This window comes from Candidatus Halobonum tyrrellensis G22 (assembly GCF_000495475.1).
In the GTDB taxonomy this organism is placed as follows: Archaea; Halobacteriota; Halobacteria; order Halobacteriales; family Haloferacaceae; genus Halobonum; species Halobonum tyrrellense.
The window spans coordinates 1-41439 of record NZ_ASGZ01000017.1; the positions used below are offsets into that span (position 1 = coordinate 1).

Consider the following 41439-nt stretch of genomic DNA (forward strand, 5'->3'; position numbering starts at 1 on the left):
GGGCGTCGGTGTCGAACGCCGCCTCGCGGTCGAGGAGGGCGGCGAACCCGCGGACGAGCTTGTAGTCGTCCGCCTCGCGTTCGAGTCGCTCCAGCGCGTCGTCGAGGTCGCCGCGCCGCTCGCCGACGTGGCCCTGGTAGACGCCGAGCGTCCGCGCCGCGAGCCGCCGGGCGTCGTCGTCGCCCGCGACGAACCGCGGGCGGTAGCCGCCGCCCCGCCGCGAGACGCGCAGGAGGTCCTTCCTGAGCACGCCGGGGAGTGGGGGGCCGGACGCAAAAGCGCTCCCGGTCCCAGCCCCGGTCCCGGTCGGCGTCCGCGAACGACGGCGGCGAGACCGGACGGAACCCGACCCGGGCGCGCCGGCGGTCGCGCTCCGAATGGACAAGGCTCATGCCCGGGGCGGCGGACGGGCGGGTATGCACCGTCGGGGACTGCTGGCGCGGCTCGCCCGACTCCTCGCGGCGGGCGGGCTGGCCGTCGGCGCGGGCTGTTCGGACGTGCGGACCCCCTCGGGTCCGCGCACCCCGCCGCGGTCGGTCGAGCCGCCGGCCGACGGCGACCTCGTCGTCGCCGACTTCTCGGAACGGGAGGCCGACGACGGCACGGTGGGCGTCCGGGTCGTCGTCGAGAACCGGACCGGCGAGGAGCGGTCGGGCACCGTCGTCGCCGAGGTGGAGGCGGGCGACGCCGAGACCACGGTCCGCGAGGAGGTGACCGTCGACTCCAGCGACCGGGTCGAGGTGACGCTCCCGACCGACCTCGCCTACGAGGAGTTCGCGCGGAACGGCTCCATCGCCGTCAGAATTGAGTGAGCCGCGGACCCGGCGGGGTCCGGCTCACGCCCGGCCGGCGTCGGCCGCCTCGTCGCGTGCGCTCCCCGCCCCGAACCGCCAGTCCGACCGGACGAACAGGATCAGCCCCCAGCAGGCCGTCCCGACGGCGGTACCGGCCGCGGTCGTCAACAGTCCCAACGAGAGGAACATCGCGGTCTGGACGACGAGGATGCTCGCGGTCATCGCGCTGGTCCGGAACGGCACGTTGGCGGCCGGGTCGCGGATAGTCGGCACCAGCGCGGCGTTGGCGATCAGGCTCCCACAGAGGATGACGAACTCTTGCCAAGGCATATTTACTCAACCACGAGTCCTCTTTTCGAACGTATAAGACGCGCGTCCCGTTTATCGATACGGATAGGGAACGTGCGTCCTCGTGGGCTGAGACGGCTGGTATCGGCTACCTCGTCGACCGAACGATCGTGTAAGATGTCGGGAGTGAGTCAGCGCCGCCGGTCGGCGACGCGCTCCTCGGCCGTCTCGCTGGTCACGAGTTCGTAGAGGAGCGCGCGCTTGTCGCCGTCGCTCCCCGGCCGGAGCAGCCGACCCAGTCGCTGGGTGAACTCGCGTTCGGAGCCGCTGCCGGAGATGACGACGCCGACGCTCGCGTCGGGCACGTCGACGCCCTCGTCGAGGACGTTCGCCGAGACGACGCGGCTGTACTCCCCCGACCGGAACTTCCGGAGTATCTCGCGGCGCTCCTCGGCGCCCGTCTCGTTGGTGATGGCGGGGATGAGAAAGCGCTCGGAGAGGCGGTACACCAGGTCGGTGTGGGCGGTGAACACGATGACCCGCTCGCCGCGGTGGCGTTCGAGCACACCCGCGAGTTCCTCGACTTTCGCGTCGGCGTTCATCATCACCTCCCGCGCGCGCTGTTTGGCCAACAGCGCCTCCCGCGCCCGCGGGTCGGTGCCGGAGCGTTTCACCAACTGCTGGTAGTCCGCCCCCGACTCGAACGTGATGCCCGCCTCGCGGACGTAGTCGACGAACGTGCCCTGCGCCGCCTCGTAGCGCTCGCGCTCCGCGTCGCTCAACTCCACTTCCACCCGCCGCACCTCGTACTCGGCGAGGTGGTCGCCCGCCAAGTCGTCGGCGGTCCGCTCGTACACCACCGGCCCGACCAACTCGGCGATCGTCTCGTGGGCGCCGTCGGGCCGTTCGAACGTCGCGGTCAGCCCGAGGCGGGCGGGCGCGGCGAACAGCCGCGCGGCGTCGCGGTAGCCCTCGCCGCCGAGGTGGTGGACCTCGTCGAACACCAGCAGGCCGAACTCGTCGCCGACGTCCTCCGCGCGGAGGTACGCCGAGTCGTACGTCGCCACGGTCAGACGTTCCGAGCGCTGCTCGCCGCCGCCGAACTGGCCCACGGGGACGCCGAACTCCGAGTCGAGTTCCCGCCGCCACTGCTCTAAGAGGTCGACCGTCGGCACGACCACGAGCGTCGGCACGCCGAGTTCCGCTACCGCCGCGAGCGCGAGTACGGTCTTGCCGCTCCCGGTCGGCAGTTCCACGACGCCCCGGTCGCCGGCCGCCCGCCACGCGTCGAGCGCCGCCCGCTGGTAGTCGCGGAGGTCGTACCGGAGCGTCAGGTCGAGCGTCTCGGTCGGCCGGACCCGGTCGTCCACCGCGACGCCGTGCGCGTCGAGCGCCTCGCGCACCTCGCGGTAGCGGCCCGCGGGCGCGCGCCGCGTGCCCGTCCGGGCGTCCTCGGACACCCCCGGGAGATCCAGGTCCGCGAGCGCGTCCGCTCCGCCGTCCGGGTCGCCGTCGGCACCCGGGTCGACGACGACCGCTCCGTCCGCGAACCGCAGCGTGACCGTCACGCTCCCCAGTGGTCGGCTCGCGCGCTTAGTCCCTCCGACGCGCGGCGCGGGGACGACGGAGCGGGGACGAGGAGGGACGCCGCTCGGCGACCAACTGGCGGCCCGTCGTGCGCGACGGGTGCGGAGGGGGTGGCGGGCGTTGGATCGGCGGGCATCGGTTCGGCGGGCGCGTCAGCGCTCGCCCTCGGTGGCGAGGTGGCTCCGCATCAGCCACCCCATGTCCGCGTGGAGGTGGTCGATATCGACGGCGTCGACGGCGTCGAGCCGCGTCTCGAACCGCTCGTAGCGGCGCTCCCACTCGGCGGCGAGCGTCGCCTCCAGGTCCGACTCGTCGATGGCGCGGACGACGCGGTCGGCGACCGCCGGGTGTTCGCCGTCGAGTCGTTCGAGGTCGGTCTCGCCGACGACGCCCTGCCGGAGCGCCTCCGCGAACAGCACCGCGGTGTGGTCGCCCTCGTGGGCCTCCCGGCGCCACGTGATCAGCCAGTTACCCAGCCGCCAGAGGTACTGGGCTTCGAGGAGGACCGGCCTCACCGTCCGGTAGGTGCTCGCGCTCATCGACGGGACGTACAGCAGGTCCGCGCCGACCGTACCGAGGATGCCGATGGCGGCCGTCTCGTACTGCCAGATCTCCCGCGGGTTCATCAGCCCGTACGACCCGTTGGCGACGCGGGCGAAGTCCATCGCCTGAAAACACGACCGGAGGTCGAACAGGTACGGGTCGCGGAGGCGGTCGTAGTTGGGCGCGGTCTCGAGTCGCTCTTCGAGCGCGCGCCAGACCCGCATCGCGCTCCGGGCGTACGCCGCGTCGATGTCGTCACGGTCGGGGTCGGAGTCGGGGTTCCACCCCGGGTACGCGACCGACGCGAGGTGCCAGAACGTCGCGGCGTCGCCCCGCTGTTCCGCGAGGTCGTCGAGCAGCGTGATGTACACGCCCGCGAGGAACTTCGTCTCCTGTGCGGTCGCGCGCCGGTCGTCCGGTACGGCCGACAGCGTCAGCTGTTCGCCGAAGATCCGGTAGATCCACTTCCACGTGAACATCGGGCGGTCGCTGAGCACGTCGGTGTCGTCGACGAGCGTCGCGAGCGAGTCGGGGAGTTCGACCGACTCGACCGCCCGGCGGTGGGCGGCCGCCTCCTCCGGGTCGAGCGAGTCGAGCAGCGTCGAACCGCGGTCCCCGAACGGGACCGGGCGGAACGCCGGCGTCTCGATGGAGCGGGTCGGGTCGCGGTTCGTCTGGGTCGTCTCTGTGGTGTCGGCCATGGGTCGTCTTGTGAGTCGTGTACCCGAACGGGCGGGTACGTCGCGTTCGTCTGCTGTCCCGTGAGAAACTCCGGTCCGGTCACGCGGCGGTGACCGTCACGACGACCGGACCCACTCGACCGCCTCGGTGCGGTCGTTGAACGCCTTCCGGGTGACCGACGAGTCGGTCTGGATGTTCGCGTTCGTCGCCATCGCGCCGAGGCCGACCGAGACGTACGCGAACCGGTCGAGACCCGCCTCCTCGATCAGTTCCGTCCACCCGCGCTTGATGTGCTCTTGCGTCTCCTTCCCGAGGGAGACCTCCCCCAGATCCGTGACGACCCCGCGGTACTCCGCGGTGGCGACCATGTCGAGAAACTCCTGTTCGGCACCCTGGATCTGCTCCGGGTCGCCGTCCCAGCCGTCGAGGTCGATAATCAGCACGTCGCCTTCCTCGCTGAAAGATACGATATCTCGGTCCACAACTCCATCCGCTCGATAAGTGAATAATATACTTCCGGGCTAGTTATCGTAATTAGTATTTAATGCGGAAGAACCATGATCGTTCGGCGTGTCCCCGGCGGGACGCCGCCCGGCGAACCGACCGCGCGGGCGGCCCGAACGCCACTCGTCCGTCCCCTCTACTCTTGACCGCGCGGCCGCCGTACCCGTCGGTCGCTCCCGCTCGCGGTCGGCTCCGCGGACGCAACACCCACGTGACTGGCCGTCGAACCCCCCGGCGTGAGCGACGACCCCGACCGGACGGCCGACGAACCCGACCCGACCGCGCAGGACGAGGCGGTCGAGAACTTCCTCGACGACGCCGAGACGGTGCTCTCGGAGTACTCGCAGGGGTACATGGACGCCGACGACGCGCTCTCGCGGCTCACGTCGGACATCGACGACCTCCGCGCGGAGTACGAGAACACGGGGGACGCCGACACCGAGGAGTGAGCGGCGGCCGCGCGGCCGACGCCGGCACCGACCCCGACGCGCGGGCGGTCGTCCGCCACCGCGGGACCGTCCCGGCCGGGAGTGGAAACGCCTATCGGGGTCCGTGCCGCCGGATCGCACGAGCACATGACCGACTTCTCCGAGCGGGTCGAGCGGGTCTCCATCAGCGGCATCCGCGAGGTGTTCGAGATGGCCGGCGACGACGCGATCAACCTCGGACTCGGCCAGCCCGACTTCCCGACGCCGGCGCACGCCCGGGAGGCGGCCGTCGACGCCATCCAGAGCGGCGAGGCCGACGCGTACACCTCGAACAAGGGGACGCGCCCCCTCCGGGAGGCGATCGCGGCCAAACACGACCGAGACCAGGGTGTGACGGTCGACCCCGACGACGTCATCGCCACCGCGGGCGGGAGCGAGGCGCTCCACGTCGCGCTCGAAGCGCACGTCGACGCGGGCGAGGAGGTGCTGGTCCCCGACCCGGGGTTCGTCTCGTACGACGCGCTCACGAAACTCGCGGGCGGCGAACCGGTCCCGGTCCCCCTCCGGGAGGACCTCACGCTCGACCCCGCGGCCGTCGAAGAGCGGATCACCGACGACACCGCGGCGTTCGTCGTCAACTCGCCGTCGAACCCCACGGGGGCCGTCGCCTCGCCCGACGATATCGAGGCGTTCGCGCGGATCGCACGCGAACACGACGTGCTGTGCATCTCCGACGAGGTGTACGAGACCATCGTCTTCGAGGGGGAGCACCGCTCGCCGCTCGAACACGAACGCGAGAACGTCGTGGTCGTCAACGCCTGCTCGAAGGCGTACTCGATGACCGGGTGGCGGCTCGGGTGGGTGACGGGCGCGACCGACCGCATCGAGCGCATGCTCCGCGTCCACCAGTACGCGCAGGCGTGCGCCTCGGCGCCCGCCCAGTACGCCGCCGAGGCCGCGCTGTCCGGCCCGCAGGACGTGGTCGGCGAGATGCGCGACTCGTTCGAGCGCCGGCGCGACATCGTCTTAGAGGGGTTGGCGGACGCCGGTCTCGACTGCCCCACCCCGCAGGGCGCCTTCTACGCGATGCCGGAGGTGCCCGAGGGGTTCGTCGACGCGTGTATCGACCGCGGCGTCGTGGTCGTCCCCGGCGACGCGTTCGGCGCGAACGGCGCGGGCTACGCCCGCATCTCGTACGCCACCGGCGAGGACGACCTCCGCGAGGCGCTCGATATCATGGCCGAGGCCGCCGAGGCGGTGCGGTGACGTGACCGTGACGACGCCCGCGGACCTCCGGGAGGCCATCCCGGTCACGGACGAGGTGGCGTACTTCAACACGGGCGCGACCGGTCCCGCGCCCGACCGCACGCTCGACGCCGCCGCGGCGTGGGAGCGCGAGCAGAACGTCGACCTCCTCGCGGAGACCGACCCCTACCCCGTGAGCTTCGACGAGTACGACGCCTGCCGCGAACGGGTCGCCGCCCACCTCGGGGTCGACGCCGACGACCTCGCGTTGACCGAGAGCACCGCCGACGGCGTGAGCGCGGTCGTCGCGGCGCTCGAACTCGGAGCCGGCGACGTCGCGGTCACCACCGACCTCGAACACCCCGCGGGCACGCTCCCGCTCGCCCGCCTCGAACGCCGGCACGGCGTCGAGGTCCGCGTCGTCGACACCGACCGCGGTCGGGTCGACACCGACGCGTTCGCCGCCGCCGTCGAGGGCGCGGACCTCGCGCTGTTCTCGTCGCTGTCGTGGACCTACGGCACCCGCCTCCCGGTCGCCGAGATGGTGGACATCGCCCACGACGCCGGCGCGTTCGCGCTCGTGGACGCGGTCCAGTCGCCCGGGCAGGGACCCGTCGACTTCGGGGCGTGGGGCGCCGACGCCGTGGCCGCCTCCGGCCACAAGTGGCTGCTCGGCCCGTGGGGTACCGGCATCCTCCACGTCGCCCCCGACGCCGCCGACCGCCTCCACCCCGCACAGGTCACCTACCGGAGCGTCGCGGACCCCGCCGCCGACCCGTACGAACTCGCCGCGGGCGCCCGCCGGTTCGAGCGCGGCACCGCCTCGATCGGACCGTTCGTCGGCCTCCGCGAGTCGCTCGACCTCCTGGAGGGAGTGGGAATGACGACCGTTCGCGACCGTATCGAGACGCTCGCGGCACGACTGGTCGACGCGCTCCCCGACGACCGCGTGCTCGGTCCCTCGGAGCCGGAGTCGGGACTGGTGCCGGTCGACGTCGCGGACCCCGAGGCGACCGTCGAGCGCCTCCGCGACCGCGGGCTGATGCTCCGGGACGTCCCCGACCCCGCGGCGGTCCGGGCGTCGGTCCACGCGTTCAACACCGAGACCGAGGTGGACCGGTTGGCCGAGGCGCTCGCCGCCGAACCGCGGCGCGACGACGGACCGTGAGGTCGGCGCCGTTCGCGGCGTCGGCTCCCCGACCGCCGACGCGCTCGGACGCGGCCCGAGGCGGGTCGGGTCGCCCCGCTCACCCCTCGTCGGGCCGGACCTGGAGGCCGCGCACCTCGTCGGGTTCGAGCCGCCACCCTCGAAGCTCCTCGTAGCCCGCGGCGCGTTCGAACCCCGCGGTGAACCACGCGTTGTCGTCGAGCGTCTCGATCAGCGTCTCCCACTCCTCGCCGTCCCGGTCGACCGCCCGGAGGGTGCCGGTGACCGCGACGGACTCCCAGTCGAACCGCCCGCTCACGTCGGTCACGAGCAGGCGCGCGGGCTTCCCCTCGGCGGCGAACTCGAACTTCCGGTTGCTCGACCCGGTCCGGATGAACGCGAGGTAGACGTTCTCGCCGTCGTAGCCGAACGAGAGGGGGAGGCTGTACGGCTCGTCGCCGTCGGCGAGCGAGACCACTCCCCACCCGCTCGACTCCAAGACGGCGTCGACGTCGGCGTCGTCCATCGGCGTCCCGATCCACTGGCCGTACGTGTCCGTGGGCATACGGGACAGTACACCTTCGACGGGCTTCAACGGGGCCGCTCTCTCCCACCGGGTGGGAACCGCCTCCGTCCGCTCAGTTCGCGGTGCTGACGACCTTGACCACGTCGCCCTCCTCCAGCTCCCGGTCCTCGCCGATCCGACGGTCCGCGCGGGCGTCGACCGCGTGGAGGTAGCCGTCGCCGATGTCGGAGTGGACCGCGTACGCCAGGTCGCGCGGCCCGCTCCCGTCGGGGAGGAGGAACGCGTCGGGGAGGACGTTGCCCTTGGCGTCGGTCCACCGGGTCTCGTTTTCGACCGGGAACGCGGTTATCATCCCGAGCAGGCCGTACACCGCCTCGTTCAGCGACGCCTGCACGCCCGTGCCGCCGAATTGCTCCATCACCTCGCGGACCGTCTCCAACCCCTGCTGTTGCGCCTGGCTCACGTCGCCCGTGATCCGGAAGTCGGGGTCGCCGGGGTCGTAGTCGACGACGCCCGCCTCCGCCGCCTTCCTGAGCGCGAGTTCGCCGTCCGCGGTCGCCGGCACGACGGGCTTGTCCGTCTCGCGGAGGCGCTCGACGTTCCCCTCGGGCGCGATGTCGGCCTTGTTCGCCACGAGCACGATGGGTTTCGTCCGCGCGCGTACGTCGCGCGCGAGCGCCTCGCGGGTCTCGTCGGTCCACGCCATCGGGTCGTCGGGGTACTCCAGTTCTCTGAGGCTGGCGGTCACCTCGTACTCGCTCGCGCCGAACCCCGTCAGGAGGTCCGCGAGCGCCTCGTCGATGTCGAAGTCGGGCGAGCGCGACTTGCGCTCGACCGACTCCCAGTTGCGGTCGACGATGCCCGCGAGCCACTGGTCCATCTCCTCTTCGACGAAGTCGGCCTCCTCGACGGGGTCGTACTCGCCCACCTCGACCGGTTCCCCCTCGGCGTTGGTCGCGCCCGCGGCGTCGACCACCTGGAGGATCACGTCCGCGTTCGTCAGCGCGTCGAGGAACTGGTTGCCCAGCCCCCGCCCCTCGTGGGCGCCGGGGACGAGCCCCGCCACGTCGAGGAGTTCCACCGGGACGTACCGCTTGCCCGCCCGGCAGTTCTCGTCGTCACACCGCTCGTCGCGGTCGAGACACGGGCAGTCGGTCCGGACGTGGGTGACTCCCCGGTTGGGGTCGATGGTGGTGAACGGGTAGTTGCCCACGTCCACGTCCGCCATCGTCGCCGCCTTGTAGAAGGTAGATTTGCCCGCGTTCGGCTTGCCCGCGAGCGCGACCGATATCATACGCCTCCCTTCACGAGCGTCCGGAAAGCGCCTTTCGGTCCGCCGGGTCGGAACTGCGCGCTTTTCACGCTCGGCCGACTACTGCCTCGTATGACCGCACTCGCGTTCGACGAGACCGGCGTAGACGTGGAGTACCAAGGCACCGAGTTCCGCCTGGAGAAGGACCTGATCGAGGACGCCACCGGGAAGTCGTACGTGGACGTGACCGACCACGAGGTGTTACAGATCGTCGAGGAGGACCCCTCGCTGTCGGGCGAACCCCGGCGGGTCGGCGACGTACTGTAGCCCCGACGCCCGCGCGTTCGCACCCCGACCCGACTCAGCCGAGGCCGCGGTCGTCGGGCGCCTCCTCCAGCGTCTCCGCGCGTTCGACGAGGTGGTCGACCAGTCTGACCGCCGTCTCCTCGACCGTCGTCAGGTCGTCGTCGGCGCGTCCCTTCACCCGGACCGACACCTGGTAGAGCCCCAACTCGACTTCGGGGACCGTATCGGGTCCCGGCTCCTCCGCGTCGGCCGACCGCTCGGTCCCTTCGGCGTCGTCCGCGCCCCCGGCCTCGGCGTCGTCGGTCATTACCCTACGCGTACGGCCCGCCGGCAAAAGAATGACGCCTGCACACCGCCCGTCCGCCCTGTCGGGCTGTCGGCCCCGCGGTCGTCCCCGTCGCTTCCGTCGGGGGACCGCCGGCGCCCTACCGGTGGTCGCCGTCCGCGCCGCCCACGCCGTCGGCGCCGATCCGGCCGACCGTCGATTCGAGCCGTTCGATCGCCGCGGCTATCTCGTCGACCAACTCGGCCTGCTCGCTGTTGGCCGCGACGGCCGTTTCGATCTCCCCGGCGACCTGCTGCGACCGGTCGGCGGCGCTGTCGACCATGCTCGACACCTCCTCGGTCCGGGCGGCCTGGTCGTCGGTCGCCTCCGCGATGTCCTCCATCCCCGCGGACGTCTCGCTCACCGACTCGACGATCTCCCCTTGGTTGTCGACCACCTCGCGGACGGCGTCCGCGCTCGTCCGGATCTCGTCGGTCACCGCCTCGATGCTCTCGACCGTCTCGCTCGCGTCCTCGCGGGTCTCGTGGATGACCTCCTCGATCCGGTCGGACTCGTTGCCTACTTGCGTCGCGAGCGACTTCACCTCGTTCGCGACGACGGCGAACCCCTCGCCGGCCTCGCCCGCCCGCGCCGCCTCGATGTTGGCGTTGAGCGCGAGGATGTTCGTCCGGTCGGCTATCTCGTTGATGATCTCCACCATCTCGTCGACCTGTGAGATCTGCTCGGCGAGTTCGCGCGTCTGTTCTGCGGCGTCGTCGCCGCTGTCGGCGACCCGCTCCATCCGGTCGACCGCGCGCTCGCCCGCCTCCGTGCTCTCGGTCGCCAGCTCCCGCGCCGCCTCCGACCGCCGGTTGATCTCCTCGGCCGACGCCGCGATCTCCTCGACGGTCGCCGACAGCGACGACACCTCGCTCGACACCTCCTCCATGTTCTCCGCCTGCGTCGACGCCAGGTCGCCCGCCTCGTCGATCGCGTCGCCGATCAGTCGGGACGCCTCGGCCGCTTGGGTCGTGGTGTCGGCCACCTCCTCGGACATCTGCCGCTGGGCGTCGGCGATCGCCTCGCGCTGTTCGACCAGTCCCGTCACGTCCGCCGTGGTCTCGAAGCCGGCGACGATCTCGCCTTCGGGGTTGCGGAGCGGCACGCCCGTCGAGCGGAGCCAGATGTCGCCGTTGGGTGAGGGGACACACCGGGGCTCCGACTCGCTGCGCGACTCGCCCGCCCGCATGACGGTCTGGGCGAACGTCTCCATCCCCTCGGCGCCCTGCGCCGCCAGCACCTCGCCGACGTCGCGGCCCACCATCTCCGAGCGGCTCTGGTCGTTTATCTCGGTGATCCCCTCGTTGCAGTAGGCGATCCGGTCGGCGCTGTCGATGACCCACCCGGCGTCGGGGTGGTCCTCGAGCACCTGCTCGAACAGCCCGCGCCAGAAGTCGCGCTCGTAGCGGAGCCGCTCGGTCTCGTCGGCCGCGTCCGGCGCGGGGTCGAGGCCGCCCCGGCTCGCGCTCTCGATCCGGTCCGGGCCGTCGCTCGCGCCGTCGACGGCGACGCCGCCGTCGGTTCGGCGGTCAGCCGTGTCGGCTCCCCGCTCCGCGGAGTCGCTCCCCCGCTCGGATGACTCGTCCATGTTCGTGGGAGGCCGATCTGGGTAGAAAGGTGTTGCTCCGAGGGTATCAGGACTGATTCCAACGTCGGGTCGTCGCTCGACCGTGGCGGGGCCGGACGCGGCGCGCGGGCTACGCCCCGCCCATCTCGACGTCCCCCGCCCGCCCGGCCGGGAACGTCTCGCGGTGGAGCCGTCGAGCCACCTCGTCGGCGAGCGTCCGGAGGTTGGCGGCGTCGTCGCGGTTGTACGACACCAGCGTGTCGAGCGCCGACTCGTCGCCCGCCTCGTACTCGTGCCAGAGCCGGACCGCGTCGCGCCCGGAGATGTCCGGCCCGTCGCGGGCGACGCCCACCTCCCGCTCGATGGGTTTCAGCCCGCCCGTGAGGTCGAGTCGGCGGCAGGGGTAGATCAGGTCGAGGTGGGGGGTGCTCACGTCGAGACCGAGGGCCGTCTCGAGGAACGGCACGTCGAAGCGGGCGCCGTTGAACGTCACGAGCATGTCGGCGGCGTCGAACTGCTCGGCCACCGCCTCGGCGGTGAGGTCCCGCCCGCGGACCAGCGTCTCCGTCTCCCCGTCGCGGTGGAAGGAGACGGTGGTCACCCGGTCGCGCTCCTGTGAGAGGCCCGTGGTCTCGATGTCGAAGAAGCACGCCCCCTCGCGGAAGTCCTCGTACAGCCGCCAGCGCTCGCCGCTCGGGAACGCGTCGTCGAAGTAGGCGGCGTCGCGGTCGTCGAGGCGTTCGGTCGCCTCGTCGATGAACGACTCGATGCGCCCGGCGGTGGTGGCGCCGACGCCCGGCGCGCGCTCCTGGCGGAACTCCTCCCACTCGCCGATGCCGTTCGCCCACATCCGCCGCTCGGTCCGTTCGCCGACGCCCCGTACCGGGATGAAGCTGTTCCGAATGTGCACTTGGTGTCTCCCCGGCGACCGCCCGCCCGACCGCCCGACGGGCCGGCCGCGTTCGTCCTCCCTCGGCGCGTCCCCGAGTTAAGCGTTCGGTCGCACACCCGCAGACCGGCGGGCCGGTACACCGGTGGGCCGCGCGGGCGTGCCGGGCCGAGGGGGACTGTGCGGGGTCGTGCGGGACCGCCGGGCCGAGTGGACCGCCGCCGGGTCGGGGGAGTCCCGCCGGGCCGTAGGGGAGTCATCGGGGCCGCGGTAGGGTTATGCGCGTCCCGGCCCGAGGGTGCGGTATGTGCGGCCGATACTCGCTGTTCACCCCGGAGAGCGCGCTCGAGGAGCGCTTCGGTGCCGACGCGCCGGCCGACTACGAACCGCGCTACAACTGCGCGCCCGGGCAGGACCTCCCGGTCGTCGCCGGCGACGACCCCGACCGGATGCGCCGGATGACCTGGGGACTCACCCCCTCGTGGGCCGACGAGCCGATGGACCTCGTCAACGCCCGCGTCGAGACGGTCGCCGACAAGCGGTCGTTCGCCGACGCCTACGAGTCGCGCCGGTGTCTCGTCCCCGCGGACGGCTTCTACGAGTGGAGCGAGAGCCGGCCGGACGGGACCGCGGGCGACGACAAGCGGCCCTACCGCGTCGCGTTCGACGACGACCGCCCGTTCGCCATGGCGGGGCTGTACGAGCGGTGGACGCCGCCCGCCCGCCAGTCCGGTCTCGGCGAGTTCGGCGCCGGCGGCGAGGCGGGCGACACCGAGGCCGTCGAGTCGTTCACCGTACTCACCACGGAGCCGAACGCGGTCGTCTCGCCGCTCCACCACCGGATGGCGGTGGTGCTCCGCCCGGACGCGGAGAGCGACTGGCTCTCCGGCGAGTTGGGCGCGGAGGCGCTCCGCGACCCGTACGCCGACGACGCGTTCCGCGCGTACCCCGTCTCGACGCGGGTCAACTCGCCCGCAAACGACGACCCCTCGCTGGTCGAACCCGCCGACGCCTGACTCCGGTGACCGTCGCGGGGTCGCGACCGGGGTTTTTCCGGCCGCCGCGCCGACGCCCGGGTGTGTCCATCGGCCCCTCCGTCTGGGACGCGCTCGAACCGTTGCTCGTCGACGAGTACGACCACGCCGTCGTCTACGCCGACGTGGCGAGCGAGACGGTGCTCCACGAGGGCGCGGTCAGCGTCCGCCCGAACGGCTGGGTCGAACTGCCGACCGGCCGCCTGCTCTCGCCGGAGGCGGTCCACCACATCGACGCGCGGCCCGAGTAGCGTTCACGCCGGTCCGCGGGCTCCAGTCGGTGCGACCCGGCGACTATTTGGGCCGTCACCGACGACCCGACGAGCATGTCAGACCGGTCGGAACGGGAGCGGATGCTCGCGGGCGAGTCGTACGACCCGACGGACCCCGAACTCGTCGCGGCGCGCGAACGCGCGCGACGGCTGATCCGCGAGTACAACGCGACGACGGTGGACGAACGCGACCGACGGCGCGAACTGCTCTCCGACCTGTTCGGGTCGCTCGGGGACGACCCGCTGGTCGAGCCGTCGTTCCGCTGCGACTACGGCTCGAACCTCCACGTCGGCGACGACTTCTACGCCAACTTCGACTGCGTCGTCCTCGACGCCGGCCGGGTCCAGGTGGGCGACCGCTGTCAGTTCGCGCCGGGCGTCCACGTCTACACCGCCACCCACCCGCTCGACGCCGACGAACGTGCGGCGGGACCGGAGTACGCGGAGCCGGTGACCGTCGGCGACGACGTGTGGATCGGCGGCCGCGCGGTCGTCAACCCCGGCGTGACGATCGGCGACGAGGCGGTGGTCGGGTCGGGGTCGGTCGTCACCCGCGACGTCCCCTCGGGCGTCGTGGTCGCGGGCAACCCCGCGACGGTGGTCAAAGAGGTCGACTGAGGGCGAGCGGCGGGCAAGCGGCGACTGAGCCGCGGATGAGTGGCGGGTGAGCGGCCGCGAGCGACGGTGCGCGCCGGGTGTGCGGCGTGCGGTGTTCCCCGCACGCGACGGCGCAAGGCACAAACCCCGCCGCGGTGTGGGAGGTACAATGGTCCTCGGTCTCGACGGCGTCCTCCTCTCCCCGGTCGGCCTCCTCGCGCTCCTGTCGCTCGTGCCGGTCGTCCTGCTGTACCTGGTCCGGCCGGACCCCCGCGAACTCGACCTGCCGACGATGCGGTTCTTACGCGAGGAGCGCGGCGAGGACGCCGCCAGCCCGCTGTTCGAGCGGCTGAGCCGGAACCTCCTGTTGCTCCTCCAACTCGCGGTGCTGGCGCTGCTCGCGGTGTCGCTCGCGACGCCGTACGTGCCGGTGTCGGAGGCGTCGACAGTCGAGGAGACCGTCGTCGTCGTCGACGGGAGCGCGAGCATGGCGACCCAGGAGGGGGGCACCACCCGGTTTTCGCGCGCACTCGCAGCCGCGAGCGACGCGCCCACCTCCTCGACGTCGGTCGTGTTCGTCGGCCGCGCCGGGGAGGTGACGCTCCGCGACGGCACGCCCGAACAGGCCCGCCGGACGCTCGACGGACTGGCCGTCACCGACGCCGCGGGCGACCTCCGCGACGGCATCGCGCAGGCCGCCGCCATCGCGGGCGAGAACGCCCGGGTCGTCGTGTTCAGCGACTTCGCCGACGACGGCGGCTGGGAGACCGCCGTCGAGTCCGCCCGCGCGCGCGGCCTGCTGGTCGACCTCCGGCAGTTCGCGGGCGGCGGCGCCGACAACGTCGGCATCGTCGACCGGCGGTTCGCGGGCGACGAGGTGACGCTGACCGTGAAGAACTACGGCGAGCGCGGCGTGGAGCGGACGCTCGCACTCGGTGACCAGCGCCGGACGCTGACGCTCGGCAGCGGCGACGTGACCACCGCGACGTTCGCCGTCCCCGCGGGCGGCGGCACCGCCGAGTTGACGCCGGGCGACTCGTTCCCCACGGACGACGCCGTCGCGCTTGCGGCCCCCGCCGAGGCGACCGTCGATGTGCTCCTGCTCACGAACGACCGGAGCCGCTACCTCTCGACGGCGCTGTCGGTGGTGCCCGCGGTCGACCTGACGGTCGAGTCGCCGCCCGCGAGCGTCGACGGCGCGTACGACGTGGTGGTGTACAGCGGCATCGAACAGGGGCGGCTGCTCCGCGGCAACGTCCAAGACGGTCTGGCGGCGCTCGAACGCGGCGGCGGCGTCGTCGTCCGAGCGCAGGAGTCGATGCCGAACCGCTACCCCGAACTCCTCCCCGTGGAGGTTGGCGACCCGGCCGACTCGGCGTCGGTCGGCTCGGTCGCGAGCGACGAACTCACCCGCGACATCAACTTCCCGCCGCCCGAGCGCTACCTCACCGCCCGGCCGACCGAGGGGACGCGGACGCTCGTCGGCCTGGTCGACGGGTCGCCGCTGGTCGCGACCGCCGAACGGGACGGCGGGCGCGTCCTCTACTACGGCTACCTCGAGGAGTCGTCGTTCGCGTACAACTACCAGTACCCCGTCTTCTGGAAGCGGGCGGTGTTCTACCTCGCGGACCGGGCGACGTTCGAGGAACTCAACCGGCCGACGGGCGAGACGCTCCGGTTCGACGCGCCGCGGACCGTGCGGACGCCCGCCGGCGAGGTGACCGCAGCGGCCGTCCCGATGGACGAGGCGGGCGCGTACGCCGTCGACGACCGGTGGTACGCCGCGTCGCTGTCGAGCGAGTCGGAGTCGGCCGTCGCCGCCGACCCGCTCGAATCGCGCGGCGACGGCGGCGTCGCCGCCCGCGAGGAGGAGCGGCGGGTGCCGGACCCGCTGACCGAGTGGGTGGCGCTCGCGGCGCTCGGCGTCTCGGTGGTCGAACTCGGGCTGCTCCGCCGGCGGGGTGACCTCTGATGCCGGCGCCCCCGCTTTCGTCGCCGGCCGCGGCGCTCGCGTCCGCCCTCCGCCGACTCCCGCTCCCGCAGTTCGGCGGCTTCGACGGGCTGGGAGGGCTGGGCGGTCTCGCCGGCCCCCGGTCGGTCGTCGTCGACGGCGTGACGGTCGGACTCTCGAGACCGCTCCTCCTGCTCGCGCTCCCGCTGGGCCTGCTCGCGGTCTGGGCGGTCGTCTACCGTAACGCCGACGGGACCGCCGGGCGCCGGAGCCGCCGACTGCTCGCGGTGTCGCGGGTGGTCGTCGTCTGCTGTCTCGTGGTCGCCGCCGCCGGCCCGTACACCGCCCAACGGATGGAGACGACGGGCGACCCGAGCGTGACGATGCTCGTCGACGACTCCGACAGCATGGCGGTGCTTCCGGACGCGGCCGACGGGCTGGCCGAACGGGTCGAGGCGGAGGGCGTCCCCGTCACCCGCGCGACCATCGCGCAGGGGGCGCGGTCGCCGCTCGGCGACGGCGTCGCGGCCAACCTCCGCGAGAACGGCACCGTCGTGGTGGTGAGCGACGGCCGGGTCACCGACGGGCGGAGCCTCGCGGACGCGGGCGAACTCGCGGCCTCGCTGAACGCGACGGTCGCGTCGGTCGGCCTGGAGCCGACGCGGACCGAGCGGTACGTCACCCTCTCCGGGCCCTCGAAGACGAGCGCGGGCGTCGACAACGCCTTCCTCGCGCGGGTCGACGGGGTGGCGCTGTCGGGCGACGCGCGGCTGGTGGTCGAGGTGGACGGCGAGACGGTCGTCGACCGGTCGCTCTCGGAGGGGAGCGGTCGCGTCGAGTTCTCCCACGCGTTCGCCGAGACGGGGAGCCACCGCGTCACCGCCCGCGTCGAGTCGGACGACGCGTTCGGCGACAACGACGCCTTCCACAGGACCGTCCGCGTGGTCGATCGGCCGCGCGTGCTGTACGTCTCGCGGCGCGACTACCCGTTCGGCCGCTACCTCGAGGACCTCTACGAGGTGGAACGCGCCGAGTCGGTGCCCGCGAACCTGAGCGACTCCGACTACTACGCGGTCGTCGTCCAGGACGTCGCCGCCGACGACCTGGGGGACATCGACGCGCTCCAGGAGTTCGTCATCGACGGCGGCGGACTGCTCACCGTGGGCGGTCCCAACTCGTTCGAGCACGGCAACTACGAGTCGTCGTCGGTCGCCTCGATGCTCCCGGTGACGGTGGGCGAGAGCGTCGGCGGCAGCACCAACCTCGTGCTCGCCATCGACGTGTCGGGCAGCGCCGAGACGGGCATGCGCGTCCAGAAGGCGGTGTCGCTCGACGCGCTCGACCAGTTGGGCGACGACAACGCGGTCGGCGTCGTCGGCTTTAACCACGACGCCTACGCGGTGGCGGAGCTGGCGCCGCTGTCGGAGAACCGCGGGACGGTGGCCGACCGGATCCGCCGGCTCCGGTCGGGCGGCGGCACCGACATCGCCGCGGGCCTGCTGGGTGCAGAGGAGATGCTCGGCGACGAGCGCGGGTCGATCATCCTCGTCAGCGACGGCCGCGGGCCGGTCGGGCCGGCGACCGCGGCGGCCCAGCGGCTGGGTCAGCGCGGTATCCGCGTCGTCGCCGTCGGCACCGGCAACCCCAACGAGGAGACGCTCCGCCGGATCGCGGAGGCGTCGGGCGGGAGCTACTTCCGCGCGACCGACACCGACCGGCTCCGACTGCTGTTCGGCGGCTCCTCCCGGCAGTACGAGGGCGAGGGGCTGACCGTCGTCGACGAGAACTCGTTCGTCACCGCGGGCGTCGAACTCACGTCCGACCCGCCGCTGACCAACGACGTGTCGGTGCGGACCGGCGCGGAGTTCCTCGTCGCCTCGGGCGAGGGCCGGCCCGCGGTCGCCTCGTGGCGCTACGGGCTGGGCCGGGTCGCCACCATCACCGCCTACGACGAGTCGGGGACGCTCGACGGCCTGCTGAGTCCGCCCGACTCGCTGCTGTTGACGAAGTCGACCAACTACGTCATCGGCGACCCCGAGCGGAAGGCGACGGGCGTGGCGGAGGCGGCCGACACCCGCGTCGGCGAGCCGACGACCGTCACCTACCGGGGGTCGGAGCCGCCGGCGGCCGAGAACGTCTCGCTCCGACAGGTCGGCGAGGACACCTACCGCGCGACGGTGACGCCGACGGAGGCGGGGTACGCCTCGGTGTTCGGCGCGACGTACGCCGCCAACTACCCCGCGGAGTACGCCGCGTTCGGCCGCGCGCCGGCGCTGACCGACCTGGTGCGCGCGACCGGCGGGGAGACGTTCGATACGGGGCAGGCCGCGGAGATAGCCGCCTTCGCCCGCGAGCAGTCGACGCGGGTGCGCGACGTCGAGCGGACGTGGGACTGGGCGTTCCTGCTCGCGGGACTGCTCGTCTACCTGTTTGAAGTGTGTGCGCGCAGAATCAGCGTCTACACCGGACGCGCCTCCAACGACGGCGGGCTTCCCTGACCCATGCAGACACGGAGTACCACCCAATGAGCTACCTCGGTCGGTCCATCAACCTCGCGCTCGCCGCCCTCCTGGTCCTCTCGGTCGCGGGGACCGCCGGAGCGTCGCTGTTCTACCAGCACTCGGCGGACCAGCTCGAACGCCAGAACGAGCAACTCCGCGAGCGGAACGCGGAGCTGGAGACCGACCTCGAGGGCGCCCGCGAGGAGCTCTCGGCGGCCCGCTCGCGCGCGCAGGAGCTCAACGCCACCCTCGAGGACGCCGAGGGCGACGTCGGGCAGGTGTCCGACCGGCTGGAGAACACGGAGCGACAGCTCAGCGAGACGATCAACGAACTCGCGGAGACGCAGTCGCGGCTCGACACGACCAGGGCGGAGCTGTCGGAGGCCGAGGCCGAACTGGAGACCGCCAGGGAGGACCTGGAGGCGGCCACCGACGAGGTGGACGAGTTGGAGACGCGCGTCGACACCCTGACCGACCGGGTCGACGCCTTGGAGGCGGAGCGCGACGAACTCGCCGAGACGGTCGATCAGCAGGAGCGGCGGGTCGAACAGCTCGAAACCCGCGTGGACGAACTGGAGGCGACGGTCGACGACGTTCGTTCGGACCTCCGGAGCGTCTGTAACGCCATCGAGGGCGAGCGCCCGCCGGAGTGTCCCTGATGAGCGGGGAGCCGGAGTCGCCGGCCGCGCGCGACCGGGACGAGCCGGCCGGCGGCGACACGAACACGAACACGGACGCGGACGCGGCGCCCGCCGAGGACGTCGCGGGGGCGCTCCGGGAGATACGACGCGAGGCGTACAAGGTGGCGGCCGTCTACGGCGCCGTCGACGCCGCGCTCGTGGCGCTGCTCGTCACCCTCGCGGTTCGGCTGTTCGACCCCGCGTGGGCGACCGGCGCGGTGCCGGTTCCGGGCGCGCCGACCCGGCTGCCGCTCCCGATTCTCGCGGGTGTCGCCGCCGGGGTCGTCGCGGGCTGTACCGAGGTGGCGCTGCGGGCGCGCCGGCCGGTCGTCGAGCAGTTCGAGGCCGCGAACCCCGAGGTCCGCGAGATGCTCCGGACCGCCCGCGACGCGGTCGACGACGGCCGCGACTCGCGGATGGCGCGCGCGCTCTACCGCGACGTGCTCGCCCGCCTCCGCGAGACGTCGAGCGTCGGCCTCGTCGACCTCCGGCGGCTGTCGGTGACGCTGTTCGTCGTCGTCGTGGTGAGCGTCGCGGGCATCCAGGCGGCGGTGGTCGACCTCTCGCTCGGCGGGGCCGACCCGGCGGCGCCCGGAACCGACGAGGCGCCCGACTACGAGGGGCTGCGCGACGGCGACGAACTCCTCGGCGACGCCGAGAACGTCTCGGCGGGCGACGACGAACTGGAGGCGGAACTCGGCGGCGCCGGTGAGGGCGACGCCCCGCCCGGCGGCTCCGCCTCCGCGTACGACTCCGGCGGCCTGCCGAGCGGCGACGTGGAGGGCCAGCGGGCCGGCTTCGCCGCCGCCGAACGTATCGAGGACGCCGAACTGATCCGCGACTACACCCGACAACTCGCCAACGGGACCGACCAGTGACACCGTCACTCGCCGTGCTCCCGACGGCGACGACCGACCCACACCGAACCCGAACCCGATGAGCGACGACCCACGCGACCCACACGCCGACGGCGATATCGAACGGCTCCAGGAGCGACTCGGCCGCGTCCGCGAGGAGGTGGGAAAGCGGATCGTCGGCCAGGAGGCGGTGCTCGAACAGTTGCTCGTCTGCCTGCTGTGTGACGGCAACGCGCTACTGGAGAGCAACCCGGGGCTGGGGAAGACGTCGATGATCCGCGCGCTCTCGGAGGCGATCGACCTCGACTTCTCGCGGATCCAGAACACGCCCGACCTGATGCCCTCCGACATCACGGGCACGGAGATCATCCGCGAGTCGGGCGGCAGCCGCGAGTTCGTCTTCGAGCGGGGACCCGTCTTCGCGAACGTCGTGCTCGCAGACGAGATCAACCGCGCGACGCCGAAGACGCAGGCCGCGCTACTGGAGGCGATGCAGGAGAAGCAGGTGACCGCCGCGGGCGAGACCCACGCCCTGCCGGACCCGTTTTTCGTGCTGGCGACGCAGAACCCGATCGACCAGGAGGGGACGTACCCGCTGCCGGAGGCGCAGACCGACCGCTTCCTCCTGAAGATCGTGCTCGACTACCCCAGCTACGACGACGAGCGGCGGATCGTCGACCTCTACACCGAGGGGACGGCCGTGCCGGCGGTCGAGCGGGTGGTCTCGCGCGAGCAGTTGCTGGCGATGCAGTCGCTCGTCCGGGAGGTCCCCATCGCCGACGACATCCGCGACCGGGCGATCGGGCTGGTCCGCGCGACGCGCGACTCCCCGGACATCGAGTACGGCGCGAGTCCGCGCGCGAGCATGGCGCTCGTGCTCGCGGGGAAGGCGCGGGCGTTCCTCCGCGGCCGCTCGCACGTGAGCTGGGAGGACGTCGAGGCGCTGGCACCGCCGGTGCTCCGTCACCGGATCCTCGTCGACTTCCGCGCCGAACGCGAGGGAACCACCCCCGACGACGCCATCGCGGCGCTGTCGGCCGCGGGCGAGTGAGCCGTGATCGACCCCGCGTTCCTCGACGAACTCGGCCGGTTCCGCTCGGCGATGAAGCGACAGAGCTCGTCGGTCTCGCAGGGCGACCAGCGCTCGAAGAGCGTCGGCGAGGGGCTGACGTTCAGCGACTACCGCCGGTACGTCCGCGGCGACGACACCCGGCTGATCGACTGGAAGCTGTACGCGCGGACGGGCGAGTACTTCATCAAGCAGTTCGAGACCGAGCGCAGTCTCACGGTCCACGTGCTCGTCGACGCCAGCGGGTCGATGGGGTACGGCGACGGGGAGGCGAACAAGTTCGAGTACGCCGCCAAACTCGGGTTGGGGTTCGCCTACCTCACCGCCGAGGAGAACAACGACTTCCGCGTCTCGGTGTTCACCGACCGCGTGGAGCGACTCGACGCCGGGCGGTCGAACCGGGGGGAACTCCTCGCGCTCGTCGACCGGCTGAACGACCGCGAGCCGAGCGGCGAGGGCGACTTCGCGGGCGCGCTCGACGGCTACGGCGCCGACGTCCGGAGCCGGTCGCTCGTGGTGGTGTTGAGCGACTGTCTCGCCGACCCCGACGCTATCGAGACTGGCCTCGTGGGCGTCGGGCGGAGCGGCATCGTCGTCGGTACCGTGCTCTCGCCGCGGGAACTCCGTCCCGACCCGACCGGCGACACGCTGTTCCGCGACCCCGAGACGACCGAGACGCTCCGCACCTACTTCGGCGGCGCGCGCGCGGCGTCGTACCGCGAACGACTCGACGCGCACCTCTCGGCGGTCGAGGAGCGGTGTCGCCGCCTGCGCGCCGAGCACGCGCTCGTGAACTCCGGCGACGATTTCTTCGACTCGTTCGGCGAACTCTGGGTCGGCTGACGGCGGAGGGTCACCTGCCGTCCACCGCCGACCGGACGCCGCCAACCACCGGCCGTCCGCCGAACGCGGCGAGCGCCGCTCCCGCGCCGGCGACGCCGCCGAGGAGGGCGGCGGCGCTCGCGGCCACGAGCCAGTCGCTCACGCCGGAACACGACGCGATCGGCTCCCCGCTCCGGGTCACCGCACACACCCGCGACGGGAAGGTGAACGACGGCCGGACCCCGACGAGTCACCGGCCCGGGTGCGGTCGGCAGTCGGCCCGTCGGCCGCTCACTCCTCGGCCCGAGCGAGACCGTCGAGGAGGAACTCCGCCGACGACCGGGTGGTCGCGAGCGGCGTGTCGTGGACGTCGCAGATCCGCAACAGCGCGGAGATGTCGGGCTCGTGCGCCTGCGCGGCCAGCGGGTCGCGTAAGAACACGACCCCGTCGAGTCGGTCCTCGGCCACCTCCGCGCCGATCATCAGGTCACCCCCCAGCGGACCCGACTGCTTCCGCTCGACGGTCAAGCCCGTCTCCTCGATCACTCGCTTGCCCGTGGTGCCGGTGCCGACGAGTTCGAACGTCGACAGCAGGTCCTCGTACGCCCGCGCGAGGTCGATCATCTCGGGCTTCTCCTCGTCGTGGGCGATCAGCGCGACGCGCGTCATACGACCGCTTTCGTCCGGGGGAAGTTAGTGGGTCCGGTCGGTTCGGAGATGCGGCCCCTCGCATTCGATATAGCGAAATAAGATTTACACGTTGGCGGTCGATCGAACCCCAGCCGGCATTCGTATCTTCATACCGACACGTCTCGCCGTGAACGGGGGACCCGGACGCGCCGGCGGGGGCCGTGTGGTGTCACCGCCAGTCGTCGGCCCACTGGGCCGCACGCCGGACGGGGCCGCTCGCGGCGAGTGCGACCCCGGCGCGCACCGCCCGGTCGCGCCACGCCCGCGGGAGGAGTTCCGCGGCGAGCACCCCCGGCGTCCCGAGCGGTCCGGCTTGGTACCGGGGGTCGGGCGCGTCGGCGGTCGCCGCTTCCACGATCACGCTCGCGACCGCCGCGGGGTCCGCGACCCCGGGCACGTCGTCCGCGAACACCCCGATCCGGTCGAGCACCCGGTAGACGTCGTCGTACGCCGCCGAGCGGTCCGTCGACGGGAGGTCGGCCAGCGCGCGGTCGTAGAAGTCGGTCGCGACGAGTCCGGGTTCGACCACCACCACGTCGACGCCGTGGCCGGCGACCTCCTGGCGGAGCGCGGCGCTCATCCCCGCGAGCGCGAACTTGGAGCCAGCGTACGCCCCGATGCCCGCCAGCGGGAGGCGGTCGTCGACGCTGCCGACGTTGACGACGGTTCCCGTCCCCCGTTCGCGCATGTGGGGGAGGACCGCCCGCGCCAGCCGGTGGGGACCGAACACGTTGACGTCGAACTGGTCGCGGACCGCCTCGGTCGGCACGTCCTCGAGCGGGCCGAACTGGCCGTAGCCCGCGTTGTTGACCAGACAGTCGATCCGGCCCGCCTCCTCGAGTGTTCGGTCGACGACGCGGTCGACGTCGCCGTCGTCGGTCACGTCGAGTTTCGACACGGTCGCGGCCGCCGCGTCCGGGACCTCGTCGGGGTCGCGCGCGGTTGCGTGGACCCGCCACCCGGCGTCGAGGAACGCCCGCGCGGTCGCCCGTCCGATACCGCTCGAACAGCCGGTGATCAGCGCCGTTCGCGTCACGGGGGGGGTTCGGTCCCCGCGCCCGAAGAGGTGGCGGCCCCGTCCCGGCACGCGGGCCGGCGGCCCGTCCGCCCGTCACTCCAGCAGTCGGTAGACGCTCTCCTCGTACGTCTCGCGGACGTTGTCGCCCCAGTTGTGGGTGTAGGTGTCGATGATGTCGTCGGCGACGTCGCCCCGGAGGTACTTCACGACGCCGCGCTCGCCGGTCCGGTCGCGGAGGTGGGTGGTGAAGAAGTGACGGAAGTAGTGGGGCGTGACGTTCTCGGCGGCGCCCGCGCCGGTCTCGTGCCAGCCGGCCTCGCGGGCGCGTTCGCGGACGACCCGCTGGACCTGCGCGGGGGTGAGTCGCTCGCCCCACCCCGAGGCGGTGCCGACGAACAGCGGGTCGGCGGGCGAGACGGCGTCCGGGCGGACGGCCAGCCACCGCAGCAGGACGCGTTCGAGTTCGTCGTCGACCGGGATCACCGTCGCGCGCTTGCGCTTGTTCGAGGCGGTCCGCTCCTCGCCGTTGTACCGCTCGCCCATCGACGGCTCCGGCGGGACGTACAGCGAGTCGGGCCGGCCGTCGAGTTGCGCGCGCCCGCCCAAGTCGTACGCCGCCACCGCCCGCGACAGCGCGAGGTCGCGCAGGTCGAGGTTGCAGAGTTCGCCCACCCGCATCCCCGTCTTGAGCAGCGTGACCACCAGCGCTCGCTCCAGCGGGTGGGTGATTCCGGCGACGAACGCGGCCATGCGCGCGACGGATATCTCCCGGCGGGTCGGGTCGGGGTCGATCCGTTCGTCGAGTTCCTCCATCACGAGCGTCATCGGGTTGGCGTCGAACGCGCCGACCTGGGTCATGTACGCGTAAAAGCGGTGGAGGTAGGAGGCGTACGCCGCCACCGTCGAGTCGCCGATTGCGGGGTCGCCCCGGAGCGAGTGGACGAACGCCATGCAGTCGCGGTGGGAGGCGTCGCCCGGGGCGACCTGCCCGCCGGGGGCGTCGGTTCGGAGGAACGACGCGAACCGGTCGAGCACCCGGCGGTACTCCCGGCGGGTCCGCGGACTCTTGCCGTGAAACTCCATGTCCTGGACGAAGTAGCCCACCGGGTCCTCGGGGGAGTCCGGCCCGTCGGAACCGGCCGCGTCGGCGTCACTCATCGGCCGCGACGTACCCCCCTTCGCGGCCGCTGTAGCGGACCCGGCCCGACGCCTGTAACTCGGCTACGGTGTCGTCGAGTCGGTCCTCGAAGTCGTCGGCGACGGCCCGGAGGAGCGCGTCCCACGACAGCGGCCCCTCGCGGCGGAGGATCCCGTGGACCCGGTCTTCGAGGCCGTCACCCCCGGGGGAAGTGGGGTCGGAACGGGTCTCCGCGGGGTCGGTCTCCTCGTCGCTCTCGTCGAGTCCCATCTCGTGGCGGCCCGCCTGGACCATCGTCCGGACGAACTCCGCCTGGGACATTCCCATCGCCTCCGCCTCGGCGACCCACTCGGCCTTCTGGTAGGCGGGCAGGCTGACCCTGACCGCCACGCGGTCGGTGTCCGGTTCGCTCACGCACGTCCGGTCGGAGGCCGCCCACTTCAATCCCCAATATCCCGTCTTAACTCACTAAGATTGGATTCTCACACTCCACGAACCCGGCGCAGTCGGGCGATCGTTCGAGATCCTTGCAGGAAGTCCCCACGAGGAGTGATCCCCAATTTCGACTGGAGAAACTGACACCTCCGTCGCCGGCCGCGCCGCTCGGCGCGCCGCGGCGGGGTCTCCGGGTTTGATGGGCCGCGCCCTCCAGGTCGGCCCATGGACTCCGAGGAGGACGTGCCGACCGGAACGACCGGCGTCTGGATCGGCGAGGACGACGCCGAGATGGTCGCGGCGTTCGACGCGCGGTTCAAGTCGGGCCGGGGACGGTCGGCGGCGATCAAGGAGGCGATGCGGCTCTACCTCGACGTGTACGACGCGTTCGACGCCGCGGGCGTCGACCCCGACGGGTTCCCCTCCGACCGGGAGTTCCGCGCGTGGGTCCGGCAGGCGGTCGTCGACCACGCGCGCCGGGAGTCCGAGTAGTCGGACCGGCGCCGTCGTCGGTCGCCCCGTCGCGACTGCACCCAGCGGCCGGCGGCGACCCGACCGCAGTCCCGTGGTTCCGGTCGGCGCGGCCGGCGCTCGGAACCGCTGGCAGGCTCTCACGTGTGATTTCCACGTGCGTACCTATAACTTACCATTAGTGGTGGGAATGACAACGAGTCATGCGAGAAACTGACCCTGTTCGGTCCGGCGTCGCCGCCCCGCTCCGGGGGGAACGCGGGACCGTCGCGGCTGGTTCGCCCTCCGAACCCCCGCGCGGGACGGCGGTCCGCGGGAGTGATCGGTAGTGGCGTACGAAGAGGTGATCGAGCGGTCGTCCGCCGGCGGGGGGCCGACGGCCGTCCGGATCCGGCGGCTCGAGTCGGTCGAGGAGATAGAGCCGTACCGGCTCCCGCCGGGCGCGGAGACGGCCGTCGACTGGGACCGACTCGTCGCCGACAACCTCCTCCACCCGCCGGTGACCGTCGACGACGTGGGGGAGTCGTCGGTGACGGCCTACCGCGGCCTCCTGCGGGCGATCCTGCGGGAGGCGCTCGACGAACGCACGCTGGAGACCGCGCTGGGATGAGCCGGGCTACTCCCCCGCCGACCGGGCGGCCGCGACGAGTTCGCGGACCCGCTCCGCCGAGACGGGTTCCGCCACGTCGCCGTCGGCTTTGAGCGCCGTCCCGACGACGACGCCGTCCGCGACATCGAGGAGGTCGCCGACCGTGTCGGCGGTGACGCCGCTCCCGACGAACACGGGCGCGTCGAGCCCCGCCTCGTCGCGGCGTCGCACGACCGCTCGGAGGTCGCCCTCGTCGACGCCGCGTCCCGTGGCCGGGCCGCTGACGACGACGGCGTCCGCGAGGCCGCGTTCGACCGCATCGACCAGCGACTCGGCCGCGAACTCGGGGGTGGCGAGCGGCGCGGAGTGTTTCACGTCGTGGTCGGCGAGGATACGCACGTCGGCGTCGAGTCGCTCGCGGAGGCGGAGCGTCTCGTGGGCGGTCCCCTCGACGACCCCTTGGTCGGTGAGGCGCGCGCCCGTGTGGACGTTGACGCGGACGAACGCCGCCCCGCCGGCCGCGGCGACCGACAGCGCCGCCTCGGCGTCGTTGCGCAACACGTTCACGCCGACGGGAACGTCGACCGCCTCGCGAACCTCGCCGACGGCGCGCGTCATCGACGCGACCACGTGTTTCGGCACGTCGTCGGGGTAGAAGGGCGCATCGCCGAAGTTCTCGACCAACACCGCGTCCACCCCACCCGCGTCGAGCGACGCCGCGTCCGCCCGCGCCCGGTCGAACAGTTCCGCGCGGGAGCCCTCGAACCGGGGGGCGCCCGGCAACGGCGGGAGGTGGACCATGCCGACGACCGGCGCGTCGGTGCCGAAGGTGGGTTCGAGCACGCCGGCAGTTCCGGGCGACGGACCGAATCTCTGCCGGTCGAGCGGTGACGCGCGATTTCGACCTCGGCGAACCGACGGAACTCGTGAACGAACTCGGTCGTGTACACTACATGTCGCTATATCCAAACAGGGAGCGGACCTCCTCACGCGGCGGGTAGTTCCTCGGTCACGCACGGGTTCGACACCGCGACCGCACGAGTCGCTCGCGCATCCGCCGGGAGGGGAAAATCGGGCCGTCGCGGTCGACGCTCCGCTATCGAGCGGGGAGACGAGCGGAGCGATGAAGAGGAGACGGAGACGAGAGAAGACGAACCGCGTTTGTCACTCCGCGAGTGCGAGCCGCATCTTCAGCGTCGGCGTCTCGGTGTCTTCGGCGACGAACCCCGTCTTCTCGTAGAGCGCGACCGCGGCGTGGTTATAGCGTTCGACCGTGAGCCAGACCCGCTCGACGCCCGCGGCGGGGGCGTACGCGAGCAGCGTCTCCAGCAACTGGGTGCCGATACCGGCGTCGTGGTACGACTGGTGGACGAAGATCGCGAGTTCGTGTCCTCCCTCGCCGTCGGGCACCAGCGCCGCGTGCCCGACCGTCCGGTCGCCGTGTCGCGCCGCTATGTGGACGCCCGGAAGGTCGGTCAGCCACTCGCGGACGTCCGCCGGGTCGACCGGCGGCAGCCCCTGTGCCCGGTGGCTCCGGTCGTAGTCGTCGTACATCGCCGCCAGCGCGTCCAACTCCTCCCCCGCGACCCGGTCGACGACGTCGAGGTGGACCTCGCGGTCCGCCGCGTCGGTGAACGCCCACGACGGCGTCGGCTCCGACCGAACCCGGGTCGCCTCGGCCCCGGAACTGCCTGTTCGTTCATGTAGTCGATTGTTCGATGCTGATTCGCTCATCTATCTGGGTACGATATCGTCGTCCGTCCGGGTTAATAACGGTTCGCGCTAGTCAGGTGGTAAGTGTCCAGTCTATAAGGAATCTCGTGAACCGAGGGTGTGTGATAATATCCGTATTAGGTCGAATCCCGTTCGGGGTACGCTACCGAGGAGCGCGCCGTCACTCCGCGCGGATGGCCGTCTCCACGCCGCGGCCGAGCGCGCGTCCGAGCGCGTCGGTCGCGGCGGTCGTCTCCGCCTCGTTCTCCAGGAGGACGGTCTCGCTGGGGAACAGGTCCGCGCCCAGAACCAGCCCGTGTTCGCGGGCAGTCCCCCCGGTGACGGTGAGATAGACGCCCAGCCCCGTCTCGGCGATGGCGGCCTCCTCCTCGACGCCCTCCTCGGGGTAGACGAACTCGACGCCGTCGAGCGCGCCCGTGCCGAGCACCGCCTCGACCAGTCGCTCGTAGCGGGGGGAGATACACAGCGGCCCCTCGTAGCCGGCGACGAACTCGCGGTCGAGGTCCGCGCCCGCCGGCAGCGTCTCCGGGCGCGCCATCAGCGTGTGTCTGACCGTGTCGCCCAGCCCGGTGGTCACGCGCACGTCCGTGTCGCGCGGGTCGATCCGGGCGTTGACGTCCGCGAGGTCGGCGACGCCCTCGGGGTCGAGCGGAACGACCTCTTCGAGGACGAGGTCGGCCGAGTCGAACCCCAGCGCGAACTCGTGGGTGCGGAGCGCGCGGAACGGTTCCTCGCGGCCGACCAGCCGGACGTCCGTCCCGGCGACGTCGAGGCGTGCGCTGTCGAACACCACCCGCCGGGGGTGGCCCTTCCGGTCGTCGCGGACCAGCGTGTACTCCGGCCCGCCGCCCGCGGGGTCGCTGTAGTCGGCCAGCCGCTCGTAGACGCCGTCGTCGGCCGTCTGCCGGCCCTTCGTCACCGCCTTCTCGTAGCGAAGCGTCGACGCCACCGAGTCGGCGAGCGCCTCGGCGTCCGCGCCGGCGACCGCGGCGAACCGTTCGAGGGCCGCCTCCAGCGGTCGCCCCTTGCGCGGCACCGCGACCGACACCGTACCTGTCATTACCGGTCGCACGGGGCCGGGCGTCAAAAGCGGCGCGTTTCTCGCCGATCTGCGGGTCTCACTCGGAGCCGCCGTCCGCGCCCTCCGCGTCGCCCGCACCGCCCGCACCGGCCGCGCCGAACGCCGACGACAGCCGGTCGCGGAACGCCTCGAACTCCTCCATCTCCTCGCGGACCGCCGCGAGTTCGTCGCGGAGGTCGCGCACCTCCTCGTCGACCAGCCCCGACAGCGACTCCACCTCGTCTTGGAGCGACGCCACGTCGTCGCGCACGTCCGCGACGGCGTCGTCCTCCTCGGCCACCTCCGCGGCCAGGTCGTCGAGGTCGGCCCGGACCGACGCGACCGACGATTCGAGGTCGTCGGTCGCCGCAGAGAGGTCGTCGCCGACCCCCTCGACGTCCGCCCGAACGTCGTCGAGTCCGGCTTCGAGGTCGTCGCGCCGGTCGTCGGCCGCCGCCACGTCCGCCTCGACCGCCGCGAGCGTCTCCTTGAGGTCGTCGACGTCGGCGCGCAAGCCGTCGGTCAGTTCCTCGGCGGTTCCGTTGTCGTCGAGGAACGTCTCCAGCGCGTCCGCGTACGCCGCCACGTCCGCGACGTCCGACTGGAGCCGCGAGATGCGCGCGTCGACGCTCGTCGAGTGGTCGAGTTCCAGCGTCCGCCGGAGCGTCTCGCGGTCCTCCTTGTCGACCCCGCCGGCGCGGAGTTCGGCCGCGAGCGCCGCCGCCACCCCGCCGGCCGCGTCCGCGCCGCCGTCGTCGGTTCCGTCCGCCTGCGTGTCGTCGCCGTCCGCCCCGGCCGCGTCGCCCGTCCCCACGTCGGTCCGGTCGTCGTCGTCCTCGTCGTCCTCTTCGGACGCCGCGGCCGCGTCCGCCTCCTCGCCGGACCCGCCGTCGACGCCCGCGTCGCCGTCCGGTTCGTCCACCACCGGTTCGTCCGGCACCGCGGCGTCGGCCCCGCCGTCGTCGCTCGCCTCGTCACCGCTCCCGCCGTCGGCGCCGGCCTCGGTGTCGTCGATGGCGTCGACGGGGTCCACGACGCCGTGCTCCGCGGGCGCCGGGTCGTCGTCGCCGTCGGCGGACGCGTCGCTCGGGTCGAGGTCGGCCTCCGCCGCGCTCAGGTCCAGCCCGGGACCGCCGCTCGCGTGCGCCTCGCCGCCGGGGACCGCCTCGCGGTCGCCCGAGAGCACGTCCCGGACGACCTGCGAGGAGTCATCGCCGATGACGTCGGCGACGTTCCCCACGGGGTCGGCGTCCTCCTCGACCTCCTCGACCGTCGGCTCGCCGAGGAACGCGGCGCCGTCGTCGGGGTCGTCGGTCCGGACGCCGTAGACGGTCGTCACCTCCTCGCCGGGGTCGAGTCGGGCCCGGTACTCGACCCGGTGGTCCTGGTAGGCGGTCCAGCCGTCGTGGTCGTACTCCGGGTGGAAGCCGATGCGGTCCATCGGGAACTCCTCGGGGATCCGGTCGACCAGGCTGAACTCCGCGGGCGTCTCGCGCTCCGACCGGAGGGTGAACCGGACGGCCGGGACGGGAAACTCGTCGGCGGTGTAGCGCTTCTCGACGCTGACGCCGTCCGCGTCGACGACCACCGCCGCGTCGGTGTCGCTCCCTTGACTCATGACCGGTGGTCCGGACGACTGGTACAAAAACGCGCCGCGCCGATTATCGGCTCTGAGTCCACTCGCGCCGCGCGTCGACACGGAACCCTGGCCGGGTGTGACCGCCGGCGCAGCGGGCCGGCGGGCTACTCGGTGACGACGGTCACGGGGCAGTCCGCCCCGAGGAGGAGCCGTTGGGTGTCGTCGCCGAACAGCGCCTTCCCGGTGGGCGAGCGCTTCCGGCCGGCGACGAACAGGTGGTCGCAGCCGCGGCGGCCGGCCTCCGCGAGCGCCACCTCCGCGGGTTCGCCGACGGTGCCGGCGGTCTCGTAGGCGACGTCCAAGCCGGCGAGCGCCGCCCGCGCGACGTCGTCCGCGCGGCTCTCCGCGCCCTCGACCGCCTGGCCGACGCTGTACGTCGCGCCGCCCGCGGTCAGCAACTGTTCGCGCTGGTCGTCGTACTCTCCCTCGTCGGTCACGGCGAGGACGGTCAGGCTCGCGCCGACGCCCGCTGCGAGTTCCCCGGCTTCGCGGACGAGGCGCTCGGACGCGCCCGTCGACCCGACGACGGCTAGTGCGTGGTTCATACAGTACGGAGGTCGCGAAGCGCGAAAAACCCGCCGTTCCGGCTATCAGCGGTTAGAGCTCGGTCCGGTCGCCGATCTCGACCAGTTCCAGCCGCTCGGGGCGCTCGAAGCTCCGGACGTGGTCGTGGAGCGCGGTCGGGTCGGCGGTCATCCCCTTCCACATGTCCCAGTGGGTGGGGAGGAGGCGGTCGGCCGACAGCGCGCTCGCGACCGACACCGCCTCGTTCTCGTCGCAGTACCACCGCGTGAACTCGCGCGTCTCGCCCGTCTCCTTGTCGGGAAGCATCCCCTCGGAGCCGAACGCCACCACGGCGACGTCGATGTCGTACTCCTCGCCGACCGCCTCGAACCCCTCGTGGGGCTTGGTGTCGCCGCCGTGGAAGAACGTCCCCGCGTCGTGTTGGAGCACGTACCCCACCGGGTGGGTGGCGTCGCCGTCGTTCACCTCGACCACGTCGACGTCGAACTCGCCCACGGTCAGGGAGTCGCCCTCGCTCACCTCGGTCAACTGGCCGTCGTCGACGCCCCACTCGTCGGTCCACGCCTCCTCGTCCGTGACCGCCAGCGCGTCGTCGGGCGCGTAAAAGTCCGCGCCGGTGTCCGCGAGCACCGGCGCCTGCGAGGGGCCGTGGACGTGGTCGACGTGTTCGTGCGTGGCCAACAGCGCGTCGGCCGCCCGAACGTCGCCGGGCGCGAACGGCACCGGGACCATCCGCACGGTGTGTGGGGGGTTTCCCGTGCCGAGATAGGGGTCGATCCACAGCGTCGTCCCGCCGCTGCCCTTGACCGCGAAGCCGTTACAGCCCAGATACCAGAGCGCGACGCCGTCCGGGTCGGCGTCGTCGACGGCGCGCGGCAGCCAGTCCCCCCAGTCGGAGGTGACGTCGCTCTCGTTCATACCCGCCCGCTGTGTGACCAGCGGCAAAGCGTTGTCCACTCGGGGCGGACTCGGTATCCCTGCCCGAAGGTATATACTTCTGGCCTGTGTGGTGTGAGACAGAATGACAGAGCAGAGATCTACCGCGAACTTCGCAGCCATGCGCCGCAGCGTCTCCGAGAGCGTCCCCACGTTCGACGCGAACGGCCTCTCCGGCCTCCGAGCCGAGTAGCTACGTAGTTCGTCCTCCAACTACATAATATTCTTTCGGGATGGATCACGGTCGTTCACAGGGCGTGACCGCGGCCGTCGGTCGGACGATTGGGGAGCGGCGCGAGCCGTCGATCCACCAACGCCGGCGGGTCGCATAAACGCGAGCGTTGCCCTCGCCGGGTCGACTCACCCGTCGTGGCGGTGACACGCCGCCGGGTGGCCGGCGTCCGTCGGGCGGAACGCCGGGTCGTCGCGCTCGCAGACCGACGAGAACGCGCCGGCGAGTCGCTCGCGCGCGGCGGCCGTCTCGCCCGCGGCGGCCTCGCCGACCGCCGCGGCCACCGTCTCCTCGGCCGCCTCGTCGCCGAGTTCCGCCGGGAGACCGTACTCCGCCCGGAGCGCCCCGCGGAGCGTGGACCCGCCGCCCGCGGTTCCTCCGTCCCCGCTCGCATCGCCGTCTTCGACCGCCGCCGTCGCGCCGCCCGCCCGGCCGCGGACACGCTCGGGGTCGACCGCACCGGCGTCGAGGGCGGCGCGGAAGTCGAGCACCGCGCGGTACTCCTCGCTCGTCAGGTCGGTGCCGTCGGGCGCGAGGACCGCCGGACAGCGGGGGTGGAACCGACAGCCGTCGGGCGGGTCCGCCGCGTCGGGAACGTCGCCCGACAGCGTCGCGCCCGAGCGGTCCACGCGGGGGTCGGGCGTCGGCACCGCGGCCGCGAGCGCCTCGGTGTACGGGTGCTGTGGCGCCCCGAGTACCGCCTCCGTCGCCCCGCGTTCGACCAACTGCCCCGCGTACATCACGGCCACGCGGTCGCACGCCGCGCGGACGACGCTCACGTCGTGCGAGACGAGCAGCACCGACAGGTCGAACTCGCGGCCGAGGTCGGCCAGCAGCGCGAGTATCTCGGCTTGCACGCTCACGTCGAGCGCGGACACCGGTTCGTCGAGGACGACGAACTCGGGGTCGAGCGAGAGCGCGCGCGCCAGTCCGACCCGCTGTTTCTGCCCGCCCGACAGTTCGTGCGGGTAGCGGTCGAGCGTCTCGCGGGCCAGCCCGACCCGGTCGAACAGGTCGGCGACCGCCGCCCGCCGTCGCTCGCGGCCGACGCCGTGGACCGCCAGCGGTTCGCCCGCCGACTCGCCGACGGTCATCCGCGGGTCGAGGCTGTCGTTGGGGTCCTGAAACACCATCGCGGTCCGGCGGCGGAACCGCGCGAGTGCCTCGCCCGAGAGGTCGGTCACCTCCCGGCCGTCGAACCGCACCGACCCGCCGGTCGGCTCCTCCAGGCCGAGGACGCTCGCGGCGGCCGTCGACTTGCCGCAGCCCGACTCGCCGACGAGACCCAGCGTCTCCCCCCGGCCGACGGCGAAGTCGACGCCGTCGACCGCTCGGACCGCGCCGACCCGCCGCCGGAGGAACCCCTCCCTGACCGGGTAGTGTCGCTCCAACCCCTCCACCGCGAGCAGCGGGTCGTCCGGGCCGCCCGCGCCCCCCGGGGACGCGTCGTCCGGGGGCGCGCCGGCCGACGGGTCGCTCACCGGTCGGCACCCCCGGTCGGGCCGGTGCGCCCGTCCCCCGTCCCGCCCGCGCCGCTCGCGCTCCCGCCCCGGCCGCCCGTCCCCTCCCCGCTTCCGTTCCCGTTCCCGTCGCCGTCTTCGCTCCCCTCGCCGTCCGTCGGGTCGTCGAGGACCGTCGGGTCGCGGTCGCCGTCGTAGAACACGCACGACGCCTCGCCGCCGACGGTCGCGCCGTACAGCGGCGGCTGGTCGCCCGCCCGGCAGGCGCCGACCGCGTGCGGACAGCGGGGGTGGAACCGACAGCCGTCGGGGGGGTCCGCCGGGTCGGGCGGCTCCCCTCCGATGGGGTCCATCCCGCCGCCGCGGCCGGGGAGACAGCCCAACAGCGCGCGGGTGTACGGGTGGGCGGGCCGCTCGAACACGTCGTACACCGTCCCCCGCTCCATCACCCTCCCGCCGTACATCACGACCACGCGGTCGGCGATGCCCGCGACCACCCCGAGGTCGTGGGTGACGAACAGCACCGCCATCCCCCGCTCGGCTTGGAGGTCGGCGATCAGGTCGAGCAGTTGCGCCTGGGTCGTCACGTCGAGCGCGGTGGTCGGCTCGTCGGCGACCAGCAGGTCGGGGTCGTTCGCGAGCGCCATCGCCACGACGACCCGCTGTCGCATCCCGCCGGAGAACTCGTGGGGGTAGTCGTTCGCGCGCGCGGGCGCGTCGGGGAGTCCCACCCGGTCGAGCAGGTCGACCGCCCGCTCGCGCGCCGCCGCCTCCGAGAGGTCGCGGTGGTAGCCGAGCACCTCCTCCAACTGCTCGCCCACGGTGTACACCGGGTCGAGCGCGCCCTGCGGGTTCTGGAACACGTACGACACCCGGTCGCCGCGCACCGCGCGCAACTCCGACTCGCTCGCCTCGGTGAGGTCGCGGCCGTCGAACACCACCTCGCCGCCGACTAGCTCGCCCGGCGGCGACTCGACCAGTCGGCCGACCGACTCGCAGGTGACCGTCTTGCCCGACCCGCTCTCGCCGACGAGACACAGCGTCTCGCCCGCGCGCACGTCGAAGCTCACGCCGTCGACCGCCCGGACGGTCCCCTCGGCGGTGTGAAAGTGGGTCCGCAGGTCGCGGACGGCCAGCAGGGGGTCGTCGCCGCTCCCGTCGGACCCCCCGGCCGCGCGGCGGCTCACCCGCCCACCTCCGTCCGCGGGTCGAGCACGTCCCGGAGGGCGTCGCCGAGCAGGTGGAGCGCGCCGACCGTCGCCACCAGCAGCACGCCCGCGAACAGCGCGGTCCACCAGTACAGCGGCGCGCGCGACAGCCCCATCGAGAGGGTCGTCCCCCACGACTGCGACAGCGGGCTGGAGAAGCCGAGGTAGGCGATGCCCGCCTCGACGACGACCAGCGTCGGCATCTTGTTCGTCACCGCGGTGACGACGGTACTGGAGACGTTGGGGACGAGGTGGCGTCTGATCGTCCGCGGGCCGCCGCTGCCGGCGTCGGCGGCGGCGCGGACGTACCCCGACCGCATCCGCTGGAGCGCCTCGCTCCGGACGATACGGGCGGTCGCCCCCCAGTCGAACAGCCCGAACGCCAACACGACGACCAGCAGGCTCCGGCCGGCGAACGTCTCCTGGGCGATGATGACGACGAACAGCGCCGGGACGACGAGTTGGACGTCGACGTACCGCATCAGGAGTTCGTCCACCCAGCCGCCGTAGTAGGCGGCGACCGTCCCGACGGCCACCGCGATGGGGACGATAACGGCGGCGGTCACGAGGGCGACTTCGAGCGCGACGCGTGCACCCTCGACCAGCAGGTCCACCACGTCGCCGCCCGCGACGGTCGTCCCGAGCGGGAAGCGCCACGTACCGTGACACACGGGGTCGGCGCCGCCGGTCACCTCGCCGAGACAGTAGACGGTCTGCGACTCCCCGCCGACCGCTCCCGGCATCGGGACGGCGAAGCCCGGCGGGGGCTGTCCCGGCGGGACGCCGCCGCGGAGTCCCTCGGCGGAGCCGACGTCGAACCGGTCGACCGCGCCGGGACCGAACGTCCCCACGAGCGCGAACGCGAGCAGGTAGCCGAGGCTCGCCACCGCCGACGGCCGCTCGCGGAGCCGCCGCCAGTAGCGCCGCGTCGTCCGGGGGCGGCGCGCCAGCGGGACCACGAGATAACAGCCCGTCAGCACCAGCGAGACGTACAGGAGGTAGTCGATCGGCGTCGGTCGCCACCCCCAGAAGGGGACGATACCGCTCGGGACGGCGACCCGCTGGTAGACGAACGCCGCCGCGATGACGCCGACGGCGACCACCGCACCCACCGTCCGCGGTGCCGGACGGAACCCGCGGCTCGCCCGACCGTCCACGTCGGCGGCGTCGACCGGTCCGGACACGTCGGTCACCCCCGCGGCGACCGCGAACCGGTCGGTCGGGGGCGGGGCGGCGACGCGGGGAGGGCGCTCGCGGCGAGTGGGGATGTGTGACGAAGGCGCACGCCCCGGCCGACTCGCCAGCGAAACTAAAGCGGTACGGTGGCTGAAACCGCCGCTTCAGCGTCGCCAACGGTTATGTGATCCCGCGGGGCTACCCGAACACGTGTCGACCCGGTCGTCGCCGTTCGACCCGTCGGGTCCGCCCCGCGAGTGGCGGCCGCCTCGGCTGGTGCGCCCCCCTCGTCACCCGCTCGCACCCGCCCCGCTGGCGCCGGTCGACCTCCGGCGACCGGACGCGGAGGTGTCCGAGGAGTGAACCGGCGGCGCTTCCTCGCCGGGCGGGTCGCGTGGTCGGTGTTCGTGGTGTGGCTGCTGTTGACCGCGACGTTCCTCGTCACCGCGGCCGCGCCGGACCCGAACGCCGCGCCGCTGATGTGGGGACTCTCACCCGACGAGGCGGAGGCGGTGCTCGAAGGCTACCGCGAGCAGATGCAGTACGACGAACCGCTGTTCGAGCGCTACCTCCACTGGATGACCGAGTACGCCACCCTCCGGTTCGGCGAGTCGTACGTGCGCGGGCGGTCGGTCGCGGCCGTCCTCTCGGACGCGCTGCCGGTCACGGCGGCGTACCTCCTCCCGTCGCTGCTGCTGTCGGTCGTACTCGGGGTCGCCGGCGGGGCGTACTCGACGGTCGCCGACCGCCTCCCCGCGCGGGTGATCCGTGCGGGCGTCCTCTCGGCGCTCGCGGTTCCGGTGTTCCTCCTCGGGGAGGCGCTCGTGCTCGTCGCCGTCGAGGCGTTCGAGGTGCCCCTCGTCTGGACCCCCGACGCCGGATTCTGGAGCGGGCAGAACCTGCTGGTGCTCGCGGCGGCGACGGCCGTCCTGACGGTGAACCTCGTCGGGGTGCAAGCGCGGTACGCCCGCGCGCTCACCGCGGAGTACGCCGCCGCCGACTTCGTGAAGACGTTCCGCGCGAACGGCGCCGGACTGGTCGCCGTACTCAGACACGCGGTGCGGAACGCGTCGGTGCCGCTGGTGTCGCTGTTCCTCACCCGGGCGCTCACGGTGCTGTTCTTGAGCGTCTACCTGGTCGAGGCGGTGTTCGGACTCCCCGGGCTGGGGACGGTGACGCTGTCGGCGTTCGAGAGCCGCGACGTCGCGGTCATCCTCGCGACGACGTTCCTCGCGGTGGTCGTCGGCGTCGTCGGCAACCTGCTACAGGACGTGGCGTACGCGTTCCTCGACCCGCGGGTCGAGGGCGACGACTGACGGGCGCGAGCGGGTCGCCGTGGTCGGACCCCGCCCGGTTTCTTGTCCGCCCCGCCCGTCCGCCCGGCGTGCGCGTGAGCCTCATCGGCGGCGGGAGCGTCCCGCCCGAGACGGCGGCAACGGCGGAACGAGTCGGCCGACTCGCGGGCGAACGGGGACACACCCTCGTCTGTGGGGGGCTCGGCGGCGTGATGGAGGCGGCGTGCCGCGGCGCGCGCGACGCCGGCGGCGAGACGGTGGGCATCCTCCCGACCGCCGACCCCGCCGACGCCAACGAGTTCGTCACGACGCCCGTGGCGACGGGACTGGGGCACGCCCGGAACGCGCTGGTCCCGCTGAACGGCGACGCGGTGGTCGCCGTCGACGGCGGGCCGGGGACGCTGTCGGAACTCGGGTTCGCGCTCGTGTTCGACCGGCCCGTCGCGGGGCTGGACACGCACGCGGTCGACGGCGTCGAGGCGTGCGACTCGGCGGCGGAGGCGCTCGCGTACGTCGAGGACGTCGTCGGACGACCCTGACGGCTCACTCCCCCCACGACCGGGTACGCGGTCGCGCCCGGCGACGGCGACGCCGAACGGGCCGACCGGCCGGGTGAGGAGCCCGCGGCGGACTGGGCGACGCCGACGAACGGGAGTGCGGCGAGCGCGCCGACTCCGCGGCCGAGCGTGCGAGCGGAGGGCATCGGCGAACGGGGGCGACGGCGGGGTGCGCGTCCTCTGGTCCGGCCGGGACGAGGGAGAGGGCCGCGTTAGGCGTCGAACGGCCGGCTACCGGCTCACCACGTGCCGTGGAACGTGTCGAACTCCAGGTCCTCGAGCGGCTTGTTGCCCACGGCGATCTCGTACTCGCCGGGGGTGAGCATCGGCTTGTGGAACCGCGGGCCGTCGTCGGTGGTGATCCGCGGACAGCCGGTGTTGACGAACGCGTCGAAGTCGAAGTTCCGCAGGCGGTCGGGCGTCACCTCGTCCATCGTGATCAGGTGGGCGTTGTCGTTGTTCTCGACGATCTCCTCGGCCTTCTCGAAGCGGCCCTGTCCGATCTTCGTACAGAAGATGACGCCGAACCGCTCGGCGTCCATCGCGCGGTGGACCGCGCCGTAGCGCTGTTTGAGGAACTTCTCGGTGTCCGCGAGCGTCACCACGTTGTTGACGGGGTCGGCGATGACGACGTCCTTCTCGGGGTGTTCCATCGCCAGCCCGAGCGGGTGGAACTTGCCGCCGCCGACGTACAGCACCTGGTCGGCGTCGATGTCCGCCGACGCGTAGTTACACCCCAGCACCTGCCCCTCGTGGGTGAGGCGGTCGTCGCCCCGGCGGGTGTGCACCTCGAAGCCGCGCTCCTCGAGCCAGTCGTACATGTCCTCGAAGAGGTTCATGTGCTGGGCCGTGGTGACCAGCCCGACGCCGGGGTTCTCCGCGGGGTCGTCGAGTTCGTCGAGCGCGTCCTCCATGATCGGGAACGGGTCGACGTTCGAGAACAGCGGGACGTAGATGATCTTGTCCGACTCCTTCATCGGCGAGTGGCCGAAGTGGACGAACACGTCACACCGGCGCATCAGGTAGGTGTCGAGGTCGCAGGCGCCGTAACACGGCTGCCCCGAGATGAGGTAGCGGACGCCGTCGGTCAGTTCCCGGAGGTCGTCGGCGACCGCGGGCGCGCGGCGCTTGAGCCCCTCGGGGAACTGCAGTCCCACCTTCTCGGCGTCGCGCTCCTCGACCGCCTCGACGATCCGCTCCAGTTCGTAGTCCCACTCGCGGTCGTGTTTGAGCGCCATCCCGGTGTTCGTGAGGTCCCCCTCGGTTCGCTGGCTCATTGGACCTGCTAACGGACGGAGTGGGTTAAACGGCGCGCTCCGGCGGGGGTCGTCCGCGGCCACGCCGACCGACGCCTCACGGACCGGCGGCGGCTCAGATCCCGGGCACGAACCCGGTCACACCGGTCGCTTCGGTCGCCATCCACCCGACGAAGACGGCGTACAGCGCGAGTAAGCCGGCCGCCTCCGACCGGGTGAGTTCGAGGTGGGTCCGCGTGACCACCAGGAAGGCGAGCGTGGCGACGGTGAGGAACGCCAGCATCGGCACCGCCGTCCCGAAGTCCACCTCGACGTACCCGGCGACGAGAACCGCCGCGGGCACCGCGACCAGCAGGTCGAACGTGTTGCTCCCGAGCACGTTCGCGAGGCTGGTGGTCCCGCGGCCCGCCTTCGCGGCGCGGACCGACACCGCGGCGTCGGGGAGGCTCGTCCCCGCGGCGACGACCGTCAGCCCCCAGACGGTCGAGGGGACGCCGAGGGCGGTTTCGAGCGACAGCGCCGCCTGCACCAGCGCCTCGACGCCCGCGACGATGACGACGAGCGACCCCGCGAGCAGCAGCCACTGCCGGCCGGCGTCGACCGGGCCGGGGTCGGGGGCGTCGTAGTCGGTGACGTCCTGGTGCTGGATGAACACGTAGACGCCGTACAGCGCCAGCGGGACCAACGCGAGCGGGCGGGTGAGCGTGGCCGTGAGGCCCCCGTCGGCCGAGCCGAGGTAGATGACGCCGAAGGAGAGGGTGATCAGGAAGACGGCGACCGCGAGCATGTAGAACTGCGTCTCCTTGTACACCACGTCGCGGTCCGCCTCCATCCCCCGGCCGCGGAGCGCGCTCCACCCGGGGATGACGAGGATGTTGAAGATGGCGGAGCCGACGATGGCGCCGACGCCGAGGTTGCCCGAGTCGTGGAGCGCCGCCGAGAGGACGGCCGTCGTCAGTTCGGGGAACGACGAGCCGACGGCCGCGATGACCGCGCCCTGGACGACCGGCGGGAAGCCGTAGTACGCGCCGAGTCGCTCGCTCGCCGTCTCCAGTCGGCCGCCCGCGACCCAGACGACGGCGCTGCCGACGGCCGCGAGCGCCACCGCGACGGGTACCGACGCCGTTGCCATTGCCCGGTCCGCGGGCGCCGACCACTATAAACTACCGCGGTCGGATCGCGCGGCCCGCGGTCGGGTCCCCCCGCACCCGAGGCGGCGGCCCGGTTCGGCCCGCCGGCTCACCCGTACCCGGACGGCCGCTCACGCGATGTCGCGGCTGGTGTCGATGGTGACCGACTCCTCCAGCCGGAGTTTGACCGTCTCGTCGAGCGCGCGCCCGCCGCGGAACTTGGGGACCGCGAGGTGGTTCTCCACGTCGGTCCCGCTCACGCGGGTTTCGAGGTCCCACACCACGTCGGCGACGTGTTCGCTCATCGCCCGACAGGCGGGTTCGTGGTCGCCCTTCATCGCGTGGAGGAACGCGACGCTCCCGGTGTTGACCATCGCGGTCCCGAGTTCCGCGAGGAACCGCCGGTAGCGCCCCCGCTCGGCGTGCTCCAGCGGGTCGAGCACGTCGACCACCAGGTTCGCACCCTCCGGGAGCGTGCCCACCAACTTGTTCGCGCGGTCGAGCGGCGCGTCGCCGCTCACGTCGCGGACCGTCGGGTCGCCGACGCGGGCGTTCGTCGCCGCGAGCGCGTCGGTCACGGACCCCTCCGAGCGGAGCGTCGTCAGGTACAGCGTCGGCCGCGCCGCCGTGAGTTCGTACAGCAGGAGTTCGGCCTGGCTCGCGGGGTCCGCCGAGAACAGCACCACGCTCCCCGCCGGGATGCCGCCGCCGAGGCGGCGGTCGAGTACGTCGATCCCGGTCGCGAGCCTGTCGGCCATACGGTCGACCGACGGCGTGTGACGGCATAACAGTTTCTCACGGGAGTATTAGTTTCGAGACGTGGAGTGGGTCGCCGGCGCTCCCGCGTTCCGGCCGTCCGTGCGTCCTCGGCACCCGTCGTCCGTCGGGTCGCCCCCCGTCCCCTCGGCGAGTGCGGTCGCCGCCCGGTCGTACGCCCGGCGGGCGGGCGCGGCCGACAGCACCGGCTCGTCGACCGCCGGCACCCGCGCGAGCACCGGGCAGCCGAGGAACTCCGCGACGCCCGG

At 72.6% G+C, this 41439-nt stretch carries 45 protein-coding genes and 1 pseudogene; 18 read left to right on the forward strand and 28 right to left on the reverse strand.

The window, feature by feature from the left end; translation table 11 throughout:
- On the reverse strand, window positions 1-250 hold a 250-nt coding region (locus K933_RS05335; protein WP_023393668.1), incomplete at its 3' end, for a DUF790 family protein.
- A gap of 166 nt (window positions 251-416) precedes the next feature.
- Here K933_RS05335 and K933_RS05340 point away from each other — a divergent pair.
- On the forward strand, window positions 417-812 hold the full coding sequence (locus K933_RS05340; protein ID WP_023393669.1) for a hypothetical protein: 396 nt from the start codon (window positions 417-419) through the stop codon (window positions 810-812).
- A 24-nt stretch (window positions 813-836) separates the two neighbouring features.
- On the opposite strand, the gene K933_RS05345 is transcribed toward K933_RS05340, so the two are convergent.
- The 4 genes from K933_RS05345 to K933_RS05360 form a co-directional block, all read right to left on the reverse strand.
- Window positions 837-1124 (reverse strand): hypothetical protein, encoded by a 288-nt coding sequence (locus K933_RS05345; protein ID WP_049947633.1) that lies wholly within the window; start codon window positions 1122-1124, stop codon window positions 837-839.
- Between the two features lie 149 nt (window positions 1125-1273).
- Window positions 1274-2650 carry a DEAD/DEAH box helicase gene (locus K933_RS05350; RefSeq protein WP_023393671.1) on the reverse strand — a complete coding sequence of 459 codons (1377 nt, stop codon included), beginning with the start codon at window positions 2648-2650 and terminating at the stop codon, window positions 1274-1276.
- A 171-nt stretch (window positions 2651-2821) separates the two neighbouring features.
- Entirely contained in the window at window positions 2822-3913 is a 1092-nt protein-coding gene (locus K933_RS05355; protein WP_023393672.1) for a hypothetical protein, read from the reverse strand.
- A 96-nt stretch (window positions 3914-4009) separates the two neighbouring features.
- On the reverse strand, window positions 4010-4375 hold the full coding sequence (locus K933_RS05360) for a hypothetical protein (RefSeq protein ID WP_023393673.1): 366 nt from the start codon (window positions 4373-4375) through the stop codon (window positions 4010-4012).
- A 258-nt stretch (window positions 4376-4633) separates the two neighbouring features.
- Here K933_RS05360 and K933_RS05365 point away from each other — a divergent pair, with 258 nt between their 5' ends.
- From K933_RS05365 to K933_RS05375, 3 genes are all read left to right on the forward strand, one after another.
- Window positions 4634-4846 carry a hypothetical protein gene (locus K933_RS05365; protein ID WP_023393674.1) on the forward strand — a complete coding sequence of 71 codons (213 nt, stop codon included), beginning with the start codon at window positions 4634-4636 and terminating at the stop codon, window positions 4844-4846.
- A gap of 126 nt (window positions 4847-4972) precedes the next feature.
- Window positions 4973-6091 (forward strand): pyridoxal phosphate-dependent aminotransferase, encoded by a 1119-nt coding sequence (locus tag K933_RS05370; RefSeq protein ID WP_023393675.1) that lies wholly within the window; start codon window positions 4973-4975, stop codon window positions 6089-6091.
- A gap of 7 nt (window positions 6092-6098) precedes the next feature.
- Complete coding sequence (locus tag K933_RS05375; RefSeq protein ID WP_235063427.1) at window positions 6099-7238, forward strand: aminotransferase class V-fold PLP-dependent enzyme; 1140 nt, start codon at window positions 6099-6101, stop codon at window positions 7236-7238.
- A gap of 79 nt (window positions 7239-7317) precedes the next feature.
- Here the strand turns inward: K933_RS05375 and K933_RS05380 are convergent, their stop codons facing one another.
- Both K933_RS05380 and K933_RS05385 read right to left on the reverse strand, forming a co-directional pair.
- The gene (locus tag K933_RS05380; protein ID WP_023393677.1) at window positions 7318-7782 is read right to left on the reverse strand and encodes a pyridoxamine 5'-phosphate oxidase family protein; all 465 of its coding nucleotides are present in this window, start codon (window positions 7780-7782) and stop codon (window positions 7318-7320) included.
- A gap of 73 nt (window positions 7783-7855) precedes the next feature.
- Entirely contained in the window at window positions 7856-9037 is a 1182-nt protein-coding gene (locus K933_RS05385; protein WP_023393678.1) for a redox-regulated ATPase YchF, read from the reverse strand.
- A gap of 90 nt (window positions 9038-9127) precedes the next feature.
- Here K933_RS05385 and K933_RS05390 point away from each other — a divergent pair, with 90 nt between their 5' ends.
- Window positions 9128-9322, forward strand: a complete 195-nt coding sequence (locus K933_RS05390; RefSeq protein ID WP_023393679.1) for a DUF5800 family protein — start codon at window positions 9128-9130, stop codon at window positions 9320-9322.
- Between the two features lie 34 nt (window positions 9323-9356).
- Here the strand turns inward: K933_RS05390 and K933_RS05395 are convergent, their stop codons facing one another.
- From K933_RS05395 to K933_RS05405, 3 genes are all read right to left on the reverse strand, one after another.
- Window positions 9357-9608 (reverse strand): hypothetical protein, encoded by a 252-nt coding sequence (locus K933_RS05395; RefSeq protein WP_023393680.1) that lies wholly within the window; start codon window positions 9606-9608, stop codon window positions 9357-9359.
- A gap of 118 nt (window positions 9609-9726) precedes the next feature.
- Window positions 9727-11214: a methyl-accepting chemotaxis protein gene (locus K933_RS05400; RefSeq protein WP_023393681.1), complete on the reverse strand. Its 1488-nt coding sequence runs from the start codon at window positions 11212-11214 to the stop codon at window positions 9727-9729.
- Between the two features lie 109 nt (window positions 11215-11323).
- Window positions 11324-12103 carry a ribonuclease H-like domain-containing protein gene (locus K933_RS05405; RefSeq protein WP_023393682.1) on the reverse strand — a complete coding sequence of 260 codons (780 nt, stop codon included), beginning with the start codon at window positions 12101-12103 and terminating at the stop codon, window positions 11324-11326.
- Between the two features lie 284 nt (window positions 12104-12387).
- Between K933_RS05405 and K933_RS05410 the strand changes: the two genes are divergently transcribed.
- The 9 genes from K933_RS05410 to K933_RS05450 all read left to right on the forward strand — a co-directional run bounded on the left by K933_RS05410 (window position 12388) and on the right by K933_RS05450 (window position 21886).
- On the forward strand, window positions 12388-13098 hold the full coding sequence (locus K933_RS05410; RefSeq protein ID WP_023393683.1) for an SOS response-associated peptidase: 711 nt from the start codon (window positions 12388-12390) through the stop codon (window positions 13096-13098).
- Window positions 13099-13166: 68 nt separating this feature from the next.
- Window positions 13167-13367, forward strand: a complete 201-nt coding sequence (locus K933_RS05415; protein ID WP_200862294.1) for a hypothetical protein — start codon at window positions 13167-13169, stop codon at window positions 13365-13367.
- Window positions 13368-13442: 75 nt separating this feature from the next.
- Complete coding sequence (locus K933_RS05420) at window positions 13443-14006, forward strand: sugar O-acetyltransferase (protein ID WP_023393685.1); 564 nt, start codon at window positions 13443-13445, stop codon at window positions 14004-14006.
- A 148-nt stretch (window positions 14007-14154) separates the two neighbouring features.
- Entirely contained in the window at window positions 14155-15957 is a 1803-nt protein-coding gene (locus tag K933_RS05425) for a DUF7408 domain-containing protein (protein WP_023393686.1), read from the forward strand.
- Window positions 15957-18434: a VWA domain-containing protein gene (locus tag K933_RS05430; protein WP_023393687.1), complete on the forward strand. Its 2478-nt coding sequence runs from the start codon at window positions 15957-15959 to the stop codon at window positions 18432-18434. Before K933_RS05425 ends, K933_RS05430 begins: the two co-directional genes overlap by 1 nt.
- A gap of 26 nt (window positions 18435-18460) precedes the next feature.
- Complete coding sequence (locus tag K933_RS05435) at window positions 18461-19096, forward strand: chromosome partition protein (protein WP_023393688.1); 636 nt, start codon at window positions 18461-18463, stop codon at window positions 19094-19096.
- On the forward strand, window positions 19096-19995 hold the full coding sequence (locus K933_RS18280; RefSeq protein WP_023393689.1) for a DUF7502 family protein: 900 nt from the start codon (window positions 19096-19098) through the stop codon (window positions 19993-19995). Before K933_RS05435 ends, K933_RS18280 begins: the two co-directional genes overlap by 1 nt.
- A gap of 58 nt (window positions 19996-20053) precedes the next feature.
- Complete coding sequence (locus K933_RS05445) at window positions 20054-21025, forward strand: AAA family ATPase (RefSeq protein ID WP_023393690.1); 972 nt, start codon at window positions 20054-20056, stop codon at window positions 21023-21025.
- 3 nt (window positions 21026-21028) lie between these two features.
- Complete coding sequence (locus tag K933_RS05450) at window positions 21029-21886, forward strand: DUF58 domain-containing protein (RefSeq protein ID WP_023393691.1); 858 nt, start codon at window positions 21029-21031, stop codon at window positions 21884-21886.
- 10 nt (window positions 21887-21896) lie between these two features.
- On the opposite strand, the gene K933_RS19195 is transcribed toward K933_RS05450, so the two are convergent.
- The 5 genes from K933_RS19195 to K933_RS05470 form a co-directional block, all read right to left on the reverse strand.
- A complete protein-coding gene (locus K933_RS19195; protein ID WP_268744621.1) occupies window positions 21897-22028 on the reverse strand; it encodes a hypothetical protein in 132 nt (43 codons plus the stop codon).
- A gap of 128 nt (window positions 22029-22156) precedes the next feature.
- Complete coding sequence (locus K933_RS05455) at window positions 22157-22534, reverse strand: methylglyoxal synthase (protein ID WP_023393692.1); 378 nt, start codon at window positions 22532-22534, stop codon at window positions 22157-22159.
- A 190-nt stretch (window positions 22535-22724) separates the two neighbouring features.
- On the reverse strand, window positions 22725-23591 hold the full coding sequence (locus K933_RS05460; protein WP_023393693.1) for an SDR family oxidoreductase: 867 nt from the start codon (window positions 23589-23591) through the stop codon (window positions 22725-22727).
- 75 nt (window positions 23592-23666) lie between these two features.
- Window positions 23667-24731 carry a tyrosine-type recombinase/integrase gene (locus tag K933_RS05465; protein ID WP_023393694.1) on the reverse strand — a complete coding sequence of 355 codons (1065 nt, stop codon included), beginning with the start codon at window positions 24729-24731 and terminating at the stop codon, window positions 23667-23669.
- Entirely contained in the window at window positions 24724-25125 is a 402-nt protein-coding gene (locus tag K933_RS05470) for a DUF5805 domain-containing protein (protein WP_023393695.1), read from the reverse strand. Before K933_RS05470 ends, K933_RS05465 begins: the two co-directional genes overlap by 8 nt.
- A 246-nt stretch (window positions 25126-25371) precedes the next feature.
- On the opposite strand from K933_RS05470, the gene K933_RS05475 reads away from it, so the two are divergent.
- Together K933_RS05475 and K933_RS05480 are read left to right on the forward strand one after the other, a co-directional pair.
- Window positions 25372-25638 (forward strand): hypothetical protein, encoded by a 267-nt coding sequence (locus K933_RS05475; RefSeq protein WP_023393696.1) that lies wholly within the window; start codon window positions 25372-25374, stop codon window positions 25636-25638.
- Between the two features lie 307 nt (window positions 25639-25945).
- A complete protein-coding gene (locus K933_RS05480; RefSeq protein ID WP_023393697.1) occupies window positions 25946-26227 on the forward strand; it encodes a hypothetical protein in 282 nt (93 codons plus the stop codon).
- A 6-nt stretch (window positions 26228-26233) separates the two neighbouring features.
- On the opposite strand, the gene K933_RS05485 is transcribed toward K933_RS05480, so the two are convergent.
- From K933_RS05485 to K933_RS05525, 9 genes are all read right to left on the reverse strand, one after another.
- The gene (locus K933_RS05485) at window positions 26234-27049 is read right to left on the reverse strand and encodes a BtpA/SgcQ family protein (RefSeq protein WP_023393698.1); all 816 of its coding nucleotides are present in this window, start codon (window positions 27047-27049) and stop codon (window positions 26234-26236) included.
- A gap of 321 nt (window positions 27050-27370) precedes the next feature.
- Window positions 27371-27940: a GNAT family N-acetyltransferase gene (locus K933_RS05490; RefSeq protein ID WP_023393699.1), complete on the reverse strand. Its 570-nt coding sequence runs from the start codon at window positions 27938-27940 to the stop codon at window positions 27371-27373.
- 160 nt (window positions 27941-28100) lie between these two features.
- Entirely contained in the window at window positions 28101-29000 is a 900-nt protein-coding gene (locus K933_RS05495; RefSeq protein ID WP_049947636.1) for a hypothetical protein, read from the reverse strand.
- Window positions 29001-29058: 58 nt separating this feature from the next.
- Window positions 29059-30618: a hypothetical protein gene (locus K933_RS05500; protein ID WP_023393701.1), complete on the reverse strand. Its 1560-nt coding sequence runs from the start codon at window positions 30616-30618 to the stop codon at window positions 29059-29061.
- 125 nt (window positions 30619-30743) lie between these two features.
- On the reverse strand, window positions 30744-31184 hold the full coding sequence (locus K933_RS05505) for a universal stress protein (RefSeq protein ID WP_023393702.1): 441 nt from the start codon (window positions 31182-31184) through the stop codon (window positions 30744-30746).
- Window positions 31185-31236: 52 nt separating this feature from the next.
- A complete protein-coding gene (locus K933_RS05510; protein ID WP_023393703.1) occupies window positions 31237-32082 on the reverse strand; it encodes an MBL fold metallo-hydrolase in 846 nt (281 codons plus the stop codon).
- 378 nt (window positions 32083-32460) lie between these two features.
- Window positions 32461-33813 carry an ABC transporter ATP-binding protein gene (locus tag K933_RS05515; protein ID WP_023393704.1) on the reverse strand — a complete coding sequence of 451 codons (1353 nt, stop codon included), beginning with the start codon at window positions 33811-33813 and terminating at the stop codon, window positions 32461-32463.
- Window positions 33810-34979, reverse strand: coding sequence for an ABC transporter ATP-binding protein (locus K933_RS05520; RefSeq protein WP_023393705.1), 1170 nt, complete (start codon window positions 34977-34979; stop codon window positions 33810-33812). The genes K933_RS05515 and K933_RS05520 overlap by 4 nt, the downstream gene beginning before the upstream one ends.
- Entirely contained in the window at window positions 34976-36184 is a 1209-nt protein-coding gene (locus K933_RS05525; RefSeq protein WP_152529753.1) for an ABC transporter permease, read from the reverse strand. Before K933_RS05525 ends, K933_RS05520 begins: the two co-directional genes overlap by 4 nt.
- Before the next feature lie 351 nt (window positions 36185-36535).
- On the opposite strand from K933_RS05525, the gene K933_RS05530 reads away from it, so the two are divergent.
- Entirely contained in the window at window positions 36536-37492 is a 957-nt protein-coding gene (locus tag K933_RS05530) for an ABC transporter permease (protein ID WP_023393707.1), read from the forward strand.
- 68 nt (window positions 37493-37560) lie between these two features.
- Window positions 37561-38010, forward strand: coding sequence for a TIGR00725 family protein (locus K933_RS05535; protein WP_023393708.1), 450 nt, complete (start codon window positions 37561-37563; stop codon window positions 38008-38010).
- 257 nt (window positions 38011-38267) lie between these two features.
- On the opposite strand, the gene dph2 is transcribed toward K933_RS05535, so the two are convergent.
- The 4 genes and pseudogenes from dph2 to K933_RS18285 form a co-directional block, all read right to left on the reverse strand.
- Window positions 38268-39305, reverse strand: a complete 1038-nt coding sequence (dph2, locus tag K933_RS05540; protein WP_023393709.1) for a diphthamide biosynthesis enzyme Dph2 — start codon at window positions 39303-39305, stop codon at window positions 38268-38270.
- A gap of 94 nt (window positions 39306-39399) precedes the next feature.
- Window positions 39400-40416, reverse strand: a complete 1017-nt coding sequence (locus tag K933_RS05545; RefSeq protein ID WP_023393710.1) for a sodium:calcium antiporter — start codon at window positions 40414-40416, stop codon at window positions 39400-39402.
- A gap of 129 nt (window positions 40417-40545) precedes the next feature.
- Window positions 40546-41172: an RAD55 family ATPase gene (locus tag K933_RS05550; RefSeq protein WP_023393711.1), complete on the reverse strand. Its 627-nt coding sequence runs from the start codon at window positions 41170-41172 to the stop codon at window positions 40546-40548.
- Between the two features lie 48 nt (window positions 41173-41220).
- Window positions 41221-41439 (reverse strand): annotated as a pseudogene (locus K933_RS18285) (hypothetical protein); the annotation flags it as partial.

Bases quoted from the DNA above. Each gene is read 5' to 3' on its own strand.
- K933_RS05340 (WP_023393669.1), top strand. From the start codon at position 417: ATGCACCGTCGGGGACTGCTGGCGCGGCTCGCCCGACTCCTCGCGGCG.
- K933_RS05345 (WP_049947633.1), bottom strand. From the start codon at position 1,124: ATGCCTTGGCAAGAGTTCGTCATCCTCTGTGGGAGCCTGATCGCCAAC.
- K933_RS05355 (WP_023393672.1), bottom strand. From the start codon at position 3,913: ATGGCCGACACCACAGAGACGACCCAGACGAACCGCGACCCGACCCGC.
- K933_RS05370 (WP_023393675.1), top strand. From the start codon at position 4,973: ATGACCGACTTCTCCGAGCGGGTCGAGCGGGTCTCCATCAGCGGCATC.
- K933_RS05380 (WP_023393677.1), bottom strand. From the start codon at position 7,782: ATGCCCACGGACACGTACGGCCAGTGGATCGGGACGCCGATGGACGAC.
- K933_RS05385 (WP_023393678.1), bottom strand. From the start codon at position 9,037: ATGATATCGGTCGCGCTCGCGGGCAAGCCGAACGCGGGCAAATCTACC.
- K933_RS05390 (WP_023393679.1), top strand. From the start codon at position 9,128: ATGACCGCACTCGCGTTCGACGAGACCGGCGTAGACGTGGAGTACCAA.
- K933_RS05395 (WP_023393680.1), bottom strand. From the start codon at position 9,608: ATGACCGACGACGCCGAGGCCGGGGGCGCGGACGACGCCGAAGGGACC.
- K933_RS05400 (WP_023393681.1), bottom strand. From the start codon at position 11,214: ATGGACGAGTCATCCGAGCGGGGGAGCGACTCCGCGGAGCGGGGAGCC.
- K933_RS05410 (WP_023393683.1), top strand. From the start codon at position 12,388: ATGTGCGGCCGATACTCGCTGTTCACCCCGGAGAGCGCGCTCGAGGAG.
- K933_RS05420 (WP_023393685.1), top strand. From the start codon at position 13,443: ATGTCAGACCGGTCGGAACGGGAGCGGATGCTCGCGGGCGAGTCGTAC.
- K933_RS05425 (WP_023393686.1), top strand. From the start codon at position 14,155: ATGGTCCTCGGTCTCGACGGCGTCCTCCTCTCCCCGGTCGGCCTCCTC.
- K933_RS05430 (WP_023393687.1), top strand. From the start codon at position 15,957: ATGCCGGCGCCCCCGCTTTCGTCGCCGGCCGCGGCGCTCGCGTCCGCC.
- K933_RS05435 (WP_023393688.1), top strand. From the start codon at position 18,461: ATGAGCTACCTCGGTCGGTCCATCAACCTCGCGCTCGCCGCCCTCCTG.
- K933_RS18280 (WP_023393689.1), top strand. From the start codon at position 19,096: ATGAGCGGGGAGCCGGAGTCGCCGGCCGCGCGCGACCGGGACGAGCCG.
- K933_RS05445 (WP_023393690.1), top strand. From the start codon at position 20,054: ATGAGCGACGACCCACGCGACCCACACGCCGACGGCGATATCGAACGG.
- K933_RS05455 (WP_023393692.1), bottom strand. From the start codon at position 22,534: ATGACGCGCGTCGCGCTGATCGCCCACGACGAGGAGAAGCCCGAGATG.
- K933_RS05465 (WP_023393694.1), bottom strand. From the start codon at position 24,731: ATGAGTGACGCCGACGCGGCCGGTTCCGACGGGCCGGACTCCCCCGAG.
- K933_RS05475 (WP_023393696.1), top strand. From the start codon at position 25,372: ATGGACTCCGAGGAGGACGTGCCGACCGGAACGACCGGCGTCTGGATC.
- K933_RS05490 (WP_023393699.1), bottom strand. From the start codon at position 27,940: ATGAGCGAATCAGCATCGAACAATCGACTACATGAACGAACAGGCAGT.
- K933_RS05495 (WP_049947636.1), bottom strand. From the start codon at position 29,000: ATGACAGGTACGGTGTCGGTCGCGGTGCCGCGCAAGGGGCGACCGCTG.
- K933_RS05500 (WP_023393701.1), bottom strand. From the start codon at position 30,618: ATGAGTCAAGGGAGCGACACCGACGCGGCGGTGGTCGTCGACGCGGAC.
- K933_RS05505 (WP_023393702.1), bottom strand. From the start codon at position 31,184: ATGAACCACGCACTAGCCGTCGTCGGGTCGACGGGCGCGTCCGAGCGC.
- K933_RS05510 (WP_023393703.1), bottom strand. From the start codon at position 32,082: ATGAACGAGAGCGACGTCACCTCCGACTGGGGGGACTGGCTGCCGCGC.
- dph2 (WP_023393709.1), bottom strand. From the start codon at position 39,305: ATGAGCCAGCGAACCGAGGGGGACCTCACGAACACCGGGATGGCGCTC.
- K933_RS05545 (WP_023393710.1), bottom strand. From the start codon at position 40,416: ATGGCAACGGCGTCGGTACCCGTCGCGGTGGCGCTCGCGGCCGTCGGC.
- K933_RS05550 (WP_023393711.1), bottom strand. From the start codon at position 41,172: ATGGCCGACAGGCTCGCGACCGGGATCGACGTACTCGACCGCCGCCTC.